The organism is Vibrio genomosp. F6 (assembly GCF_005146325.1).
Classification (GTDB): domain Bacteria; phylum Pseudomonadota; class Gammaproteobacteria; order Enterobacterales; family Vibrionaceae; genus Vibrio; species Vibrio cortegadensis.
Genome location: NZ_SYUT01000081.1, coordinates 1 through 47,709, shown reverse-complemented (window position 1 = coordinate 47,709; position 47,709 = coordinate 1). Strand labels below are relative to the sequence as shown.

Sequence of the window (47,709 nt, the reverse complement as noted above, 5' to 3'; positions counted from 1 at the left end):
AGACTTACCAATAGTCTTCCTAACTATATACTCTTCGCTAGGTTATTTGCTTAGTTGAGAGGAAAGACTTGCTGCGGTCGTGGCGGAATTGGTAGACGCACCAGATTTAGGTTCTGGCGCCGAGAGGTGTGAGAGTTCAAGTCTCTCCGACCGCACCATTATTTCTTGTAAAAGAAAATTAGAAACCCAGCTTTTTAGTTGGGTTTTCTTTTATCTGCTGTTTATCTATTTCTACCAGTCCCCATTTCTTTCTATACCTACTTATTTCTATACCTACTTCTTTCTAAGTCTATTCCCCTGTCTATATGTTTCTTCAGCAATAAAAAAGAGCCTATTAAAGACTCTCTTCTACTCTATTTACTCTTCGAGTTAGTTAAACTTACAGCATTGGCCGAAACCGCTACAACCCTAACGCATATTTCAGAACTTGCTGCTTAATTGGTCCTGAGTTTTCAGCCACTTTAAGCACTGCATTTCTTACCACCTTTAAAGGCATAAGATCATTGCTGAATGTTTTGTAGAAAAAATCCATCCCGCTTTGCATCAATAAATTATCACCACGGCGACATCGCTCGTATTTTCTCAGTAAGTCAGTAGTGAGCTCATCTTGTTCAGCCGTTATATCTAATAATGCTGCAACATCTTTAAAGCCAAGATTAACCCCTTGTCCTGCTAATGGGTTAATCGTATGTGCAGAGTCACCCACAAGAACACATCCATTCTTGTGATATTGCTGAGCATGACGACGAGTAAGCGGAAACGATCCGGTTTGAAGTACTTTGATATCACCTAACTCGCGAGGGAAAACACTCACAATTTCATTACGCAATTGTACATGGCTCATATTCATTAGCTGCTTAACTCGCTTTGGTGAATCATACCAAACGAGTGAACCTTGATTCCCACACAATGGTAGGAATGATCGAGGCCCTGAAGGGGTAAACTGTTGCCACGTAATATCTTGCTGCGGAAGTTCCGTTTCAACATTAATTAACATGCAGTGCTGACGATAATCCCATGCGGTTACGCCTATATTTGCTTGTTGCCTAACTACAGAATTAGCTCCATCAGCACCAACAACCCAATTAGCTGTGAGTTTGGTTCCTGATTCTAGGGCTATTTGATTCTCTTCGACTCCGAATGCAATTGATTTCAATTTATCCGGACAGAAAAGGGATAATGAAGGTTGCTGTTCAAATTGCTCCCATAATCCCAATTGAATCAAACGATTTTCAACAATATAACCAAGCTGGACTAAATTAACGTCATCAGAACTAAAGCGAGTTCGGCATTCAGGGTGTTCCCACGTTTCCAAACGACGATATGGGCACACTCTCATTGAAGAAACAGCCTCCCATGCCCCTAACGAGCTCAATAGATTCACTGATGTCTGAGATATTGCAGAGATTCGAGTGTCCATTGGTTGGTCATGTTCGTAACCTTTAGGGCGAGCCCCCTCAATAAGAGCAACGCTCCTGCCCTGCTTTGCAAAACCAAGTGCAATCGCAGCACCAACCATGCCACCGCCCACCACTGCAATATCAAATTTGTTCATTTTTTACACTTCATCATGTTGATTTATCGCCTATTTTTAATTGTACGATTTCGTAACCTTATTGCGAAACTATTTAACGATAAAACTGCCCTTTTTGAGCAGTGAACACCTTGTGGAATGGTGGCTTGAAGAGATTTGCGTCGACTACTAGTCAGTTGGTTTTTAAAGCAGTACAATACGCGGCTTGCCGCCTGAGCACAGCTATAGCTGACATATTCTAGGCGGAGAAATACTGGGCGATTTGCTCCCTTAAATTAAACTAACGATCGAGCGAACAAAAGATGAGTAAGAAACTGCTAATAAAAACTTGGGGCTGCCAGATGAACGAATACGATTCATCAAAAATGGCTGACCTGCTAAATGCTGCAAATGGCTACGAGCTAACAGAAGTACCTGAGGAAGCAGATGTACTCCTACTTAATACTTGTTCGATCCGTGAAAAAGCTCAAGAAAAAGTATTCCACCAGCTTGGTCGTTGGAAAACACTGAAAGATAAGAAAGAAGGCGTTGTGATTGGCGTCGGTGGTTGTGTTGCGACTCAAGAAGGCGACCATATTCGTCAACGTGCACCTTATGTAGATGTAATTTTTGGCCCACAAACGCTGCACCGTCTGCCAGAGATGATCCGCTCATCGCTATCAAACGAAAAACCAGTGATGGATATTTCTTTCCCTGAGATCGAAAAATTCGACAATCTTCCTGAACCAAAAGCAGATGGCGCAACGGCGTTTGTCTCTATCATGGAAGGCTGCTCAAAGTACTGTACTTACTGCGTTGTGCCTTACACTCGTGGTGAAGAAGTGAGTCGTCCGATGGATGATGTACTTTTTGAAATTGCACAATTAGCAGAGCAAGGCGTACGTGAAGTTAACCTGCTTGGCCAGAACGTAAACGCCTATCGTGGTCCTATGTTTGACGGCGATATTTGTTCATTTGCTGAATTACTACGTTTAGTGGCTTCTATCGATGGCATCGACCGTATTCGTTTCACCACTAGCCACCCGCTAGAATTTGGTGACGACATCATTGAAGTATATAAAGATACTCCAGAACTTGTGAGCTTCTTACACTTGCCAGTACAAAGCGGCTCAGATCGTATTTTGACCATGATGAAGCGTCCTCATACTGCTATTGAGTACAAATCAATCATTCGTAAGCTACGTAAAGCGCGTCCAGATATTCAGATCAGTTCAGATTTCATTGTTGGCTTCCCTGGTGAAACCGACAGAGACTTCCAAGACACAATGAAGCTGATTAAAGAAATCGACTTCGATATGAGCTTCAGCTTTGTCTTCTCTCCTCGCCCAGGCACTCCTGCGGCAGACTACCCATGTGATACTCCAGAGCAAGAGAAGAAAGAACGTTTGTACGAACTACAACAAACGGTCAACGCTCAAGCGATGCGTTTTTCTCGTCTAATGTTAGGTACAGAGCAGCGTATTTTAGTGGAAGGCCCGTCGAAGAAAAACCTTATGGAACTTCGTGGCCGTACTGAAAACAGCCGTGTGGTTAACTTCGAAGGCTCGGCAGACTTAATTGGCCAATTCGTTGATGTTAAAATTACCGATGTTTTCACTAACTCATTGCGCGGCGAACTGATCCGTACAGAGAAAGAGATGGATCTTCGAAGCGTTACTTCTCCAACAGAAATGATGGAAAAAACACGAAAAGAAGATGAATTAGGCGTTGCAACCTTTACACCCTAGTTGCAAAAGCATAATCTCAAAATAACAATATAATGTATCAATAAAGCCCGATGTCCTCGGGCTTTATTAGATAGTCTGAATGTGAGGTCGCATTGAGCAATAAAATAGTAACTTTAGAAATTGATCTAGAACCTTCTGACAACCGCCGTTTATCCAGCCTTTGCGGTCCTTTCGACGATAATATCAAACAGCTAGAGCGTCGCTTAGGCGTCGAAATCAACCATAGAAATAACTATTTCAGTATTGTTGGTAAGGCATATTCAGCCTCTGCTGCACTTGATATTTTAAAGACGCTATATGTTGAAACCGCTCCTGTCCGTGGTAATACTCCCGACATCGAACCGGATCATATCCACTTAGCGATCAAAGAGTCTGGTGTATTAGAGCACGTTGCCGATTCAGTCATGGAGCACGGCAAAGAGGTGTTCATCAAGACCAAGAAAGGCGTCATCAAGCCACGAACGCCTAACCAAGGCCAATACTTGGTCAATATGGTCACTCACGACATTACCTTTGGTATTGGCCCTGCTGGTACGGGTAAAACCTACCTGGCTGTTGCGGCTGCGGTAGATGCACTAGAACGTCAAGAAGTTCGTCGCATTCTACTGACGCGTCCAGCGGTCGAGGCTGGAGAAAAGCTAGGATTTTTACCGGGCGATCTAAGCCAAAAAGTCGATCCATACCTACGCCCTCTTTACGATGCTCTATTTGAAATGCTTGGTTTTGAGCGTGTTGAAAAATTAATTGAGCGTAACGTCATTGAAGTTGCACCGCTGGCCTATATGCGCGGACGTACTTTGAACGATGCCTTTATCATTCTTGATGAAAGCCAAAATACGACTATCGAACAGATGAAGATGTTCTTAACTCGTATTGGTTTTAATTCGCGAGCGGTAATTACTGGCGATGTTACCCAGATAGACTTACCACGTGGCGCGCGTTCAGGTTTACGCCATGCCATTGAAGTGCTCAGTGATGTCGATGAGATTAGCTTCAATTTCTTCCTAGCTGACGATGTTGTACGACATCCAGTGGTTGCTCGTATCGTTAACGCTTATGAGAAATGGGAAAACAACGATCAAAAAGAGCGCAAATTAATAGAACAGCGCCGCCGTGAAGAGCGTGAATCTGCCCTTGCACAAAATACGCAGACAAACTAATTCAATTATTATTACGCACTAAGATTACTGGTGAACCAATGTCAATCGAACTAGATCTACAATTAGCGGTCGAAAATGAAAGCGGCCTTCCAAGCGAGAAAGATATTCAGGGATGGTTAGACAAAACCATCACTCAATTTCAACCTCAAGCTGAATTAACGGTTCGTATTGTGGATGAACAAGAAAGCCACCAGCTAAATTATGACTACCGTGGCAAAGATAAACCAACGAATGTGTTATCTTTTCCTTTTGAAGCGCCTCCGGGTATCGAGATCGATCTCTTAGGTGATCTCATCATTTGCCGCCAAGTTGTCGAAAAAGAAGCAGAAGAGCAAAGTAAGCCTCTACTGGCACACTGGGCGCATATGGTTGTACATGGTAGCTTGCATCTGCTAGGTTATGATCATATCGAGAACGATGAAGCTGAAGAGATGGAAAGTCTCGAAACAGAAATCATGCAATCTATGGGTTATGACGACCCGTACATCGCAGAAAAACAGTAGTATTAAGTATTTAACTTAGATCTACTTTATGTGTGCTATCACACATCTGATAGCGTTATTTTTTGAGAAATCATGAACGAAGGTAACCCCCCCACTTCTGAGGGAAGTAAAAAGTCTGAAGGTCCGAGTAGAAAGTCCTTCTTAGAACGCATAGGTCAAATATTTCAAGGTGATCCAAAAGATCGCCAAGAGCTCGTAGATGTTATTCGAGATTCTGAAGTTAATGACCTTATTGACCACGACACCCGCGACATGCTTGAGGGTGTAATGGAAATTTCCGAAATGCGAGTACGTGACATCATGTTGCCACGTTCGCAAATGGTTACAGTAGAACGCACTGATGATTTAGATACATTAATTGCGTTGATTACTGATGCTCAACACTCTCGCTACCCAGTGATCAGTGAAGACAAAGACCATGTGGAAGGCATTCTATTAGCGAAGGACCTACTTAAGTACTTAGGTTCAGGAAGCGCACCATTCGATATTGAACAAGTGATCCGCCCTGCGGTGGTTGTTCCCGAAAGCAAACGCGTTGATCGACTATTGAAAGAGTTCCGAGAGGAACGCTATCACATGTCGATTGTCGTCGATGAATTCGGCGGTGTTTCTGGCCTAGTCACCATTGAAGATATCTTAGAAGAGATCGTTGGCGAAATTGAAGATGAATTCGACGATGAAGAAGAAGAGCTTGATATCCGTAAGCTGAGCAAACATACCTTTGCAGTTAAAGCTTTAACCACAATTGAAGATTTCAATGACACTTTTGGTACTCAATTCAGCGATGAAGAAGTAGATACTGTAGGTGGGTTGGTTATGACTAACTTTGGACACCTCCCTTCACGCGGAGAAATTGTCGAAATAGGTCGCTATAGCTTTAAGGTAACGGCAGCAGATAATCGAAGAGTTGTCCAATTGCAGGTAACAATTCCAGATGAAGAGCCTCTTCCGACTACCGAAGAGTAACGCTAGTTTCTTTATATAGAGAACATAGAAAATAATTAGATGAATAATAAACTTACTCATCGCCTACTACGGCCGCTTGCGGCCGTTTTTGTTGGCGCAACAACCACACTTGCCTTTGCTCCATATCAAATCTGGCCGTTAGCCATTCTCAGCCCTGCCATTTTTTTCCTGTTAATTCATAATCGCAGCCCTAAAAGTGCATTAGCGATTGGTTACGCTTGGGGAATTGGTCAATTTGGTGCTGGCATCAGTTGGGTATACGTCAGCATTGCAGGCTTCGGTGGAATGCCACTCATTGCTAACCTATTTCTCATGGCGATGCTGGTCGGCTATTTAGCCATTTACTCAGGCTTGTTTGCTTGGTGTTTAAACAAATTCTTCCCACATACTCAACAGCGCGGATCTCGATCTCGATATTTTCTCGTGCTGCCAGCTCTGTGGTTAGTCTTCGACTGGCTACGAGGCTGGGTAATGACGGGCTTCCCGTGGCTTTGGCTGGGTTATAGTCAAATTGATGGCCCCCTCGCCCCGTTTGCTCCTATTGGAGGTGTGGAGTTACTGACTCTTTTAATTGTCATTTCTGCATCTAGCTTAGCCTATGCAATCATTCATAAACGTTGGGCAGTCTCAATTATCCCAATGGTGATCCTTGCATCAGGTTTTGGAATTCGAAACATCGATTGGGTAACACCAAACCCAGAAAAAACAACGTCGGTGGCACTTATTCAAGGTAATATCGATCAAGAGCTAAAATGGTTACCAAGTCAACGCTGGCCGACCATCATGAAGTACACCGATCTAAGCCGTGAAAATTGGGATGCCGATATCGTCATCTGGCCAGAGGCTGCAATCCCGGCTTTTGAATCTGAAGTCTCATCCTTTCTAAGCAACTTAGATTCAGCGGCCAAAATGAACAGCAGCGCTATCATTACAGGTGTGGTTAACCAAGCTGAAAACCGAAAGTATTACAATAGTGTACTAGCAATAGGAACCACGCCTTACGGTGACTACCGCTATGATGTAAATCAGCGTTACCATAAACACCACCTATTACCATTTGGCGAATTTGTTCCTTTAGAAGCTCTATTAAGGCCATTAGCCCCTTTCTTCAACTTGCCGATGTCTTCGTTCAGTCGCGGTGATTTTGTGCAACCGAATATTGTGGCAAATGGGCGTCACTTAGCTCCTGCACTCTGTTATGAAATCATCTTCAATGAACAAGTTAGGCAGAACGTAACCGAAGAGACCGATTTTATCTTAACCTTGTCGAATGATGCTTGGTTTGGCCGCTCTATCGGGCCTTTGCAACACATGGAAATTGCGCGAATGCGTGCCCTAGAACTAGGCAAACCTCTGATACGTTCAACCAACAATGGCGTCACAGGTGTCACTGATTACAAGGGAAAGATAATTGAACTCGCACCACAATTTGAGACCGCGGTTCTTAACGCTGAGTTAACCTCAACGGATGGCATGACACCGTATCGAACGGTAGGCACTTGGCCGCTATATATTTGGGTACTATTAAGTTTATTGATAGGTTGGAAATTCAGAAAAGAATAATCTAAGCCCTATCGTAATGGCATTAAAAAGGAGGTATGAGTGGATCATACCTCCTTTTTTTAGCTATAAAGCCAACTGGCCTCGCTATGGTTTTAACGCCTGGCGACTAAACCCGTTATTACCACAACGAGAACAGGTTGAAATAATGGTTGGGTGGCTATATTGCACTTTATGTCCGCAGTTTTCACAGACCAAAATACCAAGCCCTATCACCTCTCCTGATTGATAAAGCCCCTGATGTTCTAAATCTTTAAATAACTCGACCCATTCAACTTTGGTTCGGTCGGTAATTTCCAGTAACCCCTGCCAGATAGTATCAGTGATCATCAAATAAAATGGACCGCTTTTACTCTCTTCATAATTATCAGCAAACTCTTTCAAGTCAGATTTAACATAGGCAGAAACTAATGAGAGCTCATCTTTTGTCATATCATTGGCAGCATTAACAACTTTGCCCGAGGTTTCAAGCACATTGCCTATCTCATCAGGGCTGTGTTTGAGAGTTTCAACCACATCCTCTAGCACTTCTTCATAACCTTTTTTACGCTTTGGCATACCCCACCTCCGTGAATTTACCTTCATTCTATTGATCATAGTAGAACTCTTCGCCTACAGATAACCAATGGAATAGGTATTTCTATTGTTGTACTACGCTCCTTTAGGTATTCTATGACGATCAACTAGATTCTGTTCTAACCGAACTCACAAATTCCAAGATAACCGGATACCATCGATGCAAGAACAATATAACCCGCAAGAGATTGAACAAAAGGTTCAACAACACTGGGATAACAGCGAGACTTTCGTTGTAAGTGAAGACCCAAACAAAGAAAAATTCTACTGTCTTTCTATGTTCCCTTACCCAAGTGGCCGACTGCACATGGGTCACGTGCGTAACTACACCATCGGTGATGTGGTATCTCGTTTCCAACGACTGCAAGGCAAAAATGTTATGCAACCTATTGGTTGGGATGCATTTGGTCTACCTGCTGAAAACGCAGCAGTAAAAAACAAAACCGCTCCAGCACCGTGGACTTACGAAAACATCGAGTACATGAAAAACCAACTTAAGCTTCTTGGCTTTGGTTACGACTGGAAACGTGAATTCGCGACTTGTACTCCAGAGTACTACCGCTGGGAACAAGAGTTCTTCACTAAGCTTTACGAAAAAGGCCTAGTGTACAAAAAGACTTCTTCTGTTAACTGGTGTCCAAACGACCAAACTGTTCTTGCGAACGAGCAAGTAGAAGACGGTTGTTGCTGGCGTTGTGACACTCCAGTAGAACAAAAGAAAATTCCACAGTGGTTCATTAAAATCACTGAGTACGCTCAAGAGCTACTAGACGACCTAGACAACCTTGAAGGTTGGCCTGAAATGGTTAAAACCATGCAGCGCAACTGGATCGGTCGCTCTGAAGGTGTTGAGCTATCTTTCGCTGTTAACGGCGAAGAAGCACCACTAGAAGTGTACACAACTCGCCCAGATACACTAATGGGTGTTTCTTATGTTGGTATAGCTGCAGGTCACCCTCTTGCAGAGAAAGCATCTAAGAACAACCCTGAGCTTGCTGCATTCGTTGATGAATGTCGCAACACTAAAGTGGCAGAAGCAGAACTCGCAACGATGGAAAAGAAAGGTATGGATACTGGCCTAACAGCTATCCACCCTCTTAACGGTCGTGTTGTTCCTGTTTACGTAGCAAACTTCGTTCTTATGGATTACGGCACAGGTGCGGTAATGGCGGTTCCTGCTCACGATCAACGTGACTACGAGTTCGCAACTAAGTACGGCATCGATATCATCCCAGTAATCAAACCTGAAGACGGTTCTGAGCTAGATGTGTCTGAAGCAGCTTACACTGAGAAAGGTGTACTGTTCGATTCTGGTGAATTCGATGGCCTTGCGTTCCAAGAAGCGTTCGATGCAATCGCTGCGAAGCTAGAAGCTGAAGGCAAAGGTAAGAAGACAGTAAACTTCCGTCTACGTGACTGGGGTGTGTCTCGTCAGCGTTACTGGGGCGCTCCAATCCCAATGGTAACCACTGAAGATGGTGAAGTTCACCCTGTACCAGCAGACCAACTGCCAGTGATTCTTCCTGAAGATGTAGTAATGGATGGAGTTACTAGCCCAATCAAAGCTGACAAATCTTGGGCTGAAACCACATTCAATGGCGAACCTGCGCTACGTGAAACTGATACGTTCGATACGTTCATGGAGTCTTCATGGTACTACGCACGTTACTGTTCACCACAAGCTGACGACATTTTAGACCCAGAAAAAGCAAACTACTGGTTGCCAGTTGACCAATACGTTGGTGGTATTGAACACGCTTGTATGCACCTGCTTTACTCTCGTTTCTTCCATAAGCTTCTACGTGATGCGGGGTATGTGACGTCTGACGAACCGTTCAAGCAACTACTATGTCAAGGCATGGTTCTGGCTGATGCGTTCTACCACACCAACGAGAAAGGCACGAAAGAGTGGATTGCTCCAACTGACGTGACTATCGAGCGTGATGGTAAAGGTCGCATTGAAACAGCGGTTGATAACGAAGGTCGTAACGTAGAACACTCAGGCATGATCAAAATGTCTAAGTCGAAAAACAACGGTATCGACCCGCAAGAGATGGTAGACAAGTACGGCGCTGATACAGTACGTCTATTCATGATGTTTGCATCACCTGCTGATATGACGCTTGAATGGCAAGAGTCTGGCGTTGAAGGCGCTAACCGTTTCCTTAAACGTGTTTGGAAACTGGTTCACGCTCACTCTTCTAAAGGTGCAGCTGAAACTGTTGATGCTTCTTCTCTATCTGGTGACCAGAAAGCACTTCGTCGTGATATCCACAAAACTATCGCGAAAGTGACAGACGATATTGGCCGTCGCCAAACGTTCAACACTGCGATTGCGGCAATCATGGAACTGATGAACAAGCTTGCAAAAGCACCTCAAGAATCAGTACAAGATCGCGCAATCCTTGATGAAGCGCTTAAAGCAGTAGTTCGCATGCTTTACCCAATGACTCCACACATCTCTTACGAAATGTGGATTGCACTTGGTGAATCAAACGTAGACTCAGCAACATGGCCAACGTTTGATGAGAAAGCGCTAGTGGAAGACGAGAAAACTATCGTTGTCATGATCAACGGTAAGCTACGTGCGAAGCTAACGGTTGCTGCTGACGCAACAGAAGAACAAGTTCGTGAACTTGGTCTAAACGATGAGAACGCTAAGAAGTTCCTAGATGGCTTAACGATTCGTAAAGTTATCTTCGTACCAGGCAAGCTTCTAAACATCGTAGCTAACTAAGATTGCGACATGAATTTAATGTGGCAGATTAATTACGAACTATTTTGTAGTTAATCTGTCTTTAAACAGGACAGCCATTACTGTCCTGTTTATTATTCAAACTAACCAACTATTTATCTCAACCTATTTCATTAGCACAACAGTGGGCTGAGATAAGTATTCCACTACATGAGAGCCATCAAACAATGCGCCTATTTTCCCTACCGTCAATGAAGATTTCACTTGTTGTCTTACTTACTAGTTTAGTCAGTGCATGTGGCTTCCACTTACGTGGCGAATACTCCATCCCACAAGAGCTTGCAACACTCTCACTAACCAGTTTCGACCAATATAATGAGTTAACTCGTGATGTTAAAGATCAGCTAATACTTAACAATATCACTCTTGTAACACCATCGAACACCACTCCCAATATTCACCTCATCGATGAAAGCATCGATGAACGGACTCTTTCTCTATACCAAAATAGCCAAGCCGCAGAGAAAGAGCTGACCTATAAAGTCTCTTATCGAGTAACTCTACCAACTATCGGTTCAGACGTTTTTTCCACTACCGTTAATCGTAATTACTTAGACAACCCATTAACGGCCCTAGCAAAATCAGTTGAACGAGATGTCATTGAAAGTGAAATGCGTACACAGGCTGCCGCTCAGATCATCCGTCAGCTTGCTCGAACTCGAACTCAAATAAGTGAAGCTGAGCTAAAAAAATCTCGTGATATCGCGACGTCAAGCTTGCCTAATAGCAATAACCAATCAACAAGCAGTAATTAAGATCAATAATGCGCATTTATGCAGACAAATTAACCGAGCACCTTAGCCGTCAACTTCAAAACGTCTATTTGCTATTTGGTAATGAACCATTACTGCTTCAGGAAAGCCGCGAAGCGATTCAACATATCGCTAAAGAGCAAGGGTTCGATGAAAAACATCGATTTTCAATTGATAACAGTTTGGATTGGAATCAAGTTGCGGATTGCTGCCAAGCACTTAGCTTGTTTTCTTCTCGCCAAATTATTGAATTAGAGCTTCCAGAATCAGGCGTAAATGCGGCAATAGCAAAAGAGTTACTCGCACTATCAAGCTTGCTTCATAGCGATATTCTACTGATCCTTGTCGGTAGCAAACTGACGAAAGCGCAAGAAAATGCCAAATGGTTCAAAGCCCTCTCCGCACAGGGTGACTGGGTCAGCTGCTTAACGCCAGACATCCAGCGTCTACCACAGTTTGTTCAAGCTCGTTGTCGAAAATTAGGCTTAAAGCCAGATCCAGAAGCACTACAAATGCTTGCTCAGTGGCATGAAGGTAACTTATTTGCACTGGCTCAGAGCTTAGAAAAATTAGTTTTACTCTACCCTGACGGACAACTTACGCTCGTTCGCTTAGAAGAAGCCTTAAGCAGACATAATCATTTTACGACTTTTCATTGGATCGATGCCCTATTAATAGGCAAAGCCAATCGGGCACAGCGGATATTACGTCAGCTTGAAGCCGAAGGTGTCGAAACGGTCATTCTACTTCGAAGCATTCAAAAAGAGTTCAGCCTACTGCTTAGAATGCATCAACAATCGAAGCTGATGAATATGGCTCAAGTCTTTGAAAAAAATAGAATATGGCAATCAAAGCGACCGTTTTATAATGCCGCGCTTCAGCGTTTATCTGTAGCTAAGATTCATCGACTGCTCATTTTACTGACTCAAATAGAGCTCACAGCAAAAACACAATATGAACATTCACCTTGGCCACAATTAATACAGTTAAGCCTAGAAGTGTGTAAGCCTGAGCATGAGATACCGTTCTCGACCGCTTTTCACAACTAAAATCGTGGTATACACTGCCCGCGAAATGAATTTCATTTTTACCATTTTATTTAAAGCTTATATCTAAGCCCCAGAGGAACACACCGTGTTACAAGCAGAATTGAACAACTTCTTAGCTGATAAAGCTGACGACATGAAAGCAGAAAACATTGTTACGATTAATGTAGAAGGCAAATCAAACATCACAGATTACATGATTGTTTGTACGGGCACTTCTAAGCGCCATGTCGCTTCTATCGCAGAACATGTAGCCGATGAAATGAAAAAATCAGGTATTGAACCTATCGCAATTAGCGGTGAGCAAGAAGGTGAATGGGTCGTTCTAGATTTAGGCACAAGCATGTTGCATGTGATGCAAGAGGAACACCGTGAGCTTTACCAACTAGAAAAGTTGTGGAGCTAGTCTTTTGAAAATTCAATTAATCGCAGTCGGAACAAAGATGCCCAAGTGGGTAGAGGAAGGCTTTCAAGAATATCGTCGTCGATTCCCACATGACATGCCACTCGATTTAATTGAGATTACAGCAGGCAAGCGCGGAAAGAACGCTGATATTGCTCGTATTCTGCAAAAGGAAGGGGAAGCGATGTTGGCTGCCGTACCTAAAGGCAACCGCATTGTTACGCTCGATATCCCAGGTAAGAAATGGGATACCGAACAGCTAGCTGGTCAATTAGAGAGTTGGAAGTTAGACGCTCGTGATGTCTCTATCCTAATTGGTGGACCTGAAGGGTTAGCACCGGCTTGTAAAGCGGCAGCTGAGCAGAGTTGGTCTTTATCTGCACTCACACTTCCTCACCCCCTTGTTCGAATCGTTATGGCTGAAAGCTTATATCGAGCATGGAGTATTACAACTAATCATCCGTACCACCGAGAATAATTTGTAATGTTACGCAGACGTAGCCAAATACGAGATTACAAAGCAGAAGCACGGCTATTTTCTAGCCGTGCTGTTGTATCATTTATTGGTATTATTGTGATGATGGGGCTTCTCATTGCAAACCTATACAACATCCAAGTCAACCAATACCAAGATTATAAAACTCGCTCTAACGACAATCGCATTAAAGTCGTTCCTATCGCGCCCAACCGTGGCCTGATTTATGATCGTAATGGTGTATTACTTGCCGAAAATCGCCCTGTTTATAATTTAGAACTCACCTCTGAAAAAATTAAAAACATCGATGAGACGATTGAACGTCTTCGAGCAATTTTAGAGATCTCTCCAGAACGAGTGGCTCGCTTCAAAAAAGAGAAAAGACGCGCTCGCCGTTTTAAGTCGGTCCCGTTATTAACTCAGTTAACAGAAGAACAAGTCGCAATCTTTGCAGTTAATCAGCACAAATACCCTGGGGTTGAAGTGACTGCAACACTAAAGCGTTTCTACCCTTTTGGAAGAGAACTTACTCACGTTATTGGTTACGTGTCTCGCATCAATGACCGCGATATGCAGAAACTGATTCGAGAAGAGAAAGACTCCAATTATCAAGCAACCCGTGATATCGGGAAATTGGGCATCGAAAGCTATTACGAAGATGTCTTACATGGGATTGCCGGCTACCAAGAAGTGGAAGTCAATAGCCGCGGGCGAATTATCCGAACTCTAAAATATGTTCCTCCTGTGCCAGGGAAAGATATTGTTCTTAATTTAGATATTAAGCTACAACAGTACGTCACTAAATTATTAGATGGACGCCGAGGCTCTGCCGTTGTTCTGGATCCGAAAGACAATGGCGTACTTGCGATGGTCTCTAGCCCAAGTTATGACCCCAATGCATTTGTGCATGGAATATCGGTGAAAGGTTATAACGCACTACTCAACAACCCAGACCGCCCACTGGTAAATAGAGCCACACTCGGTATTTACCCACCAGCATCAACCATTAAGCCCTTTATTGCTGTCGCGGCATTAGAGGAAGGGGTTATTACACCAAGTACAACACGTAACGATCCCGGTTATTGGAAAATACCCAACTCAAAAACCAAACCATTCAGAGACTGGCTTCGCTGGGGACATGGCAAAGTTAACATCTCCAAAGCAATTGAAGAGTCTGTGGATACCTTTTTCTATCAAATCGCGTTTGATCTGGGGATCGACCGCCTATCTCGTTGGATGATGATGTTTGGCTTTGGTGATTACACTGGCATTGATATCAACGAAGAGAGCAAAGCCAATATGCCAACCCGAGACTGGAAAATGGGCAGACACAGAACACCATGGTATCAAGGTGATACTATTCCTGTTGGTATTGGCCAAGGTTATTGGACGGCAACACCAATGCAAATTGCCAAGGCAACATCAGTATTGGTGAATGATGGCCAAGTGACAGCTCCTCACCTATTGCGTTCAACCATTGAGAATGGCGGCGAATTTTCTTCTCAACAACTTTCTGAGATCGTGACTTACCCGCCTATCACTAACGTGCCTACTCGTTATTGGGATATCGCAAAAGATGGGATGCGCCGAGTGAATCACGGCAAAAAGGGAACAGCAAGACGCTCATTCCAAAAAATGTCTTATGTGTCTGCGGGAAAATCGGGGACCGCACAAGTATTCGGCCTTAAAGAAGATCAAGAGTACAACGCAGATGAGCTCGCGGAACATTTACGCGATCACGCATTATTTACCGGTTTTGCCCCAGTTGATGATCCACAATTGATCGTGACCCTAGTTCTTGAAAATGCAGGCGGCGGTTCAAGCAATGGTGGCCCTGTGGTGCGCAAAATTTTCGACCATGTCATTCTCAATTCGAAAGAGGCTAACAAGTAATGAAACTGGATCCATCAACCGGTCGCAATCGAATTTTATTTGAGCGCTTCCACATTGATTTGCCTCTCCTTCTTGGCTTACTTGTGCTTATGGGGTTTGGTCTCATTGTGATGTATAGCGCCAGTGGTCAGAGCCTGGCGATGATGGATCGCCAAGCGATGCGTATGGCTTTAGCCTTAGGGGTTATGCTTTTTTTAGCGCAGATCTCTCCGAGAACCTATGAAACGCTTGCGCCCTTACTTTTTGTCAGTGGCGTGGTTCTACTGCTAGGCGTACTGTTTTTTGGTGAGGCTTCAAAAGGGGCACAACGCTGGCTTAACCTAGGCTTTGTTCGATTCCAACCATCAGAATTACTCAAACTTGCAGTACCATTAATGGTCGCTCGCTTTATCGGTAAGCGATCGCTCCCACCGACCTTTCAAACGCTCGTAATATCATTAGTGATGGTATTTCTTCCCACTATTTTGATTGCAAAACAGCCGGACTTAGGAACCTCAATCCTCATTGCTGCTTCTGGCATTTTTGTGATCTTTCTGGCTGGTATTAGTTGGAAGATCATCGCAGCTGCCGCAACAGCCTTAGGTTGTTTTATCCCTATCCTGTGGTTCTTTTTGATGCGTGAATATCAGAAGGTTCGCGTAAGAACACTCTTTGATCCGGAATCTGATCCTCTCGGAGCGGGTTACCACATTATTCAAAGTAAAATCGCCATCGGGTCAGGTGGCATCTCAGGCAAAGGGTGGTTGCAAGGTACTCAATCACAATTGGAGTTCCTTCCAGAGCGACATACTGACTTTATCTTTGCAGTCATCGCAGAAGAATGGGGCATGATAGGTATTTTACTCCTATTAACGCTTTATCTATTTATCATCGGTCGTGGGCTATTCTTAGCGAGCCAAGCTCAAACCGCTTTTGGGAGAATGATGGCTGGTAGTATCGTTCTCAGTTTCTTTGTCTATGTTTTCGTAAATATAGGCATGGTGAGCGGCATTCTTCCCGTAGTTGGTGTACCACTGCCCCTGATAAGCTATGGTGGAACCTCTATGGTGACACTTATGGCAGGTTTCGGTATGTTAATGTCGATCCATACACATAGAAAAGCATTCTCAAAGGCAACATAAATTATGACCATGCGCAGCTGTTTCATTTTCGCTCTATTTGGCACCGTTTTAGTTGGGTGTACCTCAACTAAAGAGGATGCTAGCCGCTACTCAATAGATAATGATATTGCCCCTGATGCCCCACTGACTGTTGACCATATTGAAGATGCACATCCAAAATATGAACCTTACAGTCTAGGAGGGAATACGGACTACACACTCAGAGGGAAAGATTACAAAATAATCAAAAATACCAATGAGTTTAAACAGCAAGGAAAAGCCTCTTGGTACGGAGAGAAGTTTCACGGGCACCTAACTTCAAATGGTGAGATTTATGACATGTATTCCATGTCTGCCGCCCATAAAACGCTACCGATTCCTAGCTATGTTAAAGTCACCAATACGGATAATGGAAAATCAGCCGTTGTTCGAGTCAATGATCGTGGTCCTTTTCATGAAGGTCGAATCATAGATCTTAGCTATGCCGCCGCTTATAAACTCGATGTCGTTAAAACAGGGACAGCAAGTGTCGAGATTGAAGTGATCAATATCGATAAACCAGTAGGCGAACAAGCCAATAAGCTACTGCCTAAGTACATTATTCAAGTTGCCACTTCAAAACATCCTGAACGTACCCGAACTTTAGCGGATGAATTAGGTCAAAAACTATCAGTTGCTAGTTTTCTTGAGAGTACAGAGCAACAGCACCGAGTGTTCCTTGGCCCATTTAATGACTACGCTCTGACGCAGACAACTTTAGAACAAGTTAAAATGTTGGGCTATTCATCCGCTTTTATCAAAAAGCATACGCCAAAATTAACAATGAGTAACACTATTGACAATGAGTAGCACTGCTTCTAGTGTTACCATTTCTGACTTGCCAGAATGATTCTGTTAAGATACCGACAGTTAACCAAAGAATTGCACCCAAAATGAACAAAACTAAAAAAATCGTTACATCTATTTTAACTTCATCGGTCGCGCTTTCTGCCTCTATCGCATTTTCAGCGTTTGCCGCTCCTATTGTCGTACCTGACGCTCCGCAAATCGCAGCGAAGGGTTTTGTTCTAATGGACTTCCATTCAGGGAAAGTTCTCGCGCAAAAAGAGATGAATACCAAACTGTCTCCAGCGAGCTTAACCAAAATGATGACTAGCTACGTCATTGGTCAGGAGTTAGATCGCGGAAATATCAGCCTACAAGATGATGTCGTTATTAGCCAAAATGCTTGGGCTAAAAACTTCCCAGACTCCTCAAAGATGTTCATTGAAGTTGGCACAACGGTAAAAGTAGAAGAGCTAAATCGCGGCATTATTATCCAATCAGGTAACGATGCCTGTGTTGCGATGGCTGAACATATTGCAGGTTCTGAAGATTCATTTGTCGATTTAATGAATGCTTGGGCAAGCTCAATTGGCATGACAGACACACACTTTGCTAACGTGCACGGCCTAGACAACCCTAATTTATACTCAACACCTTACGATATGGCTTTACTTGGCCAAGCGCTTATTCGTGATGTGCCAGCAGAGTACCGAATCTACTCTGAGAAGAAGTTCACCTACAACGGTATTACTCAATACAACCGTAATGGCCTTCTTTGGGATAAAAGCATGAATGTGGACGGCATTAAAACTGGCCACACAAGTAATGCTGGTTACAGCTTAGTTAGCTCAGCAACGGAAGGTAAAATGCGCCTTGTTGCCGTTGTGATGGGAACCAAAAATGCCAACGCTCGTAAATCTGAAAGTAAGAAATTACTGGGTTACGGCTTCCGCTTCTTCGAAACAGTCGCACCGCACACGGCTGGTGAAACGTTTGTTGAAGAGAAAATTTGGATGGGTGACAAAGATACCGTTGCTCTTGGTGTAGATACAGATACATATGTAACTTTACCTCGCGGCCAAGCGAAGAACCTAAAAGCGAGCTTTGTTCTAGAGAAAGAGCTTGAAGCGCCAATCAGTAAAGGTGATGTTGTCGGTAAACTTTTCTACCAAGTTGATGGTGAAGATGTCGCTGAATACCCACTGCTTGCACTTGAAAATGTAGAACAAGGCAGCCTATTTAGCCGCTTATGGGATTACATCGTATTACTGCTAAAGGGCTTGTTCTAACTTAGAATTTGTTCTTTCTAATAACAAAAGCCGCTAAATGCGGCTTTTGTTGTTCTTGAGTTCCAACCTCATTGCCAGTAATATCCCGCCCTTGTTATCGAAAATTGCTTTCCAACTTGGAGTCAAACATGAACATTAATTCTGATGCTAAACTAAAAGACCTACTGGAATTTCCTTGTTCGTTTACGTACAAAGTAATGGGTTATGCTAAACCAGAACTGCCTGAGTTGGTTTTAGAAGTTATCCAACGCCATGCACCAGGAGATTACTGCCCAACAGTAAAACCTAGTGGTAAAGGTACTTATAACTCAGTGTCCATTAATATTACGGCGACCTCTATCGAACAAGTCGAAACTCTATACAAAGAGTTAGGCGAGATTGATATCGTACGTATGGTTCTGTAATTCGGTATATCACCAGATTCCGAACAAAAACATCAAACAGCGGCTCAATAGTCGCTGTTTTGCTATCTAGACATAAGTTTCTTATCTAGCAGACGACTGAAACGTAACAGTATTTAAAACCAGTTGTAACGATTACTACCAACATCTGTTAATTGATACGGATTTCCAGTAGTGAGAAATGCTTTTCGAGTTTATAATGAAAACACTTTATTAATCCTTGAGGGAACGCGGTTTGCACAATCAACTGATCGTTAAAAAGTTAGGCAGACAAGATTATGAACCAGTCTGGAAAGCCATGCATGATTTTACCGATACTCGTGACGAAAATTCAGTCGATGAAATTTGGCTTGTTGAACATAATCCGGTGTTTACTCAAGGGCAAGCGGGCAAAGCAGAACATGTCCTAAACCCAGGCGATATTCCGATAGTGCAAAGCGACCGTGGTGGGCAAGTGACTTACCATGGCCCTGGCCAACTTGTTGTTTATTTTCTAATTAATATTCGCAGGAAAAAATTCGGAGTGCGAGATCTCGTTACGCACATTGAGAATCTCGTAATTAATACGCTAAAAGCATACAATATCAATTCAGCCGCCCGACCTGACGCCCCAGGAGTCTACGTCGATGGTAAGAAAATATGTTCGCTTGGACTTCGCATCCGTAAAGGCTGTTCATTCCATGGACTGGCTCTCAACGTCAATATGGACTTATCCCCTTTCCTGCGTATTAACCCATGTGGTTATGAAGGTATGGAAATGGTTCAGGTGAGTCAATTTGGTGGTCCAGAAAGCCTAGAACCCGTAGAACAACAACTAATACAAGAGCTTGTGACTCTACTTGATTACGACCAAGTGGATATCCAAGCCGAAAGTAACATTACAGCAGAAGCATAAAATCATGAGCAAACCTATCCAAATGGAAAAAGGCGTTAAATACCGTGACGCTGAAAAGATGGCCTTAATTCCCGTTAAGAATATGCCAACCGAGCAAAAAGAAGTACTGCGTAAACCTGAATGGATGAAAATCAAACTTCCTTCTGACAGTAAACGTATTCAAGATATCAAATCGGCTCTGCGTAAAAACAAACTTCACTCGGTGTGTGAAGAGGCATCTTGTCCAAACCTCGCAGAATGCTTCAACCACGGCACCGCGACCTTTATGATTTTAGGCGCGATCTGTACTCGCCGTTGTCCATTCTGCGATGTTGCTCATGGGCGTCCAATTGCACCAGAAACGAATGAGCCACAAAAATTGGCGAAAACCATTCAGGATATGCAGCTTAAATACGTGGTGATCACTTCAGTTGACCGTGATGACCTACGTGATGGCGGCGCACAACACTTTGCAGATTGTAACCGTGAAATTCGCGCATTAAACCCAGAGATCAGAATCGAAACCTTGGTTCCTGATTTCCGTGGCCGTATGGATACTGCTCTTGAATTACTTAAAGACAATCCGCCAGATGTCTTTAACCACAACCTAGAAACAGCACCACGCTTGTACCGTAAAGCTCGCCCAGGTGCGAACTATAAGTGGTCACTCAACCTATTGAAGAAATTCAAGGAACAGCACCCAGATATCCCAACAAAATCGGGTGTTATGATGGGACTTGGTGAAACCAAAGAAGAGATCGTTCAAGTACTGAAAGACCTTCGAGAGCACGGCGTGACGATGCTAACTCTAGGTCAATACTTAGCACCTAGCCGTCACCACTTACCCGTGGAACGCTACGTGCCACCATCTGAGTTTGATGAGCTAAAAGAGATTGCTCTAGAGCTTGGCTTTACTCATGCTGCATGTGGGCCATTTGTTCGTTCTTCTTACCATGCAGATTTACAAGCTCAAGGCATGGAAATTAAATAATTCCGAGGACGAGAGACAGTGAATAGTCACTTCTCCCTGCTAGACGAATCCGATCTAAAAAGTTGATGTTTACCCATCAACTTTTTTTATGCCTATCACCTTTTCTCCAGTTCTTAGCATTTAGTTTTCAATTTTCTACAAATATAGCACGCACAAAAAAAGGAACGATTACCGTTCCTTTTTCTTTATTCTAGACATTCGATTATGCGTAAACAGGTAATCGCTTACAAATCTCTAATACCTTAGCTTTCGTCGCTTCGATAACGGACTCATCGCCCATGTTATCTAGGATGTCACAGATCCAACCCGCTAACTCTTTCGCGTCTGCTTCTGAGAAACCGCGACGAGTGATAGAAGGAGAACCGATACGAATACCAGAAGTAACGAATGGGCTGCGAGGATCATTTGGTACTGAGTTCTTGTTCACTGTTATGTTCGCAGAACCAAGTGCTGCATCCGCTTCTTTACCTGTGATGTCTTTATCGATTAGGTCGACAAGGAACAGGTGGTTCTCTGTTGAACCTGAAACGATGTTGTAACCACGAGCTAGGAATTCTGCAACCATTGCTTTTGCATTAGCAACCACACGTGTTTGGTATTCTTTAAATTCTGGTTCTAGAGCTTCTTTGAACGCTACCGCTTTACCCGCGATAACGTGCATTAGAGGGCCACCTTGACCACCAGGGAATACCGCAGAGTTTAGCTTCTTGTATAAGTCTTCGCCTTCATTAGAAAGAATAAGACCGCCACGAGGACCAGCAAGGGTTTTGTGCGTTGTTGTTGTAACAACATGAGCATGAGGTACAGGGTTTGGATAAACGCCAGCAGCAATAAGACCTGCAACGTGAGCCATATCAACGAAGAAGTAAGCACCAACTTTGTCCGCGATTTCACGCATACGCGCCCAATCACAAATTTGAGAGTAAGCCGAGAAACCACCGATGATCATCTTAGGTTTGTGCTCAATCGCAAGCGCTTCCATCTCTTCGTAATTGATCTGACCTGCTTCATCGATACCGTAAGGAATGATGTTGTAAAGCTTACCAGAGAAGTTTACAGGCGAACCATGAGTCAAGTGACCACCGTGAGCAAGGCTCATGCCTAAAACGGTATCACCAGCATTCAGTAGAGCCATGTATACAGCGTTATTTGCTTGAGAGCCTGAGTGAGGTTGTACGTTCGCGTACTCTGCACCAAATAGTTCACATGCTCGTTCAATTGCTAGCGTTTCAACTTTGTCAACGAACTCACAGCCGCCGTAGTAACGCTTGCCAGGGTAACCTTCAGCGTATTTGTTAGTAAGTTGAGAACCTTGAGCTTCCATTACACGTGGGCTTGTGTAGTTTTCTGAAGCGATTAGCTCGATGTGTTCTTCTTGACGAATCGTCTCTTCTTGGATTGCTGCGAATAGATCCGCATCGTAATCAGCAATGTTCATGTCACGCTTAAGCATCTGTATCTCCTGACTCAGATTGTACTGAAAGTTTCAAAAAAACCACTCAACGACCGAAAGCAAACGTTTTCGTAACCGTTTTTGATGAAATGCATTCTACATAATTTGATCTAGGTCATAAAGAGTAAATGCAAAATTTATCATGCAGTTTTTTCATAATGACATTCAACGCTCCTCATACTGAAACGACTTCACGCATGAGTCATTACATTGAGTGTCAATTTCACGTTTTACACCCTGTAAAACGCAGATTACATAGGTTTACCTTAATTTAACCTCTCAAGCTACCGAAAAGATCATCTTTTCTCTACTATGCACGCCATTATTAAGCAGTTAAAAATAAGAATGATGGAAAAACACTCACGTAAAGAAGATTGGATGGCAATACTGACAGGCACCTTTTTAGTTGCTCAGGGTGTTTTCTTCCTTCAGGCCGCGAACCTTTTAACCGGCGGCACAACAGGACTAGCACTATTATTAACCCAGTTCATTCCTCTGTCATTTGGCATACTGTATTTTGTGGCAAACTGTCCTTTCTACATTCTCGCTTGGCGACGTTTCGGACACCGATTTGCGATCAATAGTGCTATTTCTGGCGCGTTAGTTTCAGTTTTTGCCGATCATCTATATTTAGTGATCTCACTCGACACAATGAACATCATTTACTGTGCGATTGCAGGGGGATTACTGATGGGATTAGGCATGTTGATTCTATTCAGACACCGCTCAAGCTTAGGTGGTTTCAATGTACTTTGCTTGGTCATTCAAGACAAGTTTGGGATTTCAGTCGGTAAGACTCAGCTCGCTATCGATTGCTGTATTCTTTTCACATCTTGCTTCTTCGTTGCGCCAGAAGTCATTGCAGTCTCTGTACTAGGAGCTGTCGCGCTTAATGTCGTATTAGCAATGAACCACAAACCAACACGCTACACTGTGAAGTACGTATCTTAATACCAACCACCCTATGAATTACTAGCTGTTTTTAATAACAAAAACAGCTAGTATTTAGGTTTTATAAACCGTCGCCTTTTCTATGCAAGATTATCTCTCTAGCGCCAAAGACCAACAAGCCTCTATTTACATTGAAGGCTTGGAATTCAACCCCAACACACGAGTCTTAAGCTGCGGCGAACAGATCATAGATTTAGAACCTCGTTCTATCGAGCTCTTAGAGTTATTTCTTACCAGTGTTGGTCAACCGCTCGCTGCCGAGCACATCATTGAATCTGTATGGCAAAGTAACTTCATTTCCAAAAATGTTCTGACAAACAGAATCAGTACCTTACGTTCAGTACTTCAAAAATATCTGCCTGATAGCGATGCAACCAAAATACTGGTGACTTACCCACGCAAGGGCTATTTCCTTAACCCAAGCTCGATTAGCTTTGCCGCGGACTCCCCTGATACCACAGCGGGAGATGCAGCCATAGAATCTCCAACCAGTAAAAAAGGATTTAGCACCAATTCAGTTAACTCTTGGCTTGTTGTGGTGTCTTTGGTTTTACTGATCAACACTGCGATAATGGGTTATATGCTTTGGCAACCTTCGACTCGTGCTTCTGAAGTCGAACGCGACCAACGATTGATTCCTAAGGTCGAACTTCTCCTGAATCGATTGGATGCCATTGGCGATAATTCCAGAAAATACCGAAAAGTCGTAAAAGCATTGCTACTTCAACAGCAGATTGAATACGCCTACACCGATCTTGCTAACCAAGATGCGCCAAGCTACTTCCTTGACCCTATAGATAGCTCTCCCTTCTTTCCGGGTGCAAAGAACATGCGTACCAGTGATTACCTGCTTAACATTCAGCTAAAGGATCAAGAAGTAGATAAACGCCTTGTCGCTAAAATAAGCCTGATTTACCCAAACTCAGGGAAACTGGCGTTTGGTGGGGTTTACTCTATTGATGTTAATAATATCAGCAGCAGCGTTATGGAGATCAACCGAAAGTTAGCTAACTACTTTGCTCTGCCCGCACCATTGTCGCCAGAATGGTCAGTCGACAACACTGAAGTCAGCGAATTGCTGAGTGGTAAAACCATCACGTTTGATGACATCAAACTCAACACCATGACCTCTACTCTGATTGCGCGACAACTTGCTCTATTTGAAACGGATCAGAAGAAGCTCATTGCATTCACCAATCTTGTTCAAACTCGATTTAAGTTACTACCGGACGAACTCAAACTGTGGGTTGGTACCATTCATTTCAAACTGAGAGACCTGCAAACCGCAAAAGAACTCCTAACCAATACCTCAGGAAACTCTACGATCGAAAATGCGTTGGTTTATATGATGGTTTCTCACATTGCTTATAAGCAAGGCAACATGGATAAGTTCCGCCTCAACTACATGGAGTCTCTGGTTGCGTTATTAAGAGTGGTTCCATCCGAAGATCTATTCGCTCGACTATCTAAACCTGAATCTAAATCGACCTGCCTACAGCCTTGGAAGAGCTTAAAGCTGAGCGTTAAAGAGCCTCTGATCATAAAGCAGTGGGAAAACTTAATGCTTAACTACTGCACCGCTGTCGGGCAGCAGTTCTCAAAGGACAACAAAAAGCCCTTTAAAATAAATAACTTAAATATAAATTAAGATCTTATGTGACTTCGTTTTTTGCCCTATTTACTCCTCAAGCAATAGCATTCTTAAAAACATCGGGCCCACCAAGGGCTTTCAACTTTAGGAATGTTCAACATGAAAAAAACAATGACGCTGCTAGCGACCTCTCTCTTTGCTCTCTATGGTTGTGGTGGCGGAGGTAGCTCTTCATCTGGTTCAATAGATGGTAATAAAGGTCCAAACAGTCAGGTGGATTACCCTATTGCGAGCTCTGCATTTTCCCCTAAACCAGAAACAACATTGGGCTACTCATTTACCAAAGATGGTCAGACTGAAGGCGTGATGACCATGAACTTCACTCCTTTAAGCGGTGAACTCATTATTGCAGGGTTAGAAGAAGAGGCCGGCAATAAAGCGGTAGTTCAAGTTATCAACGACCTGATCAATTACGGCATCACCGAATTTTATGTTTCTGAAGACATCATGACGAATGCTGAAGGTACACAAGAAGACGGCAGCATTTATTTTGCAGGTCTCGACCGCAGTCTACACGAGATCACCAATGCCTACTTGATTGGTAGCCAATACATCACAAGAATGATGTACAGCAGCCCACTGTTCCGTTTGCAAGGAACAGACGTAAAAGAGAGCAGCCCGATCATTGATATCAGTGAAGAAACTATTTCAATGCAAATCACGTTAGAAGGGGAAGCTGTCTCGAATATGTTAAGTGACTTTGAAGATCACCAGTGGGTGCAATCACTGCCCACGGATGCTTCATGCCAAGTTACTTGGCAGCAAAAAATTAATGAAACAGGTGTACGTAAGAGCTTCACTGTTTCGGGTAAATCCATCGAAGCTGCGAATCTTACGGAAAAAAACACTTACTACATTGGCTGTGTCGGGATGGACTCAGCAGAGTTTGGCACATCGTCTGAGCGTTGGTTCAACCCAACGCTCGGCCTAGTTGAGCAGATTGAATTGATGTCTGTAGAGCAATCTACGATCGAAGAATCAGCAGCGGTACTGACTTCGATTAGCTAGCCCTGACTTAGATTCACTGAACCTGAGCGTGGCTGCTGACTAGCCACAAACAATAAAAAAGGCTTTGGGAGCACTCCAAAGCCTTTGTTCAAACCTAAATCTTTAGGGGGAACTGAGAATTAGGTTTCTTGAAATAGTAACGAGGCTAATCTTCAATCAGGAGAATACGAGTCTCGTAAGGTCGTAGCACTTGGTGATGAGACGTAACTAAACTTTCGCTCACTTGATAATTGGATAACAGGCTCTTAGCCTTCATCATCTCAAAACGCTCAGGTAAAACGCACTCTGTTTCTTCACCATAATAGTTGTTAATACACAGCAAGGTTTGCCCTTCGTTCTCACGTACATACGCAAAAATGGATGAGTGCTCGGGCAAGAGGTCTTGATAGCTGCCATCCGTAATCACTGGCACTTGTTTACGTAACTCAATCAAGCTCTTATAGAAGTAAAAAACAGAGTCTTTGTGTTCAAGTGCTTGCTCAGCGTTAATCTCAGGGTAATTATTCGCTACATCAAGCCATGGCTGAGTTTGTGAAAATCCTGCGTAAGGCTCACTGTTCCATTGCATTGGCGCTCGTGAGTTATCGCGGGATTTTTGCGCTAAGATCGCCATCATATCCAGGTGTTCCACCCCTTGTTGGCTCACCATAATGTCGTACATGTTAGTGCTCTCAACATCCTGATATTGGCTAATATCAGTATAATGAGGGTTAGTCATGCCGATCTCTTCACCTTGATAGATGTAAGGGGTTCCTTGCATCATGTGCAAAGACGCGGCAAGCATTTTGGCAGATTCAACTCGATATTGCTTATCATCACCCAGTCGGCTTACAACTCTAGGTTGATCATGGTTACACCAAAATAACGCCCCCCAACCTTTGCCGTTCAAGCCTGTCTGCCAATGATTGAAAATTGATTTCAGTTGAACAAAATCAAATGGCGCTTTTGTCCATTTGTCACCATTCGTATAATCCACTTTTAAATGATGAAAATTGAACACCATAGACAACTCTTTGTTATCCGTACTTGAGTACAGCTGGCAATGCTCTAACGTCGTTGAAGACATTTCACCAACCGTGACACTCCCGTATTTCTGGAAAACCGCTTCGCTGATCTCTTGCAGGTATTCGTGAACTCGTGGGCCGTCAGTATAAAAACGTCGCCCATCTCCAATCTCATCATTAAGGAAGTCTTGCTGTTTAGAGATCAGGTTGATCACATCTAGCCGGAAACCATCCACCCCTTTTTCAGCCCAATAACTGATGACTTTTTTCACTTCATCTCGAACTTGTGGATTCTCCCAATTTAAATCGGCTTGCTCTTTTGCAAAAAGATGTAAGTAGTATTGGCTTGTCGCCTCATCCATCTCCCATGCATTTCCACCAAATTTAGACTGCCAGTTCGTTGGAGTACCTCCGTTTACTGGATCTTTCCAAATATAATAATCACGATATGGACTTGTTTTGTCACCCAGAGCTGACTGAAACCAAGCATGAGCCGTTGAGGTATGGTTCACGACAATATCCATGATAATTCGAATGCCGCGCTGGTGAGCTTCCGACAGCAGACGTTCAAAATCTTCCATGGTTCCAAATTCTGGATTTATCGCGTAATAATCTGAAATATCATAACCATTGTCGATCATCGGTGATTCGTAGACTGGCGTTAACCAGATTGCCTCAATACCCAATGTTTTCAGATAATCTAATTTTGAAATAATGCCTTTAATGTCACCAGAACCTTGAGCACCACTGTCGCAAAAACTTTTTGGGTAAATTTGATAAATGGTTGCTGTTTTCCACCACAACGCATCTTTCTTTTGAATCATCATCTCGACTTACTCTTACTAAAAATCAAAAACGGAGTGACAAAAGCATCACCCCAAAATCTATTATCCGTTAACGGCAGTTAACTCACCTTTCGCTTGTGCTCGTTTGTAGCTGAGTAGTGTTAACGCCACAGGTACAACAATCGCCACCAGCATCGCTATTAAGTAAACTGTCCAGTACTGAGGTTGAATAGACAGAATACCGGGCAGACCACCAACACCGATACCGTTCGCCATAACGCCAGCGCTGCCACAAATCGCCGCCGCCGCTGCGCTACCGATCATCGCGCTAAGCATTGGGAACTTATATTTTAAGTTGATACCGTACATCGCAGGTTCCGTTACCCCTAGGTAAGCAGAGATAGCTGCAGGAATAGAGATATCACGCTCGCCCTCTTTCTTACTCAGAATAATAATACCCACCACAGCTGATGCCTGAGCAATATTAGACAAAGCAATTAGAGGCCAAATTGGCGTGCCACCTAAGTCTTGCATTAATTGAAGGTCGACAGCGTTCGTGGTGTGATGGATCCCGGTAATGACTAACGGTGCATACAAGAAACCGAAGATAATAGAACCAATCACCGCAAAATCTCCTGTCATTGCCGCTTTTGCCGCAAAAGCAACGCCATCACCTAACACACGTCCGAAGGGACCAATGAAAGCATGAGCTAAAATGACGGAAAGAATAATGGAGACAAATGGCACCACCACCAAGTACAAGTAGGCAGGTACAATACGTTTTAAGTTAGTTTCAATAAAGGCTAAAGCTACACCGGCTAACATTGCCGGGATCACTTGAGCCTGATAGCCTACCTTCTCAATCACGAACAGCCCAAAATCCCAGACTTCTGGCACTTGTTTACCGATCATGTAAGCATTCATTAATTGAGGCGAGACCAAGGTAACCCCAAGCGTGATACCAAGAATTGGTGTTCCACCTAACTTCTTAACGGTAGACCAACAAACACCAACAGGAAGGAAGAAGAAGATCGCCTCACCAATCAACCATAAGAATGAGTGTACGGTTGCCCAGAATTGACTGATTTCAACAAGGGTTTTTCCGTCGAACATGCGAATGTCACCAATCACATTTCGGAAACCTAAAATCAAACCACCCGTAATAATTGCGGGCAAAAGCGGAACAAAAATTTCTGCTAAATGGGAAATTCCGCGCTCTAATATATTCATGTTCTGACGAGCAGCGAGCTTAGACTCATCTTTTGACGCTTCACTTTTGCCTGATAATTCAATGAGAATAGCGTAAACCTCATCAACTTCAGTGCCGATAACAACCTGAAATTGTCCTGCATTAGTAAAACAGCCTTTCACCAAGCGCATTGATTCTAGTTCCTGCTTATTTGCAAGATCCGTATCATTTAATACAAAGCGCAACCGAGTGAGACAATGACTAACACTAGCAATGTTATCATTCCCTCCGACAAGCTGTATAAGACGCTCAACGTCTTGTCTCGCTATTTTACTCATAACTATCCACCCTATTTCTATTCCTGAATTCTGCACGTTAGTAAGGCTGTGCCCGCAAACAAGCTCTACTTTCATACCTATCACGATGGGAACATTCCCAAGCACCAATGTGAGTATATTGCACAGATCAATAGAATCTTTAAATGGGAACATTCCCATTAATTGAAAGAGATCACACAATATTTTATTTTAAATGAATAAACAATAGCTTAAATAGATAGGAATCAATGGTGAGTTTCACGGCACGATTTAGGGTAACTTCCTTTAAAATCATGGATGAATAGTCATTATTTAAAAGGGTTACAAGCCTGCTTTAAACAACAGGCTTTTGGGTTACATGTGTAATACTACCCTCACCAGAAAGCTGAGCAATCAACAGCTTAGCTGCCTTTTCTCCAGCTTGAGAGTAGCCAGGGTCAATGCTATAGATGTTCGGAAAAAGAAAAGAAAGCAGATCATTTCCGCCGACACCTGTCACCGCAATATCCGTACGTTGCAGCTCTTGTAGACGTTTGATTACGCCTAGGGCAAGAGTATCACTCGCACAGACAATCGCTTGTGTTGTTTCCGTAATCACGTCATCGACTAACCCATAAGCACTTTCATGGTGCAGTTGGCCTGTCTTATAATTAGGCTCGACGCTCGTTCTCTTGCACCAATCAAGATAGGCACTTAAACGTAGTTCACCAGTGGAACGATCACTAGGATCTACCCCTATAAAGGCGATATCGTTAATACCCATCAGCTCTAAATGAGAAATGGCCAGTTGGATCACGGCTATGTTGTCATAATTGACCGAAGATACATCTTGAGTATCCAATGCAATAACGACGGCTTTTTCTTGCCATAAATTCAGAGCTTCAACATCACAATCAGTAAAGCCAAATACAATCACACCATCAACATTACGCTTTTGTAATACTGCTAAATGTTCATTGGTTTTACTCCGACTGAACTGGCTCTCCATAATAACGACATCATAGCCCGCACGATAAAGCTCAGCGAGCATCGTACTCACCGCTCGATTTTCAGAGGGAGAATCGAGGCGAGAGATAATAACCCCGATCACTTTTTGACTCCCACCTCGCATCAATTGCGCTGACTTTGATGGAACATAGCCAGACTCTTGTATTACTTGTTCAACTTTTGCTCGTGTTGCAGGTTTCACTTTCGGATCATTGGTTATAACTCGTGAAACGGTTGATTTCCCTACACCAGAAAGTTTGGCAATATCAAGAATAGTGAGTTTTTTGTTCATTAAGCACCTAGCACGTAATCTGGAACATTTTTAATACTATCAAGTACAACGGTGGCAATGGCTTCACCTTTTTCAGTGATTGGTTTACCTGTCCTCACTAAAATTTTCGTTCCAACCCCTGCCGCTTCGGCTGCCATCATATCTTCTGCTTTATCGCCAATCATAATGGATTTTTCCATATCGATTTTTAAGAAATCACGAGCAGAGATAAACATACCGGGTTTAGGCTTACGACAATCACAATCTTCTTTGTATTTACCCACGCCATGTTCTGCGTGATGCGGGCAGTAATAAATCCCATCAAGCTCAACGCCATGATCGACAAAATTCCAGTCCATCCATTGCGTTAAAGACAAAAAGCGGTCTTCACTGAACATGCCACGAGCGATGCCCGATTGGTTCGTCACGAGGACTAACATGTACCCCATATCTTGAAGCTTCTTTGTCGCCTCAAAGACACCATCGATGTATTCAAAATCATGCTCATCATGCACATAGCCATGATCAACATTAATCACACCATCGCGATCTAGAAAAACTGCTGGTTTCGCCAAAATTTATGTCTCTATCTACTCTATATGAAAAGAATTATTACACGCTTTATTTCTTACGGCACTACCTAATTGCCCTTTAGACGTCTAGACGTCAAAATATCTATTGACTTAAATCAAGTTAGCCCATAGCATCTTCTATAGATTCAAACTTTGAACAACATTTTCCACTGTTACTCCTGCATAGGTTTTTAGATGATTAAAATTAATCAAGTTAACAAAACTTTCTATCAAGGTACTAAAGAAATCAATGCCTTAATAGATATAAACCTCCAAGTCCCTCAAGGTGGTATTTTTGGGGTTATTGGTTCTTCAGGGGCAGGGAAAAGTACTCTTATACGCTGTGTCAACATGCTAGAAGCTCCAACCAGTGGCTCTGTCATTGTTGATGGTGTTGACTTAACACAACTCTCTAAATCTGAGCTAAGTGCTGCAAGACGTAACATCGGTATGATCTTTCAACACTTTAACCTGCTCTCTTCTCGAACTGTTTTTGGTAATATCGCCCTACCGTTAGAGCTTGCAGGAGTAGACAAAGGTGACATCAACAAAAAAGTCACTGAACTGCTCAATTTAGTTGGCTTGGCGGATAAGAAAGAGACCTACCCATCAAATTTAAGTGGCGGACAAAAACAGCGTGTCGCCATTGCTCGTGCGCTAGCGTCTGATCCAAAAGTACTGCTTTGTGATGAAGCCACCAGCGCGCTAGATCCCGCAACTACTCAATCAATTCTAGAGTTACTGCGCGAGATTAACCGTAAACTCAATATCACCATGTTATTAATCACTCACGAAATGGATGTGGTTAAAAGCATCTGTCATGAAGTGGCTATTATTGGTGGCGGAAAACTAGTAGAAAAAGGCAGTGTTGGCGATATTTTTGCTCATCCAAAAACAGAGTTAGCCCATCAATTTATCCGCTCGACCTTAGATCTTTCGATTCCTGAAGATTACCAAGCTCGACTACAAGAAACACGAGTGCATGGCAGTTACCCTCTATTGCGTTTGGAGTTTACAGGGGAAACCGTTGATGCGCCGTTAATGACGCAAATCGCACGTAAATTCAATATCGATGTCAGTATTTTAAGCTCAGACTTAGATTACGCTGGCGGCGTTAAATTCGGCATGATGGTCGCTGAATTATTCGGAACAGAACAAGATGATAACGGCGCGATTGAATTTTTACGCGCACACAAAGTAAAAGTAGAGGTATTAGGTTATGTCCTTTAATTCAATCATCGATTGGCTAAGTTTAAATGGTGACCTACTACTAGGCGCAACTCTTGAAACCCTTTACATGGTCGCAGTCGCTGGCATTGTAGGTTTTGCTGTGGGGATCCCACTAGGTGTAATTCTGCATACCAGTAAAAAAGGTGGGCTGTTAGAAAATACCAAACTCAATAGTATTTTAGGTGCAGTCGTCAATATCGGACGTTCAGTCCCTTTCTTAGTTTTGATGGTCGCGATTATTCCTTTAACTAAATTGTTAATTGGCACCTTCATCGGCACGACTGCTGCCATTGTTCCTTTAACGATTGGCGCTATCCCATTTGTTGCACGCTTAATTGAAAGTGCGCTTTTAGAAGTCCCTACAGGTCTAGTCGAAGCCGCGCAATCAATGGGTGCTAAGCCACGCCAGATTATTACCAAAGTATTATTACCGGAAGCACTACCAACCATTATTAACTCAGTCACGATCACCATGGTGACGCTAGTCAGTTACTCTGCAATGGCAGGAACTGTTGGTGGTGGTGGTTTGGGTGATGTCGCCATACGCTACGGCTTCCACCGCTACGACGTTGTTATCATGGCCGTGACGGTTGTAATGCTTATTATATTAGTACAAATAATTCAATCGATTGGCGATGCACTAGTTCGCCGCGTTGATCACCGATAGTTAGATAAAAAATATAATCATATAACAAGGAGAGAGTCATGAAATTTAATCTTAAGGGCTTATTAGCCATTGCCGTTGCCGCCTCAGCACTTGTGCTTTCAGGTTGTGGTGAAAAAGAGATCGATACTTCAAAAATCAAAGTCGGCGTAATGGCAGGAGCAGAAGCTCAAGTAGCAGAAGTTGCCGCTAAAGTCGCTAAAGAGAAGTTTGGACTTGATGTTGAGCTCGTCACTTTTACTGACTATGTTACTCCTAATGCTGCGTTAGACGATGGTTCAATCGATATCAACGCGTTCCAACATAAGCCATACCTAGATCAACAGATCGCTGACCGTGAATACAAAATCACAATTGCGGGTAATACCTTTGTTTATCCAATTGCAGGCTATTCAAAGCAGGTTAAAAGTGTTGATGAAATCCAAGACAATGCACGTATTGCGGTACCGAACGATCCTACAAACCTTGGCCGCTCTCTACTTCTTTTAGAACAGCAAGGCCTTATCACACTTCGTGATGGCGTTGGTCTTCTAGCAACCGTTCGCGATATCGTTGGCAACCCAAAGAATATTACGATTGTTGAGCTAGATGCAGCGCAACTTCCTCGCTCTCTAGACGATGTGGCTTTGTCAGTAATCAATACCACTTACGCAAGCAGCATCAACTTAACACCACAAAAAGACGGTATTTTTGTTGAAGATAAAGAGTCTCCATACGTGAACATCATTGTTTCTCGTATTGAAAATCTAGACGCTGAAAACGTACAAAACTTTGTGAAATCTTACCAAACAGACGAAGTATACAACGCAGCATCTGAAATCTTCCAAGGTGGCGTAGTTAAAGGTTGGTAATCAACTAAACGACAGCACCCTATAGCTACCCGAAGAGGCTGACATAATGTCAGCCTCTTTTTTGTTGGTTGAGATTAGTTAGAAAAGTCGACTTACCACCAAGCTTCCACCTGCATACCAACGCTCATTTCGCTGTTTTTACCTTCACCGAAAGCATTGTCGTTTTCAGCGTCGTTTAGGTAAGTCGCAAAGATACGAAATTCAGGACGCGACCAGAAACCCACTTGCGGAACCCAAGCCTGAGCCACAGTAAGCTTGCCACCCGCACCATCTTGGTTATTAATGGTTTCAACAAAGCCACCAATTTCAAGGATGGTACGCATACGTTTATCCCACTTGTAAAGCGGGCGAATTACCGCACTAAAAGAATCATCATCACTGTTATTGGCGCCAACACTGGTTGACGCGGCATAACGAACAGTATGACCAAACTCGATGTTCTCACCGATCGCAAGTACGCCCCAGTTAATCAATCGGAAGCCATCGGCGTCATTGTTATTTGCATCACGAACGATATTTTTACCCGTCCCAAAAGTCGTCATCTGCTCTGCATAACCAGAGTTAGCAACCTGTAGAATGGTTTTATTGAAGCCACCTGAAAGATTCTGATTCAAGCTCGCCGTTAGCATTACGCTGTCATCCGCATCCACAGTTTGACCTTGCTTTTCATTGGCAAAGTTCACATCAATACCGACCTCAAGATCAGCATTGTTCCACAGTGGAATGCCCGCATAACGTACATCAGCAATCATGGCTGTGGTTTCTTTACCATCGGCAATGTCACCCGTGACCGTGTCTTGAATCAAAGCCACCGATAATTTACCTGGGCCCATATTGATGTGTTCAACACCAGCACCAATACCACTTACATCCCAGTAATAGTTATCAACGATGTGCACATCATGACGTTGGTAGTAGCGCTCACCCGCCCAAATCCCAATATCCTTATCTTCAAAAACCCCGACAGCCTGAACATTCAATTGCACCACATCAACGTTTTTATCCGCAGCGTTCTCATCTTGTCCTTGCCAGTACGACAACATAGAATCAACTAAAAACGAAACGTCGCCCTCTGCATACACCTCTTTCTTAAAACCAAACTCACCATACAGGTCATTTTCATTGCCGAGGCGACCAACCTTACTCACCTCCCACTTGCTATTTGAACCACCTTCATTACTAAGGCCAACACCACCGCGCATGTAGCCATTAAATTCCAATGGTGCGGTTTCACCAGCGTATAAACTAGGAGTAAGTAAAGCAGTAGTAAGCGCTGCAGCAATAGGTAACAGTTTCATCGTCCATTCCTTTTAGATTTAGAATCAGGTGATTATTAAAAATGGAAACATTCCCATGGGATCGATCCCATTTATATTGAGATGAATATAAATTGAAAGAGAACTGATTGATTATTGTGATCAGGCTAACTATTGAGGTGACTAAAAGTTGATGAGTGTTGGATTATTTCAATGAATACATTGGAGCTGAAGCAAGAGGGGGATAACACGTTCTGCGCGTATTCAGGGAACAGTAGCTAACAATTAGGGAGTAAGAAATATTGGGAAAAGATCGGTATCGAAGTCGTGAAATCGAGTAAGGAAACAAGAAGGTAAATAATTAACACCAAAGGGAAAGTCGATATCAGAACACTTAGGTAGTGCTCCGACATCTAAAATATGACGTTTAAATCAGAACAGGAGAGTTACTTAAGATGATCCCAAGAGATGTTTGACACCAGTCGACAATCATCACACTTGAAATAGAAAATATCGTGGATCGGCGCATCAAGCAGCCATTCACCACCACATTGAGGGCATTTGCGCTCTTTTTCATCTTTCAAGCTGATTCCACCCACACGGTATAAATAGTAGTAGGTTGGTACCTTAGTCAGATACTCAATACGCCCTCTTAACCCCCAACCACGTTTAAACAATACACTCTTAGTATCACTGATTTCAGCTAGCGTTGCATGTTCAGCACGGCAACCACCGCCCATTTGTACTTCATCACAAGCTTGCCATTCTGTCTGCCATTTCAGTACGGCTTTATGGTCGCCGTTGAATGTAGGTGGGTTGCGATACAAAGGGATTGGCAGCAAGCTATCGCCACTGCGCAAAGGTGAACAAGTATGAACGAATGTCGTGTATAACACCTGCCAACTCGGTGTTTCATCTTCTGCCACTTCTTCGGAGTTAAGATCTCGCCCTAACAAACGCATTTTAGGCGCAAGAAGGCACGCGTTAGACAAGCGATCAAAACACACTTTAACGAAGTCTGAGTGATTCCGCGGATGCAAACTATCTTGCTCTGGGCACACTACTCGAACAAAAAATTCTCCGTCGCCCATCACAATAGGAAATTCGCGGCCGAGTACCTGTCCATTGTAACGAAATGCATCCATCAAACCATTTACTGCTTTATCGACAGCTGAAACCGTCGTGTTATCAAAGCACTCAAACTGGAGTTCAACAACGTACATAATTAAACCTCAGGCTCAAGTTTCGTTAAAAATTCCGCTAAATCTTCAGCCAGTACATCACGATTGCTTGTCCCTAGGCGTTCCAGAATGACATTACCCGTTAAATTACAAATAGAGATCACATCCAACTCAGCATCGGTTGCCGCAATAAATACCGTCGGTTTTAACTTTAAACGACGCTGCGTTACTAAATGTCCCAAAATGTTCTCTTGTAAAAGTTCAAAATCATGATCGCTCCAAACTTGAAGCAGCGTCAGTGAGTTATCTTGCCATTTGGCATCCATATCCGCGCTATATTGCGTGCCGTAGAAGGTTTTAATATCGTCATGTAACGTCAGCTCAATGCCATTCTCAACATTCGTGAAATCCGCTTTCTGATCTCGAGGGTGCGCTCTCCATAACACGTCATCGGCACGTTTTTCTTCTACACAAGGGGAAACTAAATCCACCAGTTCTTGGTTAACTGGCAAGCTATTGTGCTGTTTTTGCCACTCATCAAGATAGCGTTGACTGAATGAATATAAAGCTTTCTCGGCAGATTGAGCCATGAAGATCTCCTAAAAGATGGACAAGATAAATGTGTGATCCCACCTTTTATACAAATAGTTGAAGGCAACCAAGTAAATGCTTAATGACAGCAAAAGGGGGATTCAGTAAAATTCATGCCATTCTAATCGAATTTAAACGAAAGTATGAGCAAATATTCTGACGCAAAAGAGCTAGCAGGTTTAACCCTTGGTCAAAAGACTGAATACGCATCTCAGTACGATCCAAGCCTACTACAACCCGTACCACGTAGCCTAAACCGAGATGATCTTGAATTAGGTGACGAGTTGCCATTTATGGGGCACGATATTTGGACATTATACGAACTATCATGGCTCAATAATAAAGGTCTACCGCAAGTCGCCGTAGCTGAAGTGTATATCCCTGCGACGAGCTCAAACTTGATTGAATCTAAATCTTTTAAGCTCTACCTTAACAGCTACAATCAAACTCGTTTCAACGACTGGTCATCTGTTCAAGCAAGCCTTGCAAAAGATCTGTCACAGTGTGCAGGAGAAGCGGTTGAAGTCGAAGTAAACCCTGTTACCCAATACACCAATCAAGCGATTGTTACGATGGAAGGTGACTGTATTGACGGACAAGATATTGAAATCACTAGCTATGATTTCGATGCTACACTGCTTTCTGGCGCCGCAGGAACAAACATCGTTGAAGAGTCTCTGCACAGCCACCTATTGAAGTCAAACTGCCTAATCACCAATCAACCAGATTGGGGCAGCGTTGAAATCCAATATAAAGGTAAACAGATTAACCGTGAGTCATTACTGCGTTACTTAGTTTCATTCCGTGAGCATAATGAATTTCACGAACAGTGTGTTGAGCGTATTTTCACTGATATTATGAAATACTGTCAGCCGAGCAAACTCACTGTTTTTGCACGCTATACTCGCCGTGGTGGATTAGACATCAACCCGTACCGTTCTACCGAGCAAGCAAAGCCAAGCCACAACTGTCGCATGGCTCGTCAGTAATCGATTTACAAATCAATCGATATATAAACTCAAAGGAATTAAAATGCGCTGGCTAAGACTGTTATTGCTATTTTGTGCACTGCTATCGTCAGGAGTAAATGCCACTATTTACTCATCACCTCAGCTGAATGACGCAAATAAATTGGTTGAGATATCACCAATACAGGCAAAAAAAATTGCAAGTAACTATCTTGTACAGCGCCAACTTTCCGATCAAAGTGATAAAAGCCTAACTGCACTTTCAAGAGAAGAGGCAGATAACCGACTTCGTTCACCTAGAGCCAGCATTGATGCATATAAGGTTCTGGCCAAAGCCGAATTCAATCTAGGTAATACTCGTCAAGCATTAGAACAACTCGATTTAGCCTCTACCCTTACCCAAACACATCGCCTTCCTTACCAAAAGATGGACGTTGATATTTTAAGAACTCGCCTTGTTTGGTTAACCGATCACGACTCAACAAAAGCGAAGCTATCCCTTGATAACATCGATCATAACTTACAGTTGCTAGACAACTCACAGCAACTAACCAGAGGCATTACCTACCGCCTAACCATGCTTAGAGCAAAGATCGCATCAAAAGAAAGTGAAATATCAGCGGCGGAGAATTTTTACGCCGAAGCAAAAAACTTCATTAATACCAGTAACTCCGAAAAAAACCTCATTGAATACCATTTACAAATTGGGGAGTTCTACCTCAACCACAAACAGTACAATCGAGCTTTATCTGAATTACTGTTTGGTTATTGGAAGTCAGTAGAGAGCGATTTAAGCCCGCAACTGGCACAAGTAAACCGATTATTAGCGCAACTGTTCTTAGAAAGACAAGTACTGGACAAAGCCATTGAGCATCTGTCTCAAGCGGCTGATTTCTACAATAAGTATGACCAATCTCCTATTCTATCTCATGTCTTAAAAATGATGGGCGACATCTACTTTCAACAAGGAAAATATAATTTAGCCTTAGTGCACTTTTTTAATGTACTGGATCATGAAAGCACCGCACAAAACATAGAACAAGTTATCGAAGTGCGCATCAGCTTGGCGGCCACTTACCTAAACCTTTACAACTACCCTCTTGCAGAGCAGTACCTCAACCGCGCAATCGAACTTTTAGAATACACCGACATCTCAGCACTCAGAGCTAAAGCTGAACTATTAAGATCGGGATTGGCTTATCATCAGCATGAAAGTAAAAATGGCATTATTCACGCTCATAAAGCGCTAGCCATCGCGAAGAACATCAAAAACAAAGATCTTATGCAACGTTCATACGACTTACTTTCAATGGGTTACGAACAAAATGAGCAGTATGCCCTCGCCCTTGATTACATGAAAAAATACAACATGTTAGTGGCGATAAAACAGCAGCAACTCAACCAGATCAGTGAGGATGCCTTCAGGCAACAAAAAGAGTTCGCTGAACAAACTCTGCATTACGCCAATCAAGAAAATGAGCTAAAGCAGATGGCGCTCGAACATCGAAAATATCAAAAAATCGCGTTTTCCCTGTTTGCTCTCTCTATAATTCTGTTTTTTGTCGTCATGCGCAGAGGGTTCATTATCCAGGCTCTCAACCGACAAAATAGTAAATTAACCAAGCAGCTCTATACTCATTCACGCTCAAAATTGCGAAACTTACGCATGCTTAATGCCAAGTTATCAAGTTCACTCCAAAAAACGAGTGATACCTTTGAGCAGTGGCAAATGGGAGAGCTCATTCACGAGCCATTAAATGACCGACTACGGTTTGTGATGATTGATTTGCCTTTTTTACGCAGTATGTATATCCAACACGGATACAAATCTGGACTAGAATTAGAAGAATCCTTTGGACAATACCTTGCTTCCAAAGTTGAAGGTTCCTCACGCCTTTATCACTTCTCTGATGCTAACTTGTTGTATATTGAATCAAATTCAGACCGTAATGCTTCACCAGAGGCGATGTTTAGCAAAATCCAAACTTGGATTAATGAGTTTGAACCCAATCGAAAAATCAATCGTCGTATTCGTATTGGTATCGCGGATTATCCATTTTTGCCACGCGCCTATACGGCAATAAACGATCAAGAACTGCTTGATGTTCTACTGATGTCAACACACCTTGCTCGTGATATAAGCCTCAAAGAACACAGTAGCGAATGGGTATATTTCAAAGCGATTGATAATGCCCCTGCGGCAAGCCTTGCAACTGGTAACATAAGAGAAGCGTGTAAACATGCAATAAATCAAGGCCTAATAAAAATTCAATCTTCTTACCAGAATGAGGATAACATCAAAAAAATGCTAAAAGATGAATAAAAACTGCCCTGTCGGCACTTGCAACACGTGACCTTGTGACTTTTTTTGCTATTATCGAGAGATTCATTAATAAGCTTACGCTTGATCATTTGTCGAAGTTTAACAATCCATGGGCATTCTCGAAAAAGATATTCAAACACAGTTACACCAGCTAAAAAGTCAGTTGGAACAAGTGCGTTTGACACAGAGAGATACATCATTCAAATTTAAACGAGAACAAAAGATTCTTAAGCGTATCGTCACATCTTTAAGTTCAGCTTGTGTAGGTACAAATTCTCAACTTGATAGCAACTTAATCGCGCTAAAACAAGAATTAGAACAACAAAAAGAAATTAGCGCCCTGATACCACGACTTGCGGTATTAGAAAGAATGCTAAAACAAAAAACGTTGGCTATGGAAAAACAAACTGGACATCTTGATGAACAGATCAAGCATAGTGGTGAAACACTTCAGAGAGTGACAGGCTTACCTGCTCAACTGAAACGTGACCTGCGTAATTTACTGAGTTTCCCGGCGACAAATGGGAACAAAAAGGTCGATCACGCGATTCGCTTACTAACAATTTATGAACGTGCCATTAAAATAATGGCGTCTAATTCTAGCCATTCGGTTGGGAGTTTTGATCACTCCCCTGATAAAGAGCTGTTCTCTTGCTTAACGGATGAATTACAACACTTAATCACGGAACTCGATTTCGATGGTGAGTCCGGTGATGTCCTCATTGATATTCGAGCCAAGCTACTGATCGGAGTGTCGACGGAGTCTCTCCTTGAGCTGACATTACAAATATTGAAACTGGTCATTCAGGGTACTCATTTAGAACGTAAAACGTCAGAACAGTTTTTAGAACAAATTAATTCATCACTCGCCTCTTCACTTAAAACCTCGTCACAAAATTCAGATCAAAGCCAAAGCTATTTTGAACACAGAAAAGGGATGAACGATGAGCTAAGCTCACTGGTTAAGCGAAGCCAGGAGTCCGTCCAAGATTCTTCAGAATTAGATGAATTAAAACAAACTATTAACCCACTTCTTAGCCAGCTGTCATCACTGTCTGAACGCTTACATCATGCAGAACAGCGTGAACAAGCACTCAACGAAAGAATGGCATATGGTCAAAACCAGTTAGAAGCCCTTTTTGAAGTCACACAAGATTATCGTCGACGTCTGGATGACCAAGCTCAAAGAATGCTGCTTGATCCTTTAACTAAAGTGTATAACCGTACCGCCTTAACGGATCGATTAGAGTTGGAATATCGTCGCTGGATACGTTCACAAAATGCATTGAAAATGGTGCTTTTTGATATCGATAACTTCAAAAAAATTAACGATAGCTTTGGTTACACTGCCGGAGATAAAGCGCTTAAAATCATTGCTCGCACCATAGCGAAAGCGGCAAGTGATACCGACACTGTCGCTCGTTTTTCAGGTGAAGAGTTCATTTTGATCTTGCCTGAACAAACCGACGAATATTGCCATGAGTTAATCAAAGGCATTCAGCAAAGTGTCAGCAAGTTACCGTTCAAATTTAGAGATCAGAGCATCACGATCACTCTCTCGGCATCAACGACTAGCTTTAAAGATTCTGATACTCCTGAAATCATTTTAGAACGATTAAATTGCTCACTGAATGAAGCGAAAAACCTAGGAACGAATCAAGTGGTATGGAAATAGTTTAAGTACTATTTCCACCTTTCCTCATTCCCTTTTGTCCTAATTATTCATTTGCTATAAATTTTTCAATCAGTTATCACAAAACAATCCCCAATTTGTTTGCTAAGCTAAATGATACCCACTACAAAAATGAACCTCTCCAAGTTGTTCACAACTGAACCATTTGCATTTGTTCTGTCATCAAATTAGTCCAGTAGCATCGATTCTAATTACAACGTGGGTATTTTGTTCACCTCTCACCAAAGGAGGCATTATGATCACTCATATTAGCCCAGCAGGTAGCATGGATCTGCTTTCTCAACTTGAAGTTGAGCGTCTTAAAAAAACTGCATCTAGTGATCTATACCAGTTATATCGCAACTGCACATTGGCGGTATTGAACTCAGGTAGCCACACCGATAACTCGCAAGAACTGCTCGATAAGTATCAATCTTTCGATGTTAATGTGATGCGCCGTGAACGCGGAATAAAACTTGAGCTCCATAATCCACCAGAGCATGCCTTTGTGGACGGAGAGATCATTAAAGGGATCCAAGAACATCTGTTTTCTGTGCTTCGCGATATTGTTTACGTCAATATGCACTTAGCAGATAACCAGCATCTTAACCTCACGAATGCCACCCACATTACGAACCTCGTCTTTGGGATATTACGCAATGCAGGTGCTCTTACCCCTGGCATTGAGCCAAATTTAGTGGTGTGTTGGGGTGGTCACTCAATTAATCCTAGCGAATACCAATACACCCGTGAAGTTGGGCACGAGCTTGGGCTGCGTGAATTGAATATCTGTACAGGATGTGGCCCAGGGGCGATGGAAGGGCCGATGAAAGGTGCAGCTATCGGCCACGCTAAGCAGCGCTACGCTGAACAGCGTTATCTTGGGTTAACTGAACCGTCAATCATTGCTGCTGAGCCACCTAACCCAATTGTGAACGAACTTATCATTATGCCTGATATAGAGAAGCGTTTAGAAGCGTTTGTCCGCATGGCCCATGGGATCATTATTTTCCCTGGAGGACCGGGAACGGCTGAAGAGCTGCTGTATATTCTCGGCATTATGATGCACCCAGAAAATAAAGATCAGCCGATGCCAATCGTATTGACGGGCTCAAAAGAGAGTGAAGCCTACTTCCGCTCCATTGATAAATTCATTGGTGACACACTAGGCGAAGCGGCACAGAAACATTACCAAATCGTTATTGATGATCCGCAAAAAGCGGCGCAAATAATGAGCCAAGCCATGCCTGAAGTGCGTGAGCACAGAAAGCAGAGCGGCGATGCATACAGCTACAACTGGTCACTAAAAATAGCCCCGGAGTTCCAACTTCCTTTCGACCCAACTCATGACAACATGAAGAATCTGGATCTACACCTAAACCAACGCCCTGAAAACTTGGCCGCCAATTTACGCCAAGCGTTCTCTGGTATTGTGGCTGGTAATGTAAAAGCGGAGGGGATCAAAGAGATCAAACGTCACGGTCCATTCACCATTGATGGCGATGCGTCACTGATGAAAAAAATGGATAAGCTTCTGAATGATTTTGTTGAGCAGCAGCGCATGAAGTTACCGGGCAGTGCTTATGTTCCCTGCTACCGAATCGCAAACCGTTAAGATCATCGGCAACAGCGTTTAAACTGATTCCTAAGTCAGTTACTATAAGGGGCTAAATGGCCCCTTATTTTATTGGAATGTTATGTCTATTCATCTTGTTATTATCGATGCGCTCAACCTGATCCGCCGGGTGCACTCTGCCCAGCCAGATCCTAACGATATTGCAAGAACCATCACCACCACCACTCGCACATTAAATCGCATTTTATCGGAATCTCAACCGACTCATATCATCGCTGTATTCGATCACCACGAACAAGACAGAGGGTGGCGAGCCGAGGTACTTCCTACTTATAAGCAGAACCGCAAACCCATGCCTGAACCGCTTATGAAAGGGTTGGATGCGATCCAGCAAGCATGGTGGGAGTTAGGAATAGATTCACTGCTGTCAGAGGGCGATGAAGCCGATGATTTAGTCGCAACACTGGCAACCAAAGTCGCCAGTCACGGTGAGAAAGTCACCATCATTTCAACAGACAAAGGCTACTGCCAACTTCTTACCCCGACATTACAGATCCGTGATTATTTTCAGCACCGCTGGTTAGATGAACCCTTCATAGAGAAAGAGTTTGGCGTGACACCAGATCAACTAGCTGATTATTGGGGGCTCACGGGCGTAAGTTCTAGCCAAGTTCCCGGAATCCCCGGCATTGGCCCCAAAGCAGCAAAAGAGATTTTGACGCAGTTTAAAGATATAGAACAAGCACATGCTTCAGAAGAGTTGCTACCAAAATACCGTAAGAAATTCGATGAGCACATTGAATCAGCTCGAATCTGTAAGCAAATATCGGCACTCAAAACCGACATTGAACTCGGTTTTAATTTACAAGACCTGAGGTTCGAACAGCCAGACTCATAGCAAGCAGCTTTGACAATCCTACGGATCAATAAACGAAAAGGCCGCTGTCTTAAAGTATAAGACAGCGGCCTTGAATTATTTGATGTAGAACACGCAAGCTTAAGCGAAGAACTTAACTTATCACTCTCACATTACTCGATATTAATAGGGTGAAATATTCGATAGAGATTGGATATGCACCGTGATCTCTTCGCGATCATGATAAAGATGCTTCGCTTGCAGCTTATATTTCACATCATTGTCACTCAAAAACTGCTTCAAGTTCTCGATATCTTGTAGTACTTCATCGTATCGACCTTTCATTGGCAGTTTAAGATTAAAGATTGTCTCTTTCGCCCAACCACGGATCAACCACTCACCCATTAACTGAGCAACACGTGATGGTTTCTCAATCATGTCACAAATAAGCCATGTCACATTCTTACGTGGTGGTTCAAACTTGAAGCCATCTTCCATATGGTGCTTAACTTGGCCAGTTTGCATTAAGCTATCTGCCATCATGCCGTTATCAACACAGTGAACGAACATTGAACGCTTAACAAGTTGGTAAGTCCAACCACCCGGGCAAGCACCTAAATCGACACCCCACATGCCTGATGCTAAACGCTCATCCCACTCATCACGTGGAATAAATACGTGAAACGCTTCTTCCAATTTCAGTGTAGAACGGCTTGGTGCATCAGATGGGAACTTCAGGCGTGGGATACCCATGAAGAACTGAGAGTTGTTAGTTGGTAGTGAATAACCAACGTAGCAGTGCCCAGGCGCAATAAAGCAAAGGTGCAGTACTGGTTTTTTAGGGTGGTCTTTATTGAACAAGATCCCTTTACCACGTAGAGCTTGACGCAGCGGCACCGTAAATTTACGACAGAACTTCAGCAACTCTTTCGCTTCGTTAGTGTCTGGAGTTTCGATGCGGATATCACCACAACGAGGGAAACCATCAATATCACCAAGTTCAGCCAAAATTGGCGAGATGCGGTCTTCAGACGGCAACTCTTTTAGTTCAGCGGCAACCGCAAACATTTGGCGAGCAAAAATCAATGATTGAAAATCGATTCTCTGGATCAGTTTTTCCGCGTCACCATCTTGGTAGCATTCAAAAAGAACATAACCACTATTATTCTTTACACGAGGAAAACCAAACACCTCAAGTTGCGTTGCTTTGTCTTGAATTTCACCTGCGCACTCTTTTTCAAAACCAGAACGACAATACAGTAATACGTGTTTCACTTAGTAACCTCATTAATATTGAATGCCGCGAAAGAGAAACTTCCCCATCCGACAATAAACAACAAACCACCAAATGGAGTGACTGGGCCAAACCATTTTATGCCTGTTAGTGCTAGCGCATACAAACTGCCGCTAAAACAAAGGATGCCGATAATAAAGCAAATTGCCGCAATGAAAAAATATTTTTGCGACTTTATTCCAAGATTAAAGCGCAGCAACACCGCACAAGCAATGATCGCGAAGGAGTGAAGCAATTGATAAAGCACTCCCGTATTAAAAACATCAAGCAAGTATGGCGCTAATTGAGCCTTTAAACCATGCGCAGCAAAGGCCCCTAACATCACACCAAGCCCGGCAAACATCCCTGCAATAGTGAGTAAATACTTACTTTTCATCTAAAACCTCAAAAATGAAAGCAGAGAGCTTATCTATTGTTAAGGTTAAATTCCCCTGCTCGGTAAAACCAGAACGTTTACGCGGTTTAAAGCCATGATCGCCATCAGGGAGAAACGCCACATCAATCATCGGAGATAGATCAAAGTCAGTAAACTCTTCACGCTTACCAAATGTATCCCTTTCCCCTTGCAAAATTAAACAAGGCTTTTCGATTGTCGCTAAGTGATCGCCTTTAAATTTTTCAGGCTTACCCGGAGGGTGAAATGGAAAACCCAAACAAGCCACTCCCGCGACGAGAGGGTTATCGGCTAATAAACTCGCCATCCTTCCCCCCATAGATTTACCACCAATAACGACTGGTACGCCTGCATGTTCATTGATGACGTCAACATAAGCATCGAGCAACTTAGGAGCGCGATCCGGCGGACGCTTGGTGCCCATTTCTGCTCGCTGAATCATATAAGGAAAATTAAAGCGCACCACTTTAATGCCTTTTTCAGCTAACCCTTGCGCGACAGAAGCCATAAAATGGTGATCCATTCCCGCGCCAGCGCCATGAGCAAAAATAAACGTCGCCTTATGCTCTGCGCCATTAATCAGCTGATGATTATTCTCAGTCATCCAGTAACTCTTCCTGCTCTTTATGCGCTTTCGCTAACATCCAATCACGGAAAGTGGCAATTCGCCCCATGTCAGCCTGTTTATCGTGGCACACTACATAGAACGCATTCTTACTCACCAATATTTCATCAAAAGGCGCAATCAGACGACCCGCTTCGATTTCCGGCTGAGCCAGTACATTATTACCAAGTGCAATTCCTTGTCCATGAGCCGCAGCTTGAAGCACCATCGTCGAGTGACTGAAAATTGGCCCTTGGTTAACATTTACACCTTCGATTGAGTTCTGCTTCACAAACGATTTCCAATCTTTCCTTGAGGTATCATGAAGCAAAGTGTGATGATTTAAATCAGTTAGAGTTTCTAATGGTTTGTTACTTAAAAGTAACGAGGGTGAACAGAGTGGAATCAGGAATTCTTGATAGAGTTTATCGGCTCTTAATCCTGGCCAATTTCCTCGTCCATAGTAGATCGCCACATCCACATCATCGGTCAGTGAACCTTCATCCATATCAACCGCTTTGATTCGTACATCAATATCAGGTTGCTGTTGATTAAAATCAGAAAGCCGAGGGACAAGCCATTGAATTGCAAAACTTGGCGGAAGGCTGATGGTCAAAGCCCCTTTTTCACTACGTTCAAGCACTTTATCGGTCGCTTCGGCTAAAGAAGTGAAGATATCTTTGATATCAAGAAAATAGCCTTGTCCTTCTTCTGTTAGTAGCAAAGAGCGGTTTCGGCGGCGAAATAATTTCAACGCAAGAAACTCTTCCAGCGCTTTAATTTGATGGCTCACAGCGGCTTGAGTAACAAAAAGTTCTTCAGCGGCACGGGTAAAACTTAAGTGTCGAGCCGCAGCTTCAAACACTTTTAACGAGTTTAATGGTGGCAATCTTCTGGACATAAATACGCTCTAAAAAATACATTAGTTTTTTTAATCTGAAACATTATAAATTGTCCATTGCCTAAGGGCTAGAGAAATTCTATATTTCATCCCGCAGCGCTAGCCTGAACGGCTTGGTTCTCTCAGAATCAATTGGCTTAGTTGTTGCGATGTTGTGTTTGCAAACTCGTATTTCGAGTTAGGTAGAATTTCTACCGTAGTTTATTGCCCATTATCCCTGTGGCGATAAGACTGCTTCCTGTTTTTTTGACCTGTCTGTCAAATTTTTATACACCGCCTATATGGCGGTGTTTTTTTATCTGTCGCTTTTTTCTTATCTTCTTATCTTCT

Annotated in this window: 42 protein-coding genes and 1 tRNA gene; 29 read left to right on the top strand and 14 right to left on the bottom strand. The window is 43.0% G+C overall.

What is annotated here, in order from left to right:
• The first annotated feature begins 73 nt into the window (after positions 1 to 73).
• Positions 74 to 158: transfer RNA gene (locus FCV43_RS19320), tRNA-Leu, on the top strand.
• Between the two features lie 242 nt (positions 159 to 400).
• Here the strand turns inward: FCV43_RS19320 and FCV43_RS19315 are convergent.
• Entirely contained in the window at positions 401 to 1,555 is a 1,155-nt protein-coding gene (locus tag FCV43_RS19315; RefSeq protein WP_136996084.1) for a 2-octaprenyl-3-methyl-6-methoxy-1,4-benzoquinol hydroxylase, read from the bottom strand.
• Positions 1,556 to 1,836: 281 nt separating this feature from the next.
• On the opposite strand from FCV43_RS19315, the gene miaB reads away from it, so the two are divergent.
• The 5 genes from miaB (at position 1,837) to lnt (ending at position 7,453) form a co-directional block, all read left to right on the top strand.
• Complete coding sequence (miaB, locus tag FCV43_RS19310; RefSeq protein ID WP_136996083.1) at positions 1,837 to 3,261, top strand: tRNA (N6-isopentenyl adenosine(37)-C2)-methylthiotransferase MiaB; 1,425 nt, start codon at positions 1,837 to 1,839, stop codon at positions 3,259 to 3,261.
• Positions 3,262 to 3,353: 92 nt separating this feature from the next.
• Positions 3,354 to 4,421, top strand: a complete 1,068-nt coding sequence (locus FCV43_RS19305) for a PhoH family protein (RefSeq protein WP_017051693.1) — start codon at positions 3,354 to 3,356, stop codon at positions 4,419 to 4,421.
• Between the two features lie 38 nt (positions 4,422 to 4,459).
• Positions 4,460 to 4,924, top strand: a complete 465-nt coding sequence (gene ybeY / locus FCV43_RS19300; protein WP_017051694.1) for an rRNA maturation RNase YbeY — start codon at positions 4,460 to 4,462, stop codon at positions 4,922 to 4,924.
• Positions 4,925 to 4,996: 72 nt separating this feature from the next.
• Positions 4,997 to 5,890, top strand: coding sequence for a CNNM family magnesium/cobalt transport protein CorC (corC, locus tag FCV43_RS19295; RefSeq protein WP_017051695.1), 894 nt, complete (start codon positions 4,997 to 4,999; stop codon positions 5,888 to 5,890).
• 39 nt (positions 5,891 to 5,929) lie between these two features.
• Positions 5,930 to 7,453, top strand: a complete 1,524-nt coding sequence (lnt, locus tag FCV43_RS19290; RefSeq protein WP_136996082.1) for an apolipoprotein N-acyltransferase — start codon at positions 5,930 to 5,932, stop codon at positions 7,451 to 7,453.
• 84 nt (positions 7,454 to 7,537) lie between these two features.
• On the opposite strand, the gene FCV43_RS19285 is transcribed toward lnt, so the two are convergent.
• The gene (locus FCV43_RS19285; RefSeq protein ID WP_017053032.1) at positions 7,538 to 8,008 is read right to left on the bottom strand and encodes a zinc ribbon-containing protein; all 471 of its coding nucleotides are present in this window, start codon (positions 8,006 to 8,008) and stop codon (positions 7,538 to 7,540) included.
• Positions 8,009 to 8,186: 178 nt separating this feature from the next.
• Between FCV43_RS19285 and leuS the strand changes: the two genes are divergently transcribed.
• From leuS to lipA, 12 genes are all read left to right on the top strand, one after another.
• Positions 8,187 to 10,763: a leucine--tRNA ligase gene (gene leuS, locus FCV43_RS19280; RefSeq protein ID WP_017053031.1), complete on the top strand. Its 2,577-nt coding sequence runs from the start codon at positions 8,187 to 8,189 to the stop codon at positions 10,761 to 10,763.
• 185 nt (positions 10,764 to 10,948) lie between these two features.
• The gene (gene lptE / locus FCV43_RS19275) at positions 10,949 to 11,536 is read left to right on the top strand and encodes an LPS assembly lipoprotein LptE (protein WP_084654812.1); all 588 of its coding nucleotides are present in this window, start codon (positions 10,949 to 10,951) and stop codon (positions 11,534 to 11,536) included.
• 8 nt (positions 11,537 to 11,544) lie between these two features.
• Positions 11,545 to 12,582: a DNA polymerase III subunit delta gene (holA, locus tag FCV43_RS19270; RefSeq protein WP_017053029.1), complete on the top strand. Its 1,038-nt coding sequence runs from the start codon at positions 11,545 to 11,547 to the stop codon at positions 12,580 to 12,582.
• Positions 12,583 to 12,667: 85 nt separating this feature from the next.
• Positions 12,668 to 12,985 (top strand): ribosome silencing factor, encoded by a 318-nt coding sequence (rsfS, locus tag FCV43_RS19265; RefSeq protein ID WP_017053028.1) that lies wholly within the window; start codon positions 12,668 to 12,670, stop codon positions 12,983 to 12,985.
• Between the two features lie 4 nt (positions 12,986 to 12,989).
• On the top strand, positions 12,990 to 13,460 hold the full coding sequence (gene rlmH / locus FCV43_RS19260; RefSeq protein WP_029203417.1) for a 23S rRNA (pseudouridine(1915)-N(3))-methyltransferase RlmH: 471 nt from the start codon (positions 12,990 to 12,992) through the stop codon (positions 13,458 to 13,460).
• Between the two features lie 6 nt (positions 13,461 to 13,466).
• A complete protein-coding gene (gene mrdA, locus FCV43_RS19255) occupies positions 13,467 to 15,350 on the top strand; it encodes a penicillin-binding protein 2 (protein WP_113796463.1) in 1,884 nt (627 codons plus the stop codon).
• Positions 15,350 to 16,471, top strand: coding sequence for a rod shape-determining protein RodA (gene rodA / locus FCV43_RS19250; protein ID WP_017053025.1), 1,122 nt, complete (start codon positions 15,350 to 15,352; stop codon positions 16,469 to 16,471). Before mrdA ends, rodA begins: the two co-directional genes overlap by 1 nt.
• Positions 16,472 to 16,474: 3 nt before the next feature.
• Positions 16,475 to 17,299: a septal ring lytic transglycosylase RlpA family protein gene (locus FCV43_RS19245; protein WP_136996081.1), complete on the top strand. Its 825-nt coding sequence runs from the start codon at positions 16,475 to 16,477 to the stop codon at positions 17,297 to 17,299.
• An 83-nt stretch (positions 17,300 to 17,382) separates the two neighbouring features.
• The gene (locus FCV43_RS19240) at positions 17,383 to 18,564 is read left to right on the top strand and encodes a serine hydrolase (RefSeq protein WP_017053023.1); all 1,182 of its coding nucleotides are present in this window, start codon (positions 17,383 to 17,385) and stop codon (positions 18,562 to 18,564) included.
• Positions 18,565 to 18,692: 128 nt separating this feature from the next.
• Positions 18,693 to 18,968: a DUF493 family protein YbeD gene (gene ybeD / locus FCV43_RS19235; protein WP_017053022.1), complete on the top strand. Its 276-nt coding sequence runs from the start codon at positions 18,693 to 18,695 to the stop codon at positions 18,966 to 18,968.
• Between the two features lie 232 nt (positions 18,969 to 19,200).
• Positions 19,201 to 19,860, top strand: coding sequence for a lipoyl(octanoyl) transferase LipB (gene lipB, locus FCV43_RS19230; protein WP_136996080.1), 660 nt, complete (start codon positions 19,201 to 19,203; stop codon positions 19,858 to 19,860).
• A 4-nt stretch (positions 19,861 to 19,864) separates the two neighbouring features.
• On the top strand, positions 19,865 to 20,830 hold the full coding sequence (lipA, locus tag FCV43_RS19225) for a lipoyl synthase (RefSeq protein WP_017053020.1): 966 nt from the start codon (positions 19,865 to 19,867) through the stop codon (positions 20,828 to 20,830).
• Positions 20,831 to 21,032: 202 nt separating this feature from the next.
• Here the strand turns inward: lipA and glyA are convergent, their stop codons facing one another.
• Positions 21,033 to 22,283, bottom strand: a complete 1,251-nt coding sequence (gene glyA, locus FCV43_RS19220; RefSeq protein WP_136996079.1) for a serine hydroxymethyltransferase — start codon at positions 22,281 to 22,283, stop codon at positions 21,033 to 21,035.
• Between the two features lie 348 nt (positions 22,284 to 22,631).
• Here glyA and FCV43_RS19215 point away from each other — a divergent pair, with 348 nt between their 5' ends.
• The 3 genes from FCV43_RS19215 (at position 22,632) to FCV43_RS19205 (ending at position 25,893) form a co-directional block, all read left to right on the top strand.
• The gene (locus FCV43_RS19215) at positions 22,632 to 23,234 is read left to right on the top strand and encodes a YitT family protein (protein WP_029203416.1); all 603 of its coding nucleotides are present in this window, start codon (positions 22,632 to 22,634) and stop codon (positions 23,232 to 23,234) included.
• Between the two features lie 82 nt (positions 23,235 to 23,316).
• Complete coding sequence (locus FCV43_RS19210; RefSeq protein WP_136996078.1) at positions 23,317 to 24,882, top strand: winged helix-turn-helix domain-containing protein; 1,566 nt, start codon at positions 23,317 to 23,319, stop codon at positions 24,880 to 24,882.
• Positions 24,883 to 24,984: 102 nt separating this feature from the next.
• Complete coding sequence (locus tag FCV43_RS19205; RefSeq protein ID WP_136996077.1) at positions 24,985 to 25,893, top strand: hypothetical protein; 909 nt, start codon at positions 24,985 to 24,987, stop codon at positions 25,891 to 25,893.
• Positions 25,894 to 26,038: 145 nt separating this feature from the next.
• Here the strand turns inward: FCV43_RS19205 and treC are convergent, their stop codons facing one another.
• The 4 genes from treC to gmhB form a co-directional block, all read right to left on the bottom strand.
• Complete coding sequence (gene treC / locus FCV43_RS19200) at positions 26,039 to 27,724, bottom strand: alpha,alpha-phosphotrehalase (protein WP_136996076.1); 1,686 nt, start codon at positions 27,722 to 27,724, stop codon at positions 26,039 to 26,041.
• A gap of 60 nt (positions 27,725 to 27,784) precedes the next feature.
• Positions 27,785 to 29,209 (bottom strand): PTS trehalose transporter subunit IIBC, encoded by a 1,425-nt coding sequence (gene treB, locus FCV43_RS19195; RefSeq protein ID WP_017053014.1) that lies wholly within the window; start codon positions 29,207 to 29,209, stop codon positions 27,785 to 27,787.
• A gap of 313 nt (positions 29,210 to 29,522) precedes the next feature.
• Complete coding sequence (gene treR / locus FCV43_RS19190) at positions 29,523 to 30,467, bottom strand: trehalose operon repressor TreR (protein ID WP_017053013.1); 945 nt, start codon at positions 30,465 to 30,467, stop codon at positions 29,523 to 29,525.
• Complete coding sequence (gmhB, locus tag FCV43_RS19185; protein ID WP_017053012.1) at positions 30,467 to 31,021, bottom strand: D-glycero-beta-D-manno-heptose 1,7-bisphosphate 7-phosphatase; 555 nt, start codon at positions 31,019 to 31,021, stop codon at positions 30,467 to 30,469. The genes treR and gmhB overlap by 1 nt, the downstream gene beginning before the upstream one ends.
• Positions 31,022 to 31,213: 192 nt before the next feature.
• Here gmhB and metN point away from each other — a divergent pair, with 192 nt between their 5' ends.
• Genes metN through FCV43_RS19170 form a run of 3 tightly spaced genes read left to right on the top strand, consistent with a single transcriptional unit; the run spans position 31,214 to position 33,763 of the window.
• Positions 31,214 to 32,248, top strand: a complete 1,035-nt coding sequence (metN, locus tag FCV43_RS19180; RefSeq protein WP_017053011.1) for a methionine ABC transporter ATP-binding protein MetN — start codon at positions 31,214 to 31,216, stop codon at positions 32,246 to 32,248.
• Complete coding sequence (locus tag FCV43_RS19175; protein WP_017053010.1) at positions 32,238 to 32,915, top strand: methionine ABC transporter permease; 678 nt, start codon at positions 32,238 to 32,240, stop codon at positions 32,913 to 32,915. Before metN ends, FCV43_RS19175 begins: the two co-directional genes overlap by 11 nt.
• Before the next feature lie 38 nt (positions 32,916 to 32,953).
• Positions 32,954 to 33,763, top strand: coding sequence for a MetQ/NlpA family lipoprotein (locus FCV43_RS19170; RefSeq protein ID WP_113796478.1), 810 nt, complete (start codon positions 32,954 to 32,956; stop codon positions 33,761 to 33,763).
• A gap of 92 nt (positions 33,764 to 33,855) precedes the next feature.
• On the opposite strand, the gene FCV43_RS19165 is transcribed toward FCV43_RS19170, so the two are convergent.
• The 3 genes from FCV43_RS19165 to syd all read right to left on the bottom strand — a co-directional run bounded on the left by FCV43_RS19165 (position 33,856) and on the right by syd (position 36,790).
• Positions 33,856 to 35,061, bottom strand: a complete 1,206-nt coding sequence (locus FCV43_RS19165; protein WP_136996075.1) for a carbohydrate porin — start codon at positions 35,059 to 35,061, stop codon at positions 33,856 to 33,858.
• A gap of 404 nt (positions 35,062 to 35,465) precedes the next feature.
• Positions 35,466 to 36,242 carry a Zn-ribbon-containing protein gene (locus FCV43_RS19160; RefSeq protein ID WP_017053007.1) on the bottom strand — a complete coding sequence of 259 codons (777 nt, stop codon included), beginning with the start codon at positions 36,240 to 36,242 and terminating at the stop codon, positions 35,466 to 35,468.
• Positions 36,243 to 36,244: 2 nt separating this feature from the next.
• Positions 36,245 to 36,790 carry a SecY-interacting protein gene (syd, locus tag FCV43_RS19155; RefSeq protein ID WP_017053006.1) on the bottom strand — a complete coding sequence of 182 codons (546 nt, stop codon included), beginning with the start codon at positions 36,788 to 36,790 and terminating at the stop codon, positions 36,245 to 36,247.
• Between the two features lie 144 nt (positions 36,791 to 36,934).
• On the opposite strand from syd, the gene queF reads away from it, so the two are divergent.
• From queF to xni, 5 genes are all read left to right on the top strand, one after another.
• Positions 36,935 to 37,780 carry an NADPH-dependent 7-cyano-7-deazaguanine reductase QueF gene (gene queF / locus FCV43_RS19150; RefSeq protein WP_113796484.1) on the top strand — a complete coding sequence of 282 codons (846 nt, stop codon included), beginning with the start codon at positions 36,935 to 36,937 and terminating at the stop codon, positions 37,778 to 37,780.
• 43 nt (positions 37,781 to 37,823) lie between these two features.
• Positions 37,824 to 40,082, top strand: a complete 2,259-nt coding sequence (locus FCV43_RS19145; protein WP_136996074.1) for a tetratricopeptide repeat protein — start codon at positions 37,824 to 37,826, stop codon at positions 40,080 to 40,082.
• Positions 40,083 to 40,191: 109 nt separating this feature from the next.
• Positions 40,192 to 41,757: a GGDEF domain-containing protein gene (locus FCV43_RS19140; RefSeq protein ID WP_017053003.1), complete on the top strand. Its 1,566-nt coding sequence runs from the start codon at positions 40,192 to 40,194 to the stop codon at positions 41,755 to 41,757.
• Positions 41,758 to 42,010: 253 nt separating this feature from the next.
• Positions 42,011 to 43,369, top strand: a complete 1,359-nt coding sequence (ppnN, locus tag FCV43_RS19135; protein WP_017053002.1) for a nucleotide 5'-monophosphate nucleosidase PpnN — start codon at positions 42,011 to 42,013, stop codon at positions 43,367 to 43,369.
• 82 nt (positions 43,370 to 43,451) lie between these two features.
• Positions 43,452 to 44,228, top strand: coding sequence for a flap endonuclease Xni (gene xni / locus FCV43_RS19130; RefSeq protein WP_113796492.1), 777 nt, complete (start codon positions 43,452 to 43,454; stop codon positions 44,226 to 44,228).
• Between the two features lie 141 nt (positions 44,229 to 44,369).
• Here xni and rlmM read toward each other — a convergent pair whose 3' ends face one another.
• The 4 genes from rlmM to FCV43_RS19110 are packed head-to-tail and all read right to left on the bottom strand — an operon-like array spanning position 44,370 to position 47,379.
• Entirely contained in the window at positions 44,370 to 45,461 is a 1,092-nt protein-coding gene (gene rlmM, locus FCV43_RS19125; protein ID WP_017053000.1) for a 23S rRNA (cytidine(2498)-2'-O)-methyltransferase RlmM, read from the bottom strand.
• Positions 45,458 to 45,856 carry a DUF423 domain-containing protein gene (locus FCV43_RS19120; protein ID WP_136996073.1) on the bottom strand — a complete coding sequence of 133 codons (399 nt, stop codon included), beginning with the start codon at positions 45,854 to 45,856 and terminating at the stop codon, positions 45,458 to 45,460. Before FCV43_RS19120 ends, rlmM begins: the two co-directional genes overlap by 4 nt.
• The gene (locus FCV43_RS19115; protein WP_136996072.1) at positions 45,846 to 46,478 is read right to left on the bottom strand and encodes an alpha/beta fold hydrolase; all 633 of its coding nucleotides are present in this window, start codon (positions 46,476 to 46,478) and stop codon (positions 45,846 to 45,848) included. Before FCV43_RS19115 ends, FCV43_RS19120 begins: the two co-directional genes overlap by 11 nt.
• Positions 46,471 to 47,379 (bottom strand): transcriptional regulator GcvA, encoded by a 909-nt coding sequence (locus FCV43_RS19110; RefSeq protein WP_017052997.1) that lies wholly within the window; start codon positions 47,377 to 47,379, stop codon positions 46,471 to 46,473. The genes FCV43_RS19115 and FCV43_RS19110 overlap by 8 nt, the downstream gene beginning before the upstream one ends.
• Positions 47,380 to 47,709 lie beyond the last annotated feature (330 nt).

Coding starts and splice junctions, on each gene's coding strand:
- FCV43_RS19315 (WP_136996084.1), bottom strand. CDS start 1,555: ATGAACAAATTTGATATTGCAGTGGTGGGCGGTGGCATGGTTGGTGCT.
- miaB (WP_136996083.1), top strand. CDS start 1,837: ATGAGTAAGAAACTGCTAATAAAAACTTGGGGCTGCCAGATGAACGAA.
- ybeY (WP_017051694.1), top strand. CDS start 4,460: ATGTCAATCGAACTAGATCTACAATTAGCGGTCGAAAATGAAAGCGGC.
- corC (WP_017051695.1), top strand. CDS start 4,997: ATGAACGAAGGTAACCCCCCCACTTCTGAGGGAAGTAAAAAGTCTGAA.
- lnt (WP_136996082.1), top strand. CDS start 5,930: ATGAATAATAAACTTACTCATCGCCTACTACGGCCGCTTGCGGCCGTT.
- FCV43_RS19285 (WP_017053032.1), bottom strand. CDS start 8,008: ATGCCAAAGCGTAAAAAAGGTTATGAAGAAGTGCTAGAGGATGTGGTT.
- leuS (WP_017053031.1), top strand. CDS start 8,187: ATGCAAGAACAATATAACCCGCAAGAGATTGAACAAAAGGTTCAACAA.
- lptE (WP_084654812.1), top strand. CDS start 10,949: ATGCGCCTATTTTCCCTACCGTCAATGAAGATTTCACTTGTTGTCTTA.
- holA (WP_017053029.1), top strand. CDS start 11,545: ATGCGCATTTATGCAGACAAATTAACCGAGCACCTTAGCCGTCAACTT.
- mrdA (WP_113796463.1), top strand. CDS start 13,467: ATGTTACGCAGACGTAGCCAAATACGAGATTACAAAGCAGAAGCACGG.
- rodA (WP_017053025.1), top strand. CDS start 15,350: ATGAAACTGGATCCATCAACCGGTCGCAATCGAATTTTATTTGAGCGC.
- FCV43_RS19245 (WP_136996081.1), top strand. CDS start 16,475: ATGACCATGCGCAGCTGTTTCATTTTCGCTCTATTTGGCACCGTTTTA.
- FCV43_RS19240 (WP_017053023.1), top strand. CDS start 17,383: ATGAACAAAACTAAAAAAATCGTTACATCTATTTTAACTTCATCGGTC.
- ybeD (WP_017053022.1), top strand. CDS start 18,693: ATGAACATTAATTCTGATGCTAAACTAAAAGACCTACTGGAATTTCCT.
- lipA (WP_017053020.1), top strand. CDS start 19,865: ATGAGCAAACCTATCCAAATGGAAAAAGGCGTTAAATACCGTGACGCT.
- glyA (WP_136996079.1), bottom strand. CDS start 22,283: ATGCTTAAGCGTGACATGAACATTGCTGATTACGATGCGGATCTATTC.
- FCV43_RS19215 (WP_029203416.1), top strand. CDS start 22,632: ATGGAAAAACACTCACGTAAAGAAGATTGGATGGCAATACTGACAGGC.
- FCV43_RS19210 (WP_136996078.1), top strand. CDS start 23,317: ATGCAAGATTATCTCTCTAGCGCCAAAGACCAACAAGCCTCTATTTAC.
- FCV43_RS19205 (WP_136996077.1), top strand. CDS start 24,985: ATGAAAAAAACAATGACGCTGCTAGCGACCTCTCTCTTTGCTCTCTAT.
- treC (WP_136996076.1), bottom strand. CDS start 27,724: ATGATGATTCAAAAGAAAGATGCGTTGTGGTGGAAAACAGCAACCATT.
- treB (WP_017053014.1), bottom strand. CDS start 29,209: ATGAGTAAAATAGCGAGACAAGACGTTGAGCGTCTTATACAGCTTGTC.
- treR (WP_017053013.1), bottom strand. CDS start 30,467: ATGAACAAAAAACTCACTATTCTTGATATTGCCAAACTTTCTGGTGTA.
- metN (WP_017053011.1), top strand. CDS start 31,214: ATGATTAAAATTAATCAAGTTAACAAAACTTTCTATCAAGGTACTAAA.
- FCV43_RS19175 (WP_017053010.1), top strand. CDS start 32,238: ATGTCCTTTAATTCAATCATCGATTGGCTAAGTTTAAATGGTGACCTA.
- FCV43_RS19170 (WP_113796478.1), top strand. CDS start 32,954: ATGAAATTTAATCTTAAGGGCTTATTAGCCATTGCCGTTGCCGCCTCA.
- FCV43_RS19165 (WP_136996075.1), bottom strand. CDS start 35,061: ATGAAACTGTTACCTATTGCTGCAGCGCTTACTACTGCTTTACTTACT.
- FCV43_RS19160 (WP_017053007.1), bottom strand. CDS start 36,242: ATGTACGTTGTTGAACTCCAGTTTGAGTGCTTTGATAACACGACGGTT.
- syd (WP_017053006.1), bottom strand. CDS start 36,790: ATGGCTCAATCTGCCGAGAAAGCTTTATATTCATTCAGTCAACGCTAT.
- queF (WP_113796484.1), top strand. CDS start 36,935: ATGAGCAAATATTCTGACGCAAAAGAGCTAGCAGGTTTAACCCTTGGT.
- FCV43_RS19145 (WP_136996074.1), top strand. CDS start 37,824: ATGCGCTGGCTAAGACTGTTATTGCTATTTTGTGCACTGCTATCGTCA.
- FCV43_RS19140 (WP_017053003.1), top strand. CDS start 40,192: ATGGGCATTCTCGAAAAAGATATTCAAACACAGTTACACCAGCTAAAA.
- ppnN (WP_017053002.1), top strand. CDS start 42,011: ATGATCACTCATATTAGCCCAGCAGGTAGCATGGATCTGCTTTCTCAA.
- xni (WP_113796492.1), top strand. CDS start 43,452: ATGTCTATTCATCTTGTTATTATCGATGCGCTCAACCTGATCCGCCGG.
- FCV43_RS19120 (WP_136996073.1), bottom strand. CDS start 45,856: ATGAAAAGTAAGTATTTACTCACTATTGCAGGGATGTTTGCCGGGCTT.
- FCV43_RS19115 (WP_136996072.1), bottom strand. CDS start 46,478: ATGACTGAGAATAATCATCAGCTGATTAATGGCGCAGAGCATAAGGCG.
- FCV43_RS19110 (WP_017052997.1), bottom strand. CDS start 47,379: ATGTCCAGAAGATTGCCACCATTAAACTCGTTAAAAGTGTTTGAAGCT.